54 protein-coding genes and 1 pseudogene (2 of these 55 running past the window's edge) are annotated in these 55,368 nt (G+C 72.8%); 29 read left to right on the top strand and 26 right to left on the bottom strand.

Features of this window, described 5'->3' with window-relative positions; all coding sequences use genetic code 11:
• Window positions 1–1,265: the 3' portion of a malto-oligosyltrehalose trehalohydrolase gene (treZ, locus tag ACFY01_RS11855; RefSeq protein WP_390735546.1), read on the top strand. 484 nt of this gene lie to the left of the window's left edge; the window shows 1,265 of its 1,749 coding nt (coding positions 485–1,749); its start codon lies off the left edge, out of view; its stop codon occupies window positions 1,263–1,265.
• A gap of 36 nt (window positions 1,266–1,301) precedes the next feature.
• On the opposite strand, the gene ACFY01_RS11850 is transcribed toward treZ, so the two are convergent.
• From ACFY01_RS11850 to ACFY01_RS11830, 5 genes are all read right to left on the bottom strand, one after another.
• Window positions 1,302–1,733 (bottom strand): hypothetical protein, encoded by a 432-nt coding sequence (locus ACFY01_RS11850; protein WP_390735545.1) that lies wholly within the window; start codon window positions 1,731–1,733, stop codon window positions 1,302–1,304.
• Between the two features lie 144 nt (window positions 1,734–1,877).
• Entirely contained in the window at window positions 1,878–2,813 is a 936-nt protein-coding gene (locus ACFY01_RS11845) for an aminoglycoside phosphotransferase family protein (RefSeq protein ID WP_390735544.1), read from the bottom strand.
• Between the two features lie 52 nt (window positions 2,814–2,865).
• Window positions 2,866–3,993, bottom strand: a complete 1,128-nt coding sequence (locus ACFY01_RS11840; protein ID WP_390735543.1) for an aminopeptidase P family protein — start codon at window positions 3,991–3,993, stop codon at window positions 2,866–2,868.
• 789 nt (window positions 3,994–4,782) lie between these two features.
• Window positions 4,783–5,334 carry a PDZ domain-containing protein gene (locus tag ACFY01_RS11835; RefSeq protein ID WP_390735542.1) on the bottom strand — a complete coding sequence of 184 codons (552 nt, stop codon included), beginning with the start codon at window positions 5,332–5,334 and terminating at the stop codon, window positions 4,783–4,785.
• A gap of 120 nt (window positions 5,335–5,454) precedes the next feature.
• A complete protein-coding gene (locus ACFY01_RS11830) occupies window positions 5,455–6,321 on the bottom strand; it encodes a LysR family transcriptional regulator (RefSeq protein WP_390735541.1) in 867 nt (288 codons plus the stop codon).
• Between the two features lie 95 nt (window positions 6,322–6,416).
• On the opposite strand from ACFY01_RS11830, the gene ACFY01_RS11825 reads away from it, so the two are divergent.
• Entirely contained in the window at window positions 6,417–7,157 is a 741-nt protein-coding gene (locus ACFY01_RS11825; protein ID WP_390735540.1) for a hypothetical protein, read from the top strand.
• Here ACFY01_RS11825 and cyc2 read toward each other — a convergent pair.
• Entirely contained in the window at window positions 7,150–9,309 is a 2,160-nt protein-coding gene (gene cyc2, locus ACFY01_RS11820; RefSeq protein ID WP_390735539.1) for a germacradienol/geosmin synthase Cyc2, read from the bottom strand. The two genes, ACFY01_RS11825 and cyc2, sit on opposite strands and share 8 nt — an antisense overlap.
• A 124-nt stretch (window positions 9,310–9,433) precedes the next feature.
• On the opposite strand from cyc2, the gene ACFY01_RS11815 reads away from it, so the two are divergent.
• Window positions 9,434–10,708 (top strand): cytochrome P450, encoded by a 1,275-nt coding sequence (locus ACFY01_RS11815; protein ID WP_390735538.1) that lies wholly within the window; start codon window positions 9,434–9,436, stop codon window positions 10,706–10,708.
• Here the strand turns inward: ACFY01_RS11815 and ACFY01_RS11810 are convergent.
• Together ACFY01_RS11810 and ACFY01_RS11805 are read right to left on the bottom strand one after the other, a co-directional pair.
• Window positions 10,685–11,887, bottom strand: coding sequence for a damage-control phosphatase ARMT1 family protein (locus tag ACFY01_RS11810; RefSeq protein WP_390735537.1), 1,203 nt, complete (start codon window positions 11,885–11,887; stop codon window positions 10,685–10,687). The two genes, ACFY01_RS11815 and ACFY01_RS11810, sit on opposite strands and share 24 nt — an antisense overlap.
• A 22-nt stretch (window positions 11,888–11,909) precedes the next feature.
• On the bottom strand, window positions 11,910–12,557 hold the full coding sequence (locus tag ACFY01_RS11805) for a ScbR family autoregulator-binding transcription factor (protein ID WP_390735536.1): 648 nt from the start codon (window positions 12,555–12,557) through the stop codon (window positions 11,910–11,912).
• 445 nt (window positions 12,558–13,002) lie between these two features.
• On the opposite strand from ACFY01_RS11805, the gene ACFY01_RS11800 reads away from it, so the two are divergent.
• Complete coding sequence (locus ACFY01_RS11800) at window positions 13,003–13,950, top strand: lytic polysaccharide monooxygenase (protein ID WP_390735535.1); 948 nt, start codon at window positions 13,003–13,005, stop codon at window positions 13,948–13,950.
• A 19-nt stretch (window positions 13,951–13,969) separates the two neighbouring features.
• Here ACFY01_RS11800 and ACFY01_RS11795 read toward each other — a convergent pair whose 3' ends face one another.
• Window positions 13,970–14,626 carry a Tat pathway signal sequence domain protein gene (locus ACFY01_RS11795; RefSeq protein WP_390735534.1) on the bottom strand — a complete coding sequence of 219 codons (657 nt, stop codon included), beginning with the start codon at window positions 14,624–14,626 and terminating at the stop codon, window positions 13,970–13,972.
• Between the two features lie 615 nt (window positions 14,627–15,241).
• Between ACFY01_RS11795 and ACFY01_RS11790 the strand changes: the two genes are divergently transcribed.
• From ACFY01_RS11790 to ACFY01_RS11775, 4 genes are all read left to right on the top strand, one after another.
• On the top strand, window positions 15,242–15,904 hold the full coding sequence (locus tag ACFY01_RS11790) for a DUF6230 family protein (protein WP_390735750.1): 663 nt from the start codon (window positions 15,242–15,244) through the stop codon (window positions 15,902–15,904).
• Window positions 15,904–16,311 carry a DUF6114 domain-containing protein gene (locus tag ACFY01_RS11785; RefSeq protein ID WP_390735533.1) on the top strand — a complete coding sequence of 136 codons (408 nt, stop codon included), beginning with the start codon at window positions 15,904–15,906 and terminating at the stop codon, window positions 16,309–16,311. Before ACFY01_RS11790 ends, ACFY01_RS11785 begins: the two co-directional genes overlap by 1 nt.
• 121 nt (window positions 16,312–16,432) lie before the next feature.
• The gene (locus tag ACFY01_RS11780) at window positions 16,433–16,888 is read left to right on the top strand and encodes a tellurite resistance TerB family protein (protein ID WP_390735532.1); all 456 of its coding nucleotides are present in this window, start codon (window positions 16,433–16,435) and stop codon (window positions 16,886–16,888) included.
• A gap of 44 nt (window positions 16,889–16,932) precedes the next feature.
• A complete protein-coding gene (locus tag ACFY01_RS11775; RefSeq protein ID WP_390735531.1) occupies window positions 16,933–18,045 on the top strand; it encodes an Lrp/AsnC family transcriptional regulator in 1,113 nt (370 codons plus the stop codon).
• 37 nt (window positions 18,046–18,082) lie between these two features.
• Here ACFY01_RS11775 and ACFY01_RS11770 read toward each other — a convergent pair.
• Both ACFY01_RS11770 and ACFY01_RS11765 read right to left on the bottom strand, forming a co-directional pair.
• Window positions 18,083–19,351, bottom strand: a pseudogene (locus tag ACFY01_RS11770) (MFS transporter); the annotation flags it as partial.
• 163 nt (window positions 19,352–19,514) lie between these two features.
• The gene (locus ACFY01_RS11765) at window positions 19,515–20,474 is read right to left on the bottom strand and encodes an ABC transporter substrate-binding protein (RefSeq protein WP_390735530.1); all 960 of its coding nucleotides are present in this window, start codon (window positions 20,472–20,474) and stop codon (window positions 19,515–19,517) included.
• Window positions 20,475–20,649: 175 nt separating this feature from the next.
• Here ACFY01_RS11765 and ACFY01_RS11760 point away from each other — a divergent pair, with 175 nt between their 5' ends.
• From ACFY01_RS11760 to ACFY01_RS11745, 4 genes are read left to right on the top strand one after another with little or no spacing between them, the layout of a single operon-like run.
• A complete protein-coding gene (locus ACFY01_RS11760; protein WP_390735529.1) occupies window positions 20,650–23,388 on the top strand; it encodes an ATP-binding protein in 2,739 nt (912 codons plus the stop codon).
• Window positions 23,385–23,861 (top strand): roadblock/LC7 domain-containing protein, encoded by a 477-nt coding sequence (locus ACFY01_RS11755; protein WP_390735528.1) that lies wholly within the window; start codon window positions 23,385–23,387, stop codon window positions 23,859–23,861. Before ACFY01_RS11760 ends, ACFY01_RS11755 begins: the two co-directional genes overlap by 4 nt.
• Window positions 23,862–23,890: 29 nt before the next feature.
• Complete coding sequence (locus tag ACFY01_RS11750) at window positions 23,891–24,307, top strand: DUF742 domain-containing protein (protein WP_390735527.1); 417 nt, start codon at window positions 23,891–23,893, stop codon at window positions 24,305–24,307.
• Window positions 24,294–24,896: an ATP/GTP-binding protein gene (locus ACFY01_RS11745; RefSeq protein ID WP_390735526.1), complete on the top strand. Its 603-nt coding sequence runs from the start codon at window positions 24,294–24,296 to the stop codon at window positions 24,894–24,896. Before ACFY01_RS11750 ends, ACFY01_RS11745 begins: the two co-directional genes overlap by 14 nt.
• Window positions 24,897–24,906: 10 nt before the next feature.
• On the opposite strand, the gene ACFY01_RS11740 is transcribed toward ACFY01_RS11745, so the two are convergent.
• From ACFY01_RS11740 to ACFY01_RS11730, 3 genes are read right to left on the bottom strand one after another with little or no spacing between them, the layout of a single operon-like run.
• Window positions 24,907–25,575, bottom strand: a complete 669-nt coding sequence (locus ACFY01_RS11740) for an ABC transporter permease (RefSeq protein ID WP_390735525.1) — start codon at window positions 25,573–25,575, stop codon at window positions 24,907–24,909.
• Window positions 25,572–26,291 (bottom strand): ABC transporter permease, encoded by a 720-nt coding sequence (locus tag ACFY01_RS11735; RefSeq protein WP_390735524.1) that lies wholly within the window; start codon window positions 26,289–26,291, stop codon window positions 25,572–25,574. The genes ACFY01_RS11740 and ACFY01_RS11735 overlap by 4 nt, the downstream gene beginning before the upstream one ends.
• Complete coding sequence (locus ACFY01_RS11730; RefSeq protein ID WP_390735523.1) at window positions 26,288–27,418, bottom strand: ABC transporter ATP-binding protein; 1,131 nt, start codon at window positions 27,416–27,418, stop codon at window positions 26,288–26,290. The genes ACFY01_RS11735 and ACFY01_RS11730 overlap by 4 nt, the downstream gene beginning before the upstream one ends.
• Before the next feature lie 240 nt (window positions 27,419–27,658).
• On the opposite strand from ACFY01_RS11730, the gene ACFY01_RS11725 reads away from it, so the two are divergent.
• The gene (locus ACFY01_RS11725) at window positions 27,659–28,879 is read left to right on the top strand and encodes a cytochrome P450 (RefSeq protein WP_390735522.1); all 1,221 of its coding nucleotides are present in this window, start codon (window positions 27,659–27,661) and stop codon (window positions 28,877–28,879) included.
• A 12-nt stretch (window positions 28,880–28,891) separates the two neighbouring features.
• On the opposite strand, the gene ACFY01_RS11720 is transcribed toward ACFY01_RS11725, so the two are convergent.
• The 3 genes from ACFY01_RS11720 to ACFY01_RS11710 are packed head-to-tail and all read right to left on the bottom strand — an operon-like array spanning window position 28,892 to window position 31,661.
• Complete coding sequence (locus ACFY01_RS11720; RefSeq protein ID WP_390735521.1) at window positions 28,892–29,614, bottom strand: FAD:protein FMN transferase; 723 nt, start codon at window positions 29,612–29,614, stop codon at window positions 28,892–28,894.
• Entirely contained in the window at window positions 29,615–30,313 is a 699-nt protein-coding gene (locus ACFY01_RS11715; protein ID WP_390735520.1) for an FMN-binding protein, read from the bottom strand.
• A 10-nt stretch (window positions 30,314–30,323) separates the two neighbouring features.
• A complete protein-coding gene (locus tag ACFY01_RS11710; protein ID WP_390735519.1) occupies window positions 30,324–31,661 on the bottom strand; it encodes a ferric reductase-like transmembrane domain-containing protein in 1,338 nt (445 codons plus the stop codon).
• 151 nt (window positions 31,662–31,812) lie between these two features.
• Here ACFY01_RS11710 and ACFY01_RS11705 point away from each other — a divergent pair, with 151 nt between their 5' ends.
• Complete coding sequence (locus ACFY01_RS11705) at window positions 31,813–32,505, top strand: response regulator transcription factor (protein ID WP_390735518.1); 693 nt, start codon at window positions 31,813–31,815, stop codon at window positions 32,503–32,505.
• Window positions 32,502–33,947: a sensor histidine kinase gene (locus ACFY01_RS11700; protein ID WP_390735517.1), complete on the top strand. Its 1,446-nt coding sequence runs from the start codon at window positions 32,502–32,504 to the stop codon at window positions 33,945–33,947. The genes ACFY01_RS11705 and ACFY01_RS11700 overlap by 4 nt, the downstream gene beginning before the upstream one ends.
• A gap of 12 nt (window positions 33,948–33,959) precedes the next feature.
• Here ACFY01_RS11700 and ACFY01_RS11695 read toward each other — a convergent pair whose 3' ends face one another.
• The 5 genes from ACFY01_RS11695 to ACFY01_RS11675 all read right to left on the bottom strand — a co-directional run bounded on the left by ACFY01_RS11695 (window position 33,960) and on the right by ACFY01_RS11675 (window position 38,580).
• On the bottom strand, window positions 33,960–35,270 hold the full coding sequence (locus tag ACFY01_RS11695; protein ID WP_390735516.1) for a PP2C family protein-serine/threonine phosphatase: 1,311 nt from the start codon (window positions 35,268–35,270) through the stop codon (window positions 33,960–33,962).
• 52 nt (window positions 35,271–35,322) lie between these two features.
• Window positions 35,323–35,730, bottom strand: a complete 408-nt coding sequence (gene msrB / locus ACFY01_RS11690) for a peptide-methionine (R)-S-oxide reductase MsrB (protein ID WP_390735515.1) — start codon at window positions 35,728–35,730, stop codon at window positions 35,323–35,325.
• A gap of 13 nt (window positions 35,731–35,743) precedes the next feature.
• A complete protein-coding gene (murC, locus tag ACFY01_RS11685; protein WP_390735514.1) occupies window positions 35,744–37,132 on the bottom strand; it encodes a UDP-N-acetylmuramate--L-alanine ligase in 1,389 nt (462 codons plus the stop codon).
• A gap of 66 nt (window positions 37,133–37,198) precedes the next feature.
• Window positions 37,199–37,672, bottom strand: coding sequence for an indole-3-glycerol phosphate synthase (locus ACFY01_RS11680; RefSeq protein ID WP_390735513.1), 474 nt, complete (start codon window positions 37,670–37,672; stop codon window positions 37,199–37,201).
• Between the two features lie 107 nt (window positions 37,673–37,779).
• Window positions 37,780–38,580, bottom strand: coding sequence for a pyrimidine reductase family protein (locus ACFY01_RS11675; RefSeq protein ID WP_390735512.1), 801 nt, complete (start codon window positions 38,578–38,580; stop codon window positions 37,780–37,782).
• Between ACFY01_RS11675 and zapE the strand changes: the two genes are divergently transcribed.
• From zapE to ACFY01_RS11630, 9 genes are all read left to right on the top strand, one after another.
• Window positions 38,579–39,730 (top strand): cell division protein ZapE, encoded by a 1,152-nt coding sequence (gene zapE, locus ACFY01_RS11670; protein WP_390735511.1) that lies wholly within the window; start codon window positions 38,579–38,581, stop codon window positions 39,728–39,730. The two genes, ACFY01_RS11675 and zapE, sit on opposite strands and share 2 nt — an antisense overlap.
• Before the next feature lie 191 nt (window positions 39,731–39,921).
• Window positions 39,922–40,317 (top strand): hypothetical protein, encoded by a 396-nt coding sequence (locus tag ACFY01_RS11665; protein ID WP_390735510.1) that lies wholly within the window; start codon window positions 39,922–39,924, stop codon window positions 40,315–40,317.
• 87 nt (window positions 40,318–40,404) lie between these two features.
• On the top strand, window positions 40,405–40,986 hold the full coding sequence (locus ACFY01_RS11660) for a carbonic anhydrase (RefSeq protein WP_390735509.1): 582 nt from the start codon (window positions 40,405–40,407) through the stop codon (window positions 40,984–40,986).
• Window positions 40,987–40,994: 8 nt separating this feature from the next.
• Window positions 40,995–42,485 carry a SulP family inorganic anion transporter gene (locus ACFY01_RS11655; protein WP_390735508.1) on the top strand — a complete coding sequence of 497 codons (1,491 nt, stop codon included), beginning with the start codon at window positions 40,995–40,997 and terminating at the stop codon, window positions 42,483–42,485.
• A 187-nt stretch (window positions 42,486–42,672) separates the two neighbouring features.
• Complete coding sequence (locus ACFY01_RS11650) at window positions 42,673–43,506, top strand: slipin family protein (RefSeq protein ID WP_390735507.1); 834 nt, start codon at window positions 42,673–42,675, stop codon at window positions 43,504–43,506.
• A gap of 10 nt (window positions 43,507–43,516) precedes the next feature.
• Window positions 43,517–44,074 (top strand): YbhB/YbcL family Raf kinase inhibitor-like protein, encoded by a 558-nt coding sequence (locus ACFY01_RS11645; protein ID WP_390735506.1) that lies wholly within the window; start codon window positions 43,517–43,519, stop codon window positions 44,072–44,074.
• A gap of 54 nt (window positions 44,075–44,128) precedes the next feature.
• Entirely contained in the window at window positions 44,129–45,649 is a 1,521-nt protein-coding gene (locus ACFY01_RS11640) for an FAD-dependent oxidoreductase (protein ID WP_390735505.1), read from the top strand.
• A gap of 85 nt (window positions 45,650–45,734) precedes the next feature.
• Complete coding sequence (locus ACFY01_RS11635; RefSeq protein ID WP_390735504.1) at window positions 45,735–46,577, top strand: polysaccharide deacetylase family protein; 843 nt, start codon at window positions 45,735–45,737, stop codon at window positions 46,575–46,577.
• 27 nt (window positions 46,578–46,604) lie between these two features.
• A complete protein-coding gene (locus ACFY01_RS11630; RefSeq protein ID WP_390735503.1) occupies window positions 46,605–46,868 on the top strand; it encodes a hypothetical protein in 264 nt (87 codons plus the stop codon).
• Here the strand turns inward: ACFY01_RS11630 and ACFY01_RS11625 are convergent.
• Window positions 46,860–47,531, bottom strand: a complete 672-nt coding sequence (locus ACFY01_RS11625; protein WP_390735502.1) for an ABC transporter — start codon at window positions 47,529–47,531, stop codon at window positions 46,860–46,862. The two genes, ACFY01_RS11630 and ACFY01_RS11625, sit on opposite strands and share 9 nt — an antisense overlap.
• Complete coding sequence (locus tag ACFY01_RS11620) at window positions 47,528–48,406, bottom strand: ATP-binding cassette domain-containing protein (RefSeq protein WP_390735501.1); 879 nt, start codon at window positions 48,404–48,406, stop codon at window positions 47,528–47,530. Before ACFY01_RS11620 ends, ACFY01_RS11625 begins: the two co-directional genes overlap by 4 nt.
• A 108-nt stretch (window positions 48,407–48,514) precedes the next feature.
• On the opposite strand from ACFY01_RS11620, the gene ACFY01_RS11615 reads away from it, so the two are divergent.
• From ACFY01_RS11615 to ACFY01_RS11595, 5 genes are all read left to right on the top strand, one after another.
• Window positions 48,515–49,231, top strand: a complete 717-nt coding sequence (locus ACFY01_RS11615) for a peptidyl-tRNA hydrolase (RefSeq protein ID WP_390735500.1) — start codon at window positions 48,515–48,517, stop codon at window positions 49,229–49,231.
• 133 nt (window positions 49,232–49,364) lie between these two features.
• Window positions 49,365–50,681 (top strand): DUF692 domain-containing protein, encoded by a 1,317-nt coding sequence (locus tag ACFY01_RS11610; protein WP_390735499.1) that lies wholly within the window; start codon window positions 49,365–49,367, stop codon window positions 50,679–50,681.
• 461 nt (window positions 50,682–51,142) lie between these two features.
• Window positions 51,143–51,919: a DUF4142 domain-containing protein gene (locus tag ACFY01_RS11605; RefSeq protein ID WP_390735498.1), complete on the top strand. Its 777-nt coding sequence runs from the start codon at window positions 51,143–51,145 to the stop codon at window positions 51,917–51,919.
• Window positions 51,920–52,015: 96 nt separating this feature from the next.
• The gene (locus tag ACFY01_RS11600; RefSeq protein ID WP_390735497.1) at window positions 52,016–52,801 is read left to right on the top strand and encodes a TIGR04222 domain-containing membrane protein; all 786 of its coding nucleotides are present in this window, start codon (window positions 52,016–52,018) and stop codon (window positions 52,799–52,801) included.
• 135 nt (window positions 52,802–52,936) lie between these two features.
• On the top strand, window positions 52,937–54,580 hold the full coding sequence (locus tag ACFY01_RS11595) for an alpha/beta hydrolase (RefSeq protein WP_390735496.1): 1,644 nt from the start codon (window positions 52,937–52,939) through the stop codon (window positions 54,578–54,580).
• Window positions 54,581–54,612: 32 nt separating this feature from the next.
• On the opposite strand, the gene hemQ is transcribed toward ACFY01_RS11595, so the two are convergent.
• Together hemQ and hemG are read right to left on the bottom strand one after the other, a co-directional pair.
• Window positions 54,613–55,344, bottom strand: coding sequence for a hydrogen peroxide-dependent heme synthase (gene hemQ, locus ACFY01_RS11590; RefSeq protein ID WP_390735495.1), 732 nt, complete (start codon window positions 55,342–55,344; stop codon window positions 54,613–54,615).
• A 4-nt stretch (window positions 55,345–55,348) separates the two neighbouring features.
• Window positions 55,349–55,368 carry the end of a protoporphyrinogen oxidase gene (gene hemG / locus ACFY01_RS11585; RefSeq protein ID WP_390735494.1) on the bottom strand. Its footprint extends 1,435 nt past the window's final position, so the window shows 20 of its 1,455 coding nt (coding positions 1,436–1,455); the start codon falls outside the window, past its right edge; it ends in the stop codon at window positions 55,349–55,351.

Genomic DNA, 55,368 nt, shown 5'->3' with positions numbered 1-55,368 from the left:
CACTGAAACGGTTCGTCGACCGGGCGCACGAACTCGGCCTGGGCGTGGTCCTCGACGTCGTGCACAACCACCTGGGCCCGTCCGGCAATCACCTGCCCGCGTTCGGACCGTACTTCACGGACACGCACCACACGCCGTGGGGCGCGGCGGTCAACCTGGACGCGCCCGGCTCGGACGAGGTACGCGCGTACCTCGCCGGCAGCGCGCTGGCCTGGCTGCGCGACTACCGGATCGACGGGCTGCGCCTGGACGCGGTGCACGCGCTGCGCGACACGCGCGCGTGCCACTTCCTGGAGGAGCTGTCGGCGGCCGTGGACTTGCTGGCCGCCGAGCTGGGCCGGCCACTGTTCCTGATCGGTGAGTCCGACCTCAACGACCCGCGGATGATCACCCCGCGCGCGGAGCACGGCCTCGGCCTGCACGCCCAGTGGAACGACGACTTCCATCACGCCCTGCACACCGCGCTGACCGGCGAGTCCCAGGGCTACTACGCCGACTTCGCCCGCGATCCCTTCGCCGCCCTCGCCAAGACGCTCACGGGCGGCTGGTTCCACGACGGTTCGTACTCCAGTTTCCGGGGCCGGCACCACGGCCGCCCGCTGGACCGCGCGCGCACGGCCGGGCACCGGCTGCTCGGCTACAGCCAGACCCACGACCAGGTCGGCAACCGCGCCCAGGGCGACCGCCTCTCGGCCACGCTCTCCCCCGGCCTGCTGGCCTGCGCCGCCACGCTCACCGTCACCGCGCCGTTCACGCCGATGCTGTTCATGGGCGAGGAGTGGGCGGCCGGCACGCCCTGGCAGTTCTTCACCGACCACACCGACCCGGAACTCGCCCAGGCGGTGCGGCAGGGCAGGCGGCGGGAGTTCGCGGCGCACGGCTGGGCCGAGGAGGACGTGCCCGACCCGCAGGACCCGGCGACCCGGGACCGCTCGTGCCTGGACTGGTCGGAGCCCGAGCGGGAGCCCCACGCGCGCGTGCTGGCCTGGTACCGCCGGCTCATCGCCCTGCGCCACGAGCAGCCGGACCTCACCGACCCCGACCTCGCGGACACCAAGGTCGCGTACGACGCCCGGGCCCGCTGGCTGGCCTTCCGGCGCGGGGACGTCCGGGTCGTCGTCAACCTGGGCAAGGCTCAGGCGGCGATCCCGCTCGGCACCCGGCCGGCCGAGGTCCTCGCCGCGTGGGACCCGGTCGAGGCGCCCGGGGCGGACGGGCTGCTCCAGGTGCCCGGGGAGTCGTGCGTGGTGCTGGCGCAGGAGTGACGGGCGCGGGGCCGGGCCGGCGGCCCGGCCCGTGGTTCACCGGCCGCCGCCGGCCTCGAGGAGGGACCTGCTCAGCGCCCACACGATGAGGAGGTCGAGCGTCATCACGATGATGGACCACACCGGGTAGTACGGAATGAACATGAACTGGGTGATCAGGCTGACCGCCCCCATCGTGACGCCCGCCCCGCGCCCCCAGCTCCTGCCGAGCAGCACCCCCATGCCGGCGACGACGAGCCCCAGCCCGATGACGAGGTGGAGCCAGCCCCAGGCGGTCAGGTCGAACCGGTAGACGTACCGGGGCGAGGAGAACAGGGTGTCCTGTGCGATGCCGGTCACGCCCAGCAGGATGCTGAGCGGGCCGCTCAGCATCAGCGTCGCCCCGGCGAACAGGGGGAGCCCGCTGATCATCGCACCGCTGTCGTACCGGTCCCGCCCCTGCCGCACCTTGTCGGGCGTCGCTGCCATGGCCGTCGCCTTTCTGTCCGGCGTGGCCGCCGACGCACAGCCCCATGGGAGGCCGGCCACGCTCCCTGACAGCCTCACCCGAATCCGCCGACGTCGCGACCGCAGCCCGGCACACGCGGGCGGACCACGGACTTCTACGCCCCCTCATTCCTCGCCGTCCTCCCTGAACTCCGTCACCCGCTCCAGCAGGATCGGCTCCCAGGCGCGGCGCAGCTGGGTCCTCAGGAGCGGGAGGGGGGCGGTGCCGCGGGCCTCGATGCAGTCGGTGAGGCGGATGACGGTGTCGCAGCGGGCGAGCCACAGACCGCGCAGGCAGGGGCGGGCGCTGTATCCGGCGAGGGTGGCGGCGCGGACGGCGGCGGGCGAGCCGACGGCGAGGGCGAGGGAGGCGATGTCCTCGGCGGGGTCGCCGACGACGGCGCCGGTCCAGTCGAGGATGCCGCGCACCCGCCCGTCGGCGCTGACCAGGAGGTGCTCGCCCCTGAGGTCGTGGTGGACCAGGACCGCCGTGCCGGACTGCGCGGCGAGCTGGGCCGCGGCGGACGGGGCCAGCTGGGTCATCCGGGCCGGATCGAACTCGTCGGCGGCGCCGAGGCGTTCGGCCGCGTGCGCGGCCATCCTGCGCAGTGCCTCCAGGGAGCGCGGGGCGGCGCGCGGGACGCCGAGTGTCTCGGCCTGCCGTACGGGCACCTCGCGCAGCCCGGTGAGCAGCCCGGCCAGGTCGGCCTCGCCGACGGCGGAGACGTCGTGCTCCTCCCCCGTGCCGCCGGGGACCCTGGTGTCGAGGGTGTAGGTGAGGCCCGGCGCCCACTCGCCGTGGGCGACGCTGGTGGGGACGGCGACGGGCAGGTGCGGGCGCACGAGGTCGCGCAGGCGCAGCTCGCGGCGCTGACGGGCGGCGGCCTCCCGGTCGGGGGCGAGGCGCAGCACGTGGCGGGCGCCGACCCACCAGGTGGTGTGCTCGCCGCCCTCCGCGACGGGCCGCACGTCGGGCCCGGAGGCTGTCTCCGCGCTCTCCTTGAGCAGCGAACGGACCAGTCGGCGGACGGTGTCCGCGGTGGGTGTCGGTGCCTGGGTCATGGTCGCGCCGTTGTCGTCCCGGGGGCTGTCGATGAGTACCCGCTGTGTCCTCTCAGTCCACCATGACCATCTCGCGGGTGGTGTTGTTGAGGCGGCGGCCGCCGTCCTCGGTGACCGTGACGATGTCCTCGATGCGCACCCCGAAACGGCCGGGCAGGTAGATGCCGGGTTCCACGGAGAAGCACATGCCGGGCACGAGGGGCTGTTCCTCGCCCTCGATCATGTACGGCGGCTCGTGCGTGGTCACGCCGATGCCGTGGCCGGTGCGGTGGATGAAGTACTCGCCGTATCCGGCGTCGGTGATCACGGCGCGGGCGGCCCGGTCGACGTCCTGGCAGGGGACGCCGGGCCGCACCGCGCTGAAGCCCGCCTCCTGGGCGGCGCGCACGACGTCGTGGACCCTGCGCTCCTCGTCGGTGGGCTCGCCGACGTGGACGGTGCGGGTGGTGTCGGAGCCGTAGCCGTCCTTCAGCCCGCCGAAGTCGAGGACGACCATGTCGCCGCGCTGGATGACGCGGTCGCCGACCTCGTGGTGCGGGTTGGCGCCGTTCGGACCGGAGCCGACGATGGTGAAGTCGACCTGGGAGTGTCCGTGCCGGCGCAGCAGGCCGGCGAGGTCCTGGCCGACGTCGGACTCCCGGCGGCCGGCGAAGGGAACCTTCCGGATCTCCTCGAACGTGGCGTCGGCGGCCGCCCCGGCCGCCGCCAGCAGTTCCAGCTCCGCCGTGTCCTTGACGGCGCGCAGCATGGGCAGGGCGTCGGTGAGGGCGGCGCAGGAGGTGCCGGGCAGCGTCCTCTGGAGGCCGAGCAGGTGCAGGGCCCAGGCGTTGTCGCTGATGCCGAAGCGGCCGCTGTTCGGCAGGAGGCCGGCGGTGACGGCGTACGGGTCCTTGCCGTCGGTCCAGTCCCTCAGGGTCAGAGCGGCGGCGCCGGGTGCCTTCTGGGCGTCCGGGGCCTCCAGCGTGGGCACGACGAGCACGGGGTCCCGGCCGGGGGCGAGGACGAGCAGGGTGAGCCGTTCGGTGACCGCGGTGGGCGCGTAGCCGGTGAGCCACACCAGGTCCGGGCCGGGCGTCACGAGCAGTCCGGCCAGCCCGGCGTCGGCGGCGGCGCGCGCGGCGCGCTCCATGCGGGCCCTGTAGTCGTCGGCGGTGAAGGGCGCGGGCGTACTACCGGTCATCCGGGCCTCCGTGGACGCGGGGACGTGCTGGGCATGGGACCACGGGAGCATCCTGCCCGGACCCGGGGGGCGACGCGAGCCGGTTACGGGGTCCCGCGGGCGAAGCGGCGTGCTCTCCCGCACCGAATCCGAACGAAGGTTCGCCCCTCGCCCGTCAGTCGTCGTACGCCGCGGGAGCAGCCGCCTCGCCGGCGGCCCGACGGCGCTGTCCGCCCGGCTGCCGCCGGCCGCGGGAGGGCACGCCGCCGGGCACCGGCCCGTGGCGCCCCGTGGGGCGTACCGGTGCGTCGGTCCTCGTGCCCTCCCGGCCGCGCGGGGACCGGGCGCTCACGCGACCACGCCCGGTACGGCGGTCAGCTGCTGGTAGCCGCCGCTGTGGTGGCACACCGTGAGGGTGACCCGGGCACCGGCCCGTGGCGCCCCGTGGGGCGTAGCGGTGCGTCGGTCCTCGTGCCCTCCCGGCCGCGCGGGGACCGGGCGCTCACGTGACCACGCCCGGTACGGCGGTCAGCTGCTGGTAGCCGCCGCTGTGGTGGCACACCGTGAGGGTGACCCGGGCACCGGCCCGTGGCGCCCCGTGGGGCGTACCGGTGCGTCGGTCCTCGTGCCCTCCCGGCCGCGCGGGGACCGGGCGCTCACGCGACCACGCCCGGTACGGCGGTCAGCTGCTGGTAGCCGCCGCTGTGGTGGCACACCGTGAGGGTGACCCGGGCACCGGCCCGTGGCGCCCCGTCGGGCGTACCGGGACGTCGGTCCTCGCGCCCTCCCGGCCGCGCGGGGACCGGGCGCTCACGCGACCACGCCCGGTACGGCGGTCAGCTGCTGGTAGCCGCCGCTGTGGTGGCACACCGTGAGGGTGACCCGGGCGCCGGGCCGGGCCGCGGCGACGGCCCGGGCGAGATCGGCGGCCGTGTCGACACGGGCCTTGCCGACCTGGAGGAGTACGTCGCCGCGGACCAGGCCGGCGGCGTAGCCCGGGCCGGGGACGTGGACGCCGACGACCAGCGCGCCCGCCTTCTGGGCGTCCACGACCTCCAGGCCGAGGGTGGCGGCGGGCGCCCCCTGGGCGGCGGAGGGCGTGGCCGGGGCCGAACGGCCGGGCGGCGGTGCCTGGTGCCGCAGTTCGGCGAGTCTGCTCATGCCGATCACGGTGGCGCCGACCGTGCCGAGTCCGACGCCGCACAGCACCAGGACGACGCCGGCGGACAGGCCCAGCAGCGCGGTGTGCAGCCGCCGGCCGCGTCGGCGGGCGGCGTGCGGGCGCCGCGTGGGCCCGCTGGGGCCGCCGTCCCCCCGTTCCTGACCCGGGATCGGCTTGGGGCGCAGCGCAGTCTGTTCCATGGATCGCCTCCGGCTGGTGTGCTCCCAGGCGCACTACCCGGCGCACCGGGGCGCGACGAGCCACGATCGAGTGAGACTGAGCAGGGGGCGGCGGTGGGAAGTCATAGCCGTCGCGGTTCGTCAGCCCCCTCCGGTCAGCCGCTCCACCAGCACCGCCGCCGCTCCCCGCGGCGCCCCGGCGTACAGGAGTTCGGTGCGGTGCACGATCCGTGGCTCGGTCAGCGGGACGGCGACCGCGCCGGGTACTCCGTCGGCCACCACGCGCGGCAGCAGGGTCAGTCCGTAGCCGGCGGCGGCGAGGGCGGTCAGGATCCGGACGTCCGTGCCCTCGTAGCGCAGGGCCGGCCGGAAGGCGCCGCCGCCGGCCGCGGCGCGCAACCGGTCGAGCGGCAGGCCCGCGTCGGGGGCGTCGAGCCACCGGGCGTCGGCGAGGTCACCGAGGCGCAGGCCGGGGCGGCGCGCGAGCGGATGGGTGGCGGGCAGCAGCACGGCGACGGCGTCCTCCCCCACGCCGTGCGAGGTCAGCGGCGCCACGTCGGGCAGCCGCAGCGGGTCACTGGGCGCGGCCGGCCCGTCGACCAGACCGAGATCGGCGGCCCCGGTGGCGACGGCGGCCGGGACCGAGTCCCGGGCGAGCACCCGCAGGGTCACGCCCGCGCCGGGCAGCGCGGCGAGCACACGGGGGTGCAGCGCGGTCGGTGCGGCGGCGAGGATCAGCCCCTGCTCGGGCGCGGCCGCCATCCGCACGACGTCGGCGCGGGCCGCCTCGAGGCGCAGCAGCAGCGGGCCCGCGTGTTCCAGCACCCGCTCTCCCGCCGCGGTGGGGAGGACGGGGCGGCGGGTGAGCAGCGGCGCGCCCAGGTCCTGTTCGAGCGCCGCGATGTGCTGGGACACGGCGGACTGGGTGTAACCCAGCTCGCGCGCGGCCTCGGAGAAGGAGGCGAGGCGGGCGACGGTGACGTACGTGCGCAGCAGGTGCGGATCCATGGCGGACAGGATCCCACCCGGCATCAGCGTTGCTTATCGAAGGTGCAGAGATCATCGTTGGACGTGAACCAGGGGGCGCGCCCAGGATGAGGGCCATGTCGAACACCGCGGCTCACACCGCCACGCTCGCCCTGGTCGGCGACCGCTCCCCCCACGTCGTCTCGCACACCCGGATCCCGCGTCTGCTCGACGCGCTCGCCGCCCGCGACCGGCTCGTCCTCGACGCCTACTGGATCCCCACCGAGGACGCCCGGACCTCGGACGCCGTGCGCGGCTTCGACGCGGTGTGGGTGCTGCCGGGCAGCCCGTACCGCAGCGAGGCGGGCGTGCTCACGGCGATCCGCACCGCCCGCGAGGAGGGCATCCCGTTCCTGGGTACCTGCGGCGGGTTCCAGCACGCGCTCCTGGAGTACGCCCGGAACGTGTGCGGACTGGCCCGGGTCGCGCACGCCGAGAACGACCCGGACGCCGAGGACCCGCTCATCGAGCCGCTGGCCTGTTCCCTGGTCGGCCACGAGGCCGCGGTCCGGCTCGAGCCCGGCTCGCTCGCCGAGTCCGTCATCGGTTCCGGGCACACGGTCGAGCGGTACTTCTGCGCGTACGGCCCCTCCCGTCACCTCGACACACTGCGCGCCCACGGTCTTCGCTTCTCCGGCCGGGACGAGGACGGCCAGGTCCGGGTGGCCGAACTCCCGGAGCACGACCACCCGTTCTTCCTGGCCACGCTCTTCCAGCCGGAACTGTCCGGCGACGGCTCGCACCCGCACCCGGTGCTCCGGGCGCTGGCACGGGCCGCCACCGGGCACGCGGCGGCCCGGGTGCGGCAGCTCAGCTGACGGGCAGGGCGGGCGCCGGGGGCCGGTCCGGGAGGAAGCCGTGCGTGCGGCGCGCCAGAGCACCGCACTTGTAGCGGTCGACGCCCCGGTGCCAGTTCAGGATCCCGGCCAGCCAGTTGCGCAGGTCGGCGACATAGCCGTCCATGGCCTCACGCGCCTCGGCCGTGAGGTCGAAGTCCCTGTACATGATAGGCAGTTCGTGCGCCACGACGTGTTGGAACTGCTGCATCCGCTGGGTCATCAGGTCGTGCACGACCCCGAGCGCGGTCGGGTAGTCGACGCCGAAGAAGTTCTGCACGACGAGGACGGCGTTGTGGAGCTCGCCCTCGTACTCGATCTCCTTCTGGTACGAGAAGACGTCGTTGACGAGGCAGGCGTAGTCGATGGCGGCGTTCTCCAGGGAGCGGACCGGGCCGCTGCGGTACACCTCCGGCGGGATCGCCGGGCCGTGCCCCATGCGGCACAGGCTCAGGGTGAGGTCGGAACCGAAGGTCGCCCGCCGCATCTCCAGGTAGTCGACCGGATCGGGGACGCGGTTCTGGAGCTGGTTGGACAGCTCCCACAGCCAGCTCTCGGTCATCGTGTCGACGGCCTGCTTCAGGGCGCGCCGCCGGTCGGGGGTCATCTCCGAGGTCGTGCGCGCCCACAGGTCGGTCAGGCCGCGCTCCAGGGCGCCCGCCGGGACGGGGGCCGGCTCGCCCGCGACGGGCATGCAGGCCGACAGCCGGGCCGTGGTGAGCCGGGCGGCCGCCAGGTCCCGGCGGCGGCCGTACACCAGCGGGTAGTAGTCGTCGCCGTACGTCCCCCAGGCGAGCCACTGCGAGCTGAGGTCGAGCGCCTCTTCGGTGGCGTCGGGGTCCAGGCCGGCCGCGCAGAGCGGAAGGTCGGCGGCGGCGAGCTTGTCCTCGTCCCAGACGCCCTCCTCCAGGATGCCCGTACGGTGCGCCCAGGCGGTCAGCCGGGGGCGGGCTCCTTCCAGGTGCGGGCTCAGCTCCAGCGGGAAGGGCATGTGGAAGTCGGGCAGCAGCGACGGGCCGACCTTCTGGAACGGCACGTGTGCGTACGCGCGCAGACGTTCTGACGCCGCCGAGGCGAGCAGGGCGCCGACGTCGGCGGCCGAGGTGCCCGGCCCGGTCAGGCCGTGCCAGGGTGCGGCGGAGGTGGCGCCCGCGTTCATGTACCGGCTGGAACGCAGGTGCCATTCGTGGCCGCCGGACTGCCAGTCCTGCAGTCCCTTGGTGTAGGCCGCCACCGCCGCGACCTCGTCCGGGGTGAGGCCCTTGTCCAGGGCGAGCGCGGGCACTTCGGTGAGCGCGGTGTGCTCGAACTGGTGAAGGCGGGAGGTGAGGATGTCGTTGACGGTGTCGGCGGCCTCCTGGGTGGTGCAGCCGAAGAAGGTCTCCAGGACCAGCACGCCGTTGCTGTTCTCCCCCTCGTCCTCGACCTCCCGCTGGTAGGAGAACAGGTCGTTGCGCAGGTGGACGGCGTCGGCGAAGGTCTCCATGAGCACCCGCAGCGGCCTCGACCCGGCGACGGCCGCGGGCACTTCGGCGGTCGCGTACTCGACGAGGCCCGCCGACCAGGGGGCGCCGCCGACCTTGCGGCGCATCTCGATGTACTCGACCGGGTTGGCGATCCGCCCCTCGTCGATGTTGGACAGCTCCCACAGGGACTCGTTCAGCAGATGCTCGGTGGCCACCGCGAACCGCCTGCGCCAGGCGGCCGACATCGACGGCACCGTGCGCGCCCAGAGGTCGGCGAGGCCCGCCTCGACCGGGTTCTCCGGCTCGGGTACGGCGGCCCCGGGGTCCGGTGGCATGAACAGCGGCAGCCGGTCCAGGTGCGCCTTGCCTGCGGCGCGGTCCGGGGTGCGCTTGTACATGTCCAGGAAGTGGTCGTCGAAGAAGAACACCCACACGTACCAGTCGGTGATCAGCGAGAGCGCCGGGCCGTCGCAGTCGGGGTGGGTGTAGGCGCACAGGAGCCCGTAGTCGTGCGCCTCGAGGTCGGCCTGCTCCCAGATCCCGGACCCCTCCAGCATGCCCATCTCGCGCGCCCACGCCGTCGAGTGGGCACGCGCCTCGTCGACGTGCGGGTTCAGCCGCGCGGGATACGGCATGTAGAAGTGCGGGAGTTCGAACGGCTGCGTCATGGCCGGGGCCTACCCGCGGCCCCCGACAGGCATCCGGGACGCGGCACATGATCACACCATCGCGTGAAGGGTGGGAGAACCGGGAACTCTTGCCGGGCCCGGGCGAAGACGCCACGGTGTTCCCATGACCTCTCCAGCGCCGTCACCGGAGGCGGGGCCGGTGCCCGACGTGTTCGATCCCCGGCGGTACGCCGCCGGGGTGCCGTACGCCGACTACCGGATCCTGCGCGACCGGCACCCCGTGGTCCGGCAGGACGAGCCGGAGGTGCTGGGCTGGCCGGCCGGGCCGGGGTTCTGGGCGGTGACCCGGCACGCCGATGTGGTGCGGGTGCTCAAGGACGCGGGGACGTACTCGTCGTACGTGGGCGCGACCCAGATCCGGGATCCCGATCCGGCGGACCTGCCGTTCATCCGTCGCATGATGCTCAATCAGGATCCGCCGTGGCACCAGCGGTTGCGACGGACGGTCAGCCGGGCCTTCACCCCGGGACGCGTCGACCGGTTCGCCGAGGTCGCGCGGGCGAGGGCGCGCGCACTGTTCGGGCGGGCCCTGGAAGCGGCCCGCGCCGCGGACGGAAGCGTCGACCTGGTCGCCGCCGTCACCGACGAGTACGCCCTGCTCAACCTCGCCGACCTGCTGGGCGTCCCGGCGAGCGACCGCCGGCTGCTGCTGCACTGGACGCGGCGGGTCATCGGCTACCAGGACCCGGACGAGGCCGGTGAGCCGGTGCTCGACCGTGCGGGCAGGCCGGTCGACCCGCGGTCACCGGCGATGCTCGCGGACATGTTCGAGTACGCGCGGCAACTGGCCGCGTACAAGCGGCGCCACCCCGCCGACGACGTGCTGACCATGCTGGCCCACGACGCCGGACTCGCCGACGGTGAACTTCAGATGTTCTTCTTCCTGCTCACGATCGCGGGCAACGACACCGTGCGTGGCGCGGCTCCGGGCGGGCTGCCGGCGCTCGCCGAACATCCGTCGGCGTACGGGCTGTTGCGGGCGGGGAAGGCGGAGCTCCCGCAGGCGGTCGAGGAGTTGCTGCGCTGGCATCCGCCGGTGCTGACCTTCCGCCGTACCGCCGTGCGGGACACCGAACTGGGCGGGCGGCGGATCCGCGCGGGCGCCAAGGTGGTGGTGTTCCACGCCTCGGCCAACCGCGACGAGCGGGTCTTCACCGACCCCGACCGGCTCGACCTCGCCCGCACACCCAACCCGCACGTGTCGTTCGGCGACGGCCCGCACGTCTGCCTGGGCGCCCATTTCGCCCGGCTCCAGCTGCGGCTGCTGTACGAGGAGGCCCTCGGGGCGCTGCCCGCGCTCCGGCTCGCCGGGCCCGCCGAACGGCTGGTGTCCAACTTCATCAACGGCATCAAGTCACTGCCGTTGTACGTCGGCTGACCCCCCGCCGACCTGGATCAGTGCGTGCGTGCCCCCGGTGCGCCAGCGCCGGCCCTCCGCCGCGACCAGGGCCGCCTCGGTGTCCGGGTCCAGGCCGGTGATCACGTCGGACTTCAGCGTGCGCAGGGCGGCGACCGGGCCCGGGAAGTACGCGGTGACGTCACGGAAGGGCGTGGTCGGCGGCCACAGCCGGTCGCCGACCAGGCGCCGGTAGTTGAGGTCGCCCTTGACCACGGTCAGGGTCGCGGCGGCGAACTCGGCACGCAGGTCGTCCGGCATGTCCGCGTACGGCAGCGGGGCGCAGGAGAAGGGGTGGGCGCGCACCGTGAGCCGCCCGTCGGCCATGGCCGCCCACAGCCGCCGCCCGTGTCCGGCCGCCGCGCCCGGCGCCGAGGTGAGCCGGCGCAGGGCGTCCACCACGTCGGCGGTCGTGGCGTCGGAGACGTAGTACGGGTAGGGCTTGACGTGCAGTACGGCCCGTGCGACAGCGCCCTCGGCGAGGAGGTGGGCGATCAGGAGCAGGTCGGGGACGAGTTCCCGGCCGGCGTTGTCCGCGACCAGGCAGAGCGTGCCCGTACCGGAGGAGGGCAGCAGGGACCACAGGGCGTCACTGTCGTCGGCCACCAGGGCGGGGACGGCCTCCTGGGTCTCGGCGCCCTCGGCGGAGAGGCGGAAGCCGAGGTCGGCGCGGTTGCCCCAGAGCGATCCGTGCAGCAGGGCGCGGGCCCGTTCGTCGGCCGGCAGGTCCTCGAGCGCGTCGAGCGCGGCCAGTTCCTCGTCCGTCTCGCCGGCGTCGAGTTCGGCGCGCTTGAAGGGCCGGAAGGGGTCGATGCCCGCCCAGGGTCCGGAGCCGAAGTAGGCGACGGCGTCGAGGAGCCGGCGGTAGAAGTGGCTCTCCGACCACAGCCAGGGCACGTCGAACCAGGAGCGGCCGGTCCAGGTGTCCGCGCCCCAGTCCCGCCACCGGTCGCGGTCGGGCGCGTCGGCGGGCAGCGGCTCGATGACGCCTTCGGTGCAGCTCTTCAGCAGCGCCTCCAGCGCGCGGTGCTGCTCGGGGCCGTACGGGAAGGCCTCGCGTACCTGCCGGATGATCGCGGGATGCCGCTCGGCCAGCACGCTGCGCGGGAAGGAGCCGGGTTCGTCACCGAGGATCACGGGGGCGGCGGGGGTGTCGGGCATGGGCGTCACCGTACCCCGCGGATCAGGCGGTTCTGGTCTCCCGTTCCAGCTGTGTGGTGAGGGTGAGATAGCGGGCACGCCGGGGTACCGGCACCATTCCGCGGATCATCAGGTGCCACATCTCGGCGATCCTGCGGGGCAGCCGTCCGTCGGGATCGAGGGAGCGGCCGGCGACCCGGGTACCGACGAAGAAGTACACGAGGGAGTGGGCGGCGGCGTCCACGTCGATGTCCGGGTGCACATCGGATTCCCTGACCGCGCCGAGGAGTTTGCGGGTGGAGAGGTCCAGCCACTCGGAGAACGGGTGCTTCAGCGGCGGCCGGACGGCCACGTCCGCGGTGGCGAGGCGGAGTCCCGCCCGGGGGATCGGGTCCTCGACCGCGAGCCGCGCGATCCCGAACGTGGCGCGGATCAGGAACTCCAGCGAGGAGCAGCCTCGGCTCTCCACCTCCCTCGCCACCTGCCGCGACGCCTGGGCCTGCAACTCCATGATGGCGCGTGCCAGATCCTCCTTGGCCGCGAAGTGGAAGTAGAGCGCGCCCTTGGTGACCCGGGCGTGCTCGACGATGTCGCTCAGACTGGTCGATTCGTAGCCGTGACGGTCGAACAGGTCGGCCGCGGCGGTGATGATCGTCGTCCGGGTTTGCTCGGCGCGTAACTGCCTCGCCATCTAAGGGACACTCCTTGAAGTCAGAAACGTACGGGACGTGCCGTTTGTTTTTTACCCCATGCACACGATAACTCACCCTGCGACAACGGAGCAGGTTTGTGCAGACTCGGTGGCCGACGCGTGCGAGCCCTGCGACCGGCCGTCCGGCCGTCCGTGACGGTCAATAAGCGGACGATGTCAAATGAGGCCCCCCCCTCGGCTTTTGCCCTCTTCCGGAGGGCATGGCGAACGACCGGAACGCCGTGCCCGTGATCGCCACGATACGAGGAGGTCGGGCGGTTCTCAATGGGACCTCAAACGGACGGGCCGGTCGGTGCATGCGAGCACCGACCGGCCCTGTAGGTCGGCGGATCCGTACACGAGGGGGCGAACTGAACGCCGGCGGCCCGTTTCCCGTACTGCACGGGACACACCGTTGCCGCGCCGGCCGAGGAGGCGTCCTGCCATGAGTCGGATGACCGCACATCTGAGGGTCACGGGGGCCGCCGTGGCGGCCTCGGCCCTGCTGTCGCTGTGCGCGGCGGGACCGGCCCTGGCGCACGGCGCGCCGACGGATCCGGTCAGCCGGGTGTACGCCTGCTCCCCCGACGGCGGCGACGCGGCGCGTTCGGCGGCGTGCCGGGCGGCTGTCGCCGCCAACGGGGCGCCCTTCACGATGTGGGACAACCTGCGGGTGGCCGGCGTGGGCGGCCGGGACCGGCAGGTGATCGCGGACGGGAAGCTGTGCAGCGGAGGCCTGCCCGCGTACAAGGGCCTCGACCTGGCCCGTACGGACTGGCCGTCGACCCGGCTGGCCCCGGGCGCCAGGATGACGATGACGTACGCCTCGACGATCCCGCACGCCGGCACGTTCAAGCTCTATCTGACCAAGCCCGGCTACGACCCGTCGAAGCCGCTGACCTGGTCCGACCTGCCCTCGAAGCCCTTCGCCCAGGTCACGGACCCGGCGCTGACCGGCGGCGCGTACCACATCGGGGCCAAGCTGCCGTCGGACCGGACGGGGCGGCACGTCCTCTTCACGATCTGGCAGAACACCAGTACGCCGGACACCTATTACTCGTGCTCCGACGTGGTGTTCCCGAAGGCGAAGGCGGGCAAGGCCGCCACGCCGTCGCCCTCGGCTCCGACTCCGGCCGGCGCGGCGACCGGGAGGGCGGCCCGGCCGTCGGCCGGCGCCTCCGACCGGCCGACGGCCACCGAGTCGACGGAGGCGGCGTCCCATGAGGCGACGACCGCCCCGCGGGCCGAGGGCACCGTCGCCGACAGCACTCCGGTGGCCTCCACCACCGACGCCGGCTCCGGGCCCTCCGCGCCGCTACTGGCGGGCGGCGCCGCCGCGGTGCTGGTGCTCACCGGGGGCGCCGCCCTGTTTGTGCGTCTGCGTCGGCGGTGAACGCCTCGGCTGCTTGGGCTCAGTTGACGAAGACCGGGGCACCCGCGTCGGTGACGGCGGCGTACTTGGCGGTGAAGTAGCCGCTGGAGAAGCAGAGCGAGGAGCCGGAGGTCTTCGTGAACTGCTGGTTGGTGAAGTTGATGCTGTTGTCGCTGTTGTCGGACGTACCGGTCAGGCTGGCCGCCTGGTAGACGCAGGTGATGGAGCCCAGCAGCGTCTTCAGCTTGACGGTGGTCTGGATGGTCGAGCCGCTTGCCGGGGTCACGGTGAGCGTGCCGTTGGAGGCCACGGTGGTGGTGTAGGGCAGGTTGTCGACCGTGATGCTGCTGACGCCGGTGACACCGAGGACGTTGCTGGTGCAGCTGCCGGCGTCGAAGGTCTGCGCGCCGGCCGACTCGGTGGCCGTGCCGGGCGCGGCCGGGTTGTCCTTGACGGTGGCGGTGAACTGCGACGACGTGCACTTGACGCCGCTGGTGCCGGTCGCGCTGGAGTAGAGCGTGGCGGAGGTGCCGCTCGCCAGCGGCGCGGTGAGGACGTCACCGACCGCGACCGCGGTGCCGCCGGCGCTGCCGGTGGTGAGCACCGGGGTGCCGTCCGCGGAGGCGGGGACGGCGGCCAGCGGGAGCGCGAGGGCGGCGACGGCTCCGGCGAGGGTGACGAGGGTACGGGTGCGCATGCGGGTGCCTCATTTCTGAGTGGGGGGCTGGTGAGGGTGAGGTGGGGGGTTGGGAGGGCGCCCTGGGGCGCCGGCCGCTGCCGGTCCGTGCACGCCTTCTCCGTACGTGACGGACCGGCAACGGCGGCTGGACACCGGCCGTGAGCCTCGGGGGGAGACTTCCGGCCGGGCCGAATGAGGGCGACCGGGCGCGGGCCTTGAGACTCTGGGTCAGGGAAGGTCCCGTGCCGGGAACGCGCTTGTGCGGGGGCGGTCTGTGTGGAGTGCCGTGCCGGGAGCACCCCTTGGAGAGGACCGATGGTGCCGCACGGCGGATCCGGCGCCACGGATCCGGTTGAGCCAGGGGCAGTTGTAGACCTGAGGATCAGTCAACGTCAAGGTCGATCAAGGGAGTTACCGCACTTGAAAGCTGACGACGCATAATCGACACTCTTTTTTCACAACTCTCTTGACCCCTCATGTAACCCCCGGTAACTTCCTCGGCGGCTACTGCTGCGTAACGTGAAAGCCCTTGCAAGCGCCGGGAGTGCGGGGAGGCGTGCGCGGCAGTCGATGTCCGCGCCAGGACAACGCGCCACGAGCCCAACCCGCATGACTATGCCCATGGGAGCAGACATGGCCTCGTCCCCGGACCTCTCGTCCGCCGACAACACACCCGAGAACCCAGAAAACGGTTCCGCACCAAGACGCGGGCGAGTCCGGCTGCGCCGGGCCGCCGTGATGGCGGTGCCCGCCGTCGGCGTCACCGCGGGACTCGCGATCCTCACCGCGCAGGGCGCCCTGGGTGTCCAGTTCGCCATCTCCGGCATGCCGTTCGTGGTCAAGGCCGACCGGCTCGACGGCAAGGGGTTCGCGCAGTACGGCGGGCTGGACAACATGATCGAGAACAGCCCCAACGCCGGTGACACCGGGGGTCAGGAGCTGGTCGTCACCTCGGTGGTGAAGAACGGCACGCTCACCAACATGTGCCAGAGCGTCGACCTCGGCGGCATCCAGCTCGTCCTCACCGCGGGCACCGGGTCCAAGAAGGTGCAGGTGTCGAACCTGTCGATCGACTCCGACGACATCACGGGCAACGCCGCGTTCAAGAACATCGAGATCGGCCGTGACGCCAGCACCCTCGACAAGGTCGACCAGAAGGGCCCCGCGGGCGTCTACAGCCAGCAGGCCGACAAGGTCACCATCACGAACCTGTACCAGCGCAACTACGCGGCCACCGCGGCCGTCTTCAAGCTGCCCAACCTGCACATGAAGTTCTCCAGCGACGGCTGCCCGTGATGAAGAGGGCCCGCTTCAGGCAGTGGAGAGGAGGCCGTCCCTTCGTGGGCGGCCTGCTGCTCGTACTGGGCGGCGCCGAGATCCTGGTGACCATGAAGGCACCGCTTCCGGTCATCCTGCACGTCGGCATGCAGGGACTGGCGGGGTATCTCCTGCCCACTCTGATGCTGATCCTCGGCCTGCTGATCCTCTTCAGCCCCGCCCAGCGCATCTTCTACTCCATCACCGGCGTCCTGCTCTCCCTGGGCAGCTGGATGACCTCCAACCTCGGCGGTTTCATCGTCGGCCTCGTGCTCGGCGTCACCGGCAGCTGCCTGACCTTCGGCTGGCTCCCGGACCAGGAACCCCGCGTGAGGCGCCGCGAGCGGAAGCAGAAGAAGCGGCAGACGCCGGCCGAGGTCGCCTGACCGGAGCGGCGGCACCGGCACAGGGCCCCGGAACCTCTCGGCGGAACTTTTCGGCCGACGCACGAGTTTCTACGGTGTCGTAGAAGCGATCCGTATGTGCCGATCCGTATGAGGAGTTCGCATGGCCCTGTGGGACCGCGTCAAGGAGTCCGCGTCGACGATGCAGACCCAGCTGGTGGCGAAGAAGAACGATCTGAAGAGCGGTGCCTTCCGCGACGCGAGCATGGCCATGTGCGCGCTGGTGGCGGCCGCCGACGGGACGATCGACCCGGCCGAGCGGCAGCGCGTGGCCCAGCTCATCGCCACCAACGAGGTGTTGCAGAACTTCCCCGCCGACGACCTGCGGCGCCGTTTCGAGGACAACCTGAACAAGCTGACCACCGACTTCGCCTTCGGCAAGGTCAGCGTGCTCCAGGAGATCGCCAAGGCGAAGAAGAAGCCCGCGGAGGCACGGGCCGTCATCCAGATCGGCATCGTCATCGGCGGTGCCGACGGGGACTTCGACAAGACCGAGCAGGCCGTGGTCCGCGAGGCGTGCTTCACGCTGGAGCTGCCGCCGCACGAGTTCGACCTCTGAGCCCGGCCGGGCGTCCCACCGGGGGCGTCCGCGAGGATGGGGGCATGCTCGACGACCTCGACCGTGCCCTCATCCACGCCCTGCACGTCGACGGGCGCGCGCCGTTCAGCCGTATCGCCGGCGTGCTCGGCGTCTCCGCGCAGACGGTCGCCCGGCGGTACCGGCGGCTGCGGACCGAGGCCGGGCTGCGGGTCGTCGGGCTCGCCGACCCGCACCGGGCGGGGCGGACCCAGTGGCTGGTCCGGCTCACCGCGGCGGCGCGGTCCGCGCAGGCGATCGCCGAGGCGCTGGTGCGGCGGCCGGACACCTCGTGGGTGAAGCTGACGTCCGGGGGGACCGAGATCACGGCGATCATCCACGCCCCCACGGACGACACCGCCGGCAACTCGCTGCTGCTGCGGGACATTCCGCGCACCGGCGGGATCACCGCGGTGTCCGCCCACTGTCTGCTGCACACCTATCTCGGCGGCCCCGTGAACTGGCGGCGCGGCGCGCGGACGCTGGACGCCGAGCAGCAGCGGGCGTTGCGCGAGGGCGCGGAGGGCGCGGAGAGCCCGCAGGACGGCGAGGGTGTCGGGGCGCGCCCGCCCGGCCCCGGGGACGCGGAGTTGCTGGCCGCCCTGGAGAAGGACGGGCGGGCCGCCTTCGGGGAGCTGGCCCGGTCGACCGGGTGGTCGCCGGCCACGGTGGCGCGGCGGCTGGCCGAGCTGCGTGCCGGGGGCGGGCTGTTCTTCGACGTGGAGATGGACGCCGCGCTCTTCGGCGTACGGACCCGGGCACTGCTGTGGATGTCGGTGCGCCCCGCGGACCTGGAAGGGGTGGCGGAGGAGCTGGCGACCCACGACGAGCTGGCCTTCGTGGCGGCGACCACCGGGCCGACGAATCTGGTGGCGCAGGCGCTGTGCCGGGACCCGGCTGACCTGCACCGGTATCTGACGCGCCGGCTGGGGGCGTTGCGGCAGATCCGTGCGCTGGAGACGAGTCCCGTGCTGCGGACACTGAAGGCGGGCAGCCCCGCGGCTATGTCTCCGCTGTCACCGTCTCGGCTGTCACCGTCTCCCCTGTCACCCTTCGGCTCGCCACCCAGCTCACGCCCACCAGTCCCACCGCCACCCAGCACGCCGCCTCGGCCGCGTGCGGCGCCGAGGGCGCGTTGAGGTAGACGCTGCCCAGCACGGCGACGCCGAGGGTCGCCCCGAGTTGCTGCACCGCGTTGAGCAGGCCTGCGGCCGAACCGATCTCCTGGGGGGCGAGAGGCTTCAGGGCGAGGGTGAAGAACGCGGGGGTGAACAGGCCCGCGCCCACGCCGATGAGCGCCAGGGCGGGAAGCAGGGCCCCGGGGTACGCGCCGGGCTCCGCCGCGCGGTAGGCGGCGACGGCGGCGAGCAGACCGGTCAGGAGGACGCCGAGCCCGTACGGCATCACGCGCCGCCCGTACCGTCGTACCAGCCGCGCGCCCGCCAGCCACGACGCGACCGCCAGGCCGGCCGACCAGGGAGCGAGGCTCACACCGGAGGCCAGCACGCCCGTGTGGGCGCCGAGCTGGAGTTGCAGGACGACCACCGTCGTCAGCCCGTTCGTCACCGCGAAGAAGGACGTCGAGGTGACGAGGGCGGCGGGAAAGCCCCGGCGGGCGAACAGGGTCGGCTCCACCAGGGGGCTGCGGCCGGCCGCCGCCACCCGGCGCTGGTGCAGCGCGAAGACGGCGACCAGCAGCAGGCCCGCGGACAGCATCACCCAGCTCCGCCCCGCGAGGCGCGTGACGTCCGCGCCGATCAGCGGCTGGACGATCAGACCGGTACCGGCCGCCGCCAGCGCCGTGCCGGCCGGGTCGAGGGCGGGACGGCGCGGGGCGCGGTTCTCCGGCAGCCGGGCGGACAGGGGCAGCACCACCAGGGCCACGGGGACGTTGACGAGGAAGGCGGCGCGCCAGGAGGAACCGAACAGGTCGGCGTGGGTCAGTACGCCGCCCAGGACGGGGCCGCAGACGGCGGCGAGGCCCATCACCGGGCCGATGCTGCCCAGGGCCCGGGAGAGCTCCTCCCCCGCGAACATCGCCTTGATCAGCCCGATGGTCTGGGGAATGATCATCGCCGCCGCCGCGCCCTGCACCGCGCGGAAGGCGATCAGCAGGCCCGCGGTGGGCGCCAGGGCGCAGGCGAGCGAGGCGAGCGTGAACGCCGTGACGCCGAGGACGAACAGGCGGCGCCGGCCCGCGATGTCACCGAGCCGGCCGCCGGTGATCAACAGCACCGCGAACGGCAGGGTGTAGGCGGCGGAGAACCACTGGATGTCCGACACCGATCCGCCCAGATCGGCGTGCACGGCGGGGGCGGCGACCTGCACGACGGTCGCGTCCAGCAGGTTCATCGCCTCGGCGAGGAGCAGAGCGGCCAGCGCGGACCGGCGCCAAGGGTGGGGCGGTGGCGGGGCGACGGGGGTCGGTATGCGTTCTGTGGTCATGGAACGAGCGTCGGCGCGGCGGCGGAAGGGCTCCAGCGCGAGACCGCGGCTGGTGGATTTCTTCCATGAGGGCCGCCCCGCGCGGCGAAAACTCACAACTCCGCGAGTACCGGCAGCACTTCGGCCTCGGCCGAAGTGCTGCCGGCGCTCGTCGACGGACAGGTCAGCCGAGGCCGGCCGTCTTCAGCCAGGCCTTGGCCACGTCCAGCGGGTCCTTGTTCTGCGACTGCACCTGGATGTCGAGGTCCAGCAGCGTCTTCGTGTCGAGCTTGGCCGAGACGGCGTCGAGGGCGTCACTGCCCTTCTGGTTCAGCGCGGACTTGTAGACCAGCGGCTGCACGTTCTCGAAGCCGAAGAGGTTCTTCGGGTCCTGGAGGACGACGAACTTCTCCTTGGTGATCGACGCGTCCGTGGTGAAGATGTCCGCGGCCTGCACGGTGTTCTTCTTCAGCGCCGCCTGGGTCAGCGGGCCGCCCGCGTCCAGCGCCTTGAACGTCTTGAACTCCAGGCCGTACACGGACTTCAGGCCGACCAGACCCTGCTGCCGGGTCTGGAACTCCGGCGAGCCGCCGATGACCAGGTCCTTCGCGACGTCCTTGAGGTCGGCGATGGAGGAGTCGGCGGTGAGCTTGTACTTGTCGGCCGTCTCCTTGTTGAGGGTGACGGAGTCCTTGTTCTGCGCCGACGCCGGCTTCAGCAGCGTGAGCTTGGAGTCGAGCTTGGCCTCGATCGCGGCGGTGGTCGCCTCCACGGTCTTCGGGGTGGCCTTCGGGTCGAGGTAGGCCAGCAGCGCGCCGTTGTACTCGGGCAGCACCGAGATGGTGCCGTTCTTGAGCAGACCGTAGGTCGTCTCACGGCTGCCGATGTTCGGCTTGTAACTGACCTTGATTCCCTTGGCCTTCAGGGCCTCGCCGTAGATGTCGGCGATCAGGATGCTCTCGGGGAAGTTGTTGGAGCCGACGACTACGGTGCCGCCGCTCGCCTTCTCGCCCTCGAGCGGGTTGTCGGACTTGTCGGAGGAGGAGGAACAGCCCGCCAGCAGGGCCGTCGCCGCGGCCAGCGCGACGATCGCCGCGCCGGGGTGTCTCCGGAATGACCTGCTGGTGTGGGTGTTGGCAGTCACGGTTCCCGTTCCGGGCTCAGATGGTGCGGTGGACAACGTGCACAGCGGTGGACCGCTCTGTGACTGATCCAATCCAGGCGCTTCTCGGTCAGTCAAGAGTCTCTTGGTCACCGATTGGCTTCACTTGCTGACTAGTTGTGTAGCGCAAGCGGTTGTTTTGTAACGGATTCTTGACATGAAGTCCGCCGATCAGCCCTTCAAGAACGCTGTAGTCTCACCGCAGTTGACGTCGGTCACAGCGGTGTACGGGGCCCGCTTCGGTGTCGTCACGCATCAGTTCGGGTGGAGACACCCCTACCAAGGAGGCCCGGTGTCCACGACTGTGGACGCGCACGCCCGGGGCTTCGCCGACCGCTGGCCCTTCCGGCGCAAGCTGAACGTCCTGGTCGGCGTGCCGCTCGCGGTGATCGCCGTATTGCTGTCCTACCTCATCGCCGACCTCGTCGAACAGTCCGGCACCGCCCGGACGGCGGCGCAGCTGGTCCGCGACAGCTCCCAGGTCGCCCGGCTGGCGAACCTCGTGGAGGCCGAACACCGGCAGGCCATCCTGCTCTCCGTGCGTTACGAGGCGGGCGGCGGCACACCCTCGCCGCACGGCTACCGGGCGGCGCAGAAGGCGGTCGACGCCCAGGTGGAGAAGGTACGGGACACCTTCGGCGACCGGCTGGCGGACACCGAGGCGCAGGCCCTGAGGCAGGTCGAGGGCCTGGGCAGCCTGCGCGGGACCGTCCAGGACGGCTACCTCCCGGCCGACAACATCGACCCGGCGTACACCAACGCCGCCCAGGACCTGATCGACGGGCTGGGCCTGGACCGCAACGCGTCCCTCGCCTCGACCTTCACCGGCAACCTGCTGGACTCGCTGCTGCGCGCCGACGCCGCCCACAGCTCCTTCGAGACCAGCGTGTTCTCGGCGACCACCGGGGACACCAACGCGCTGATCGAGTTCACCAACGCGGTCGGCGCCTACGACCTGTACGACCACCAGGCGGACCGGTTCGCCCGGTTCGCCACCGACGACCAGGCCGAGGCGCTGGCCGGGATCGAGCACACCCCCGCGCAGCGCAACATCGCCGAGTCGTACGCCGAGCTCCAGATCGACCCCGGCAAGCTGGAGGCCGGCAGCAAGGCGGAGATCAGCGCGGCGGTCAAGGACGCGCTGCTCGACTACCCCGACTACCCGCGCCAGGCCGCGGCCCGGCTGGAGATCACCACCTCGCTGATCGACCGGATCGCCGACCGGGCCGACGAGGCGGCCGGCTCGGCCCAGTGGCGGGCCGGCCTGCTGCTGAGCATCGCGCTGATCGGCTTCGCCCTGTGGCTCACCTTCGCCGTCATGGTCCGCCGCTCGGTGATCCGGCCCGTGGAGGCCCTCACCGCGGTGGCACAGGAGGTCGCGGACGTCGCCGGCCGGGAACTCGCCCGGGTGGCCGACGACGACGCCGAGGACGACGGACCGCCCCGGCTGCGGGACATGCCCGTCACCGCCCGCGACGAGATCGGTGACCTCGCCGACGCCTTCAACCGCGTGCAGACCACCGCGGCCGGGCTGCTGGAGCGCCAGGTGCTCAGCCGGCGCAACGTCGCCGAGATGTTCGGCAACGTCGGCCGCCGGGTCAGCAACCTGACCACCCGGCAGCTCGCGCTGATCGACGCGGTGGAGCGGGGCGAGACCGATCCGGCGCTGCTGGAGCGGCTGTACTCCATCGACCACATCGCCGTGCGCCTGCGCCGCAACGCCGACAGCCTGATGCTGCTGGCCGGTATCCGGGAGACCGTCCTGGACGGCGGGCCCACCGCGCTCAGCAACGTCGTACGGGCCTCGCTCGGGCAGATCGAGGGCTATCAGCGGGTACGGCTGAACGTCGCGGCGGACGCGGTGGTCCAGCCCGACATCATCGGCGACCTCACCCTCATGGTGGCCGAACTCCTGGAGAACGCCGTGTCGTTCTCGCCCGCGGGCAGCCCCGTCGAGGTGTCGGTCCGCTCCGGCGCCGAGGGCACCCACGTCGTCATCACCGACCACGGCCTCGGCATGAGCGCCGAACGCCTCGCCGAGGAGAACGCCCGCCTGATCCGCCGCGAGCGCCTGGACGTCGTACCCACCAAGGTGCTGGGCCTGTTCGTGGTCGGCACGCTGGCGCGCCGCTGGGAGATCGGGGTCGAGCTGTCCCGTACCCCCGGCGGGGGTGTGACGGCCGAGGTGACCCTGCCGGCGCGCCTGTTGCTGACGGTGGCCTCCGACGGTCCGGCGGAGTCGTCCGGTGCTCCCGCGCTCGCCGGCGTGCCGGCCGCGGGCGGTGGCCCGGTGCCTTCCCGTACGCCGGTGGGCGGCCCGACGGGCTCCGGCTCCGCCTCCGGCTCGGATGCGAGCACGGCCGCGCGTTCCGCGCGCCCGGAGCCCGGGCCGTCGGCTCCCGTCCGGCAGAGCACCGTCGCGGCCGGCTCCGACGGCGGGCACGGTCACGCCAAGTCCCCCGACACGGCCCCCGGCCAGGACCACCCCTCCCCGCTCCCCCGCAGGGTCCCGCGCCGCGAGTCGGCGGACACGGGCGACACGGGCCCGCGCGTCCCCGGCACCCCCGCGGCCACTCCCCCGCCCGCCGACGACGCTCCGGCCGACGACGGCCCCGCCTCCGCCCGCCCGCTCCGCCGCCGCGTGCGCGGGGCGACGCTCCGGACGACCGCCGGAGCCTCGCAGGTCGTGCCGCAGACGGCGCGGACCGTCGACGCGGAGGCGGTGCGGGACGCGCTGGAGGAGTTCGAGGCGGCGGTGGAACGCGCCCAACGGGACAGCGACACAGGTGACTTCCCGCTCCCCGGCACGACCGGCGAGACCGGCACGACCGGCGAGACCCAGACCACGCAGCACGCGCACGACCAGAACCACCGTACGGAAGGAGCCGAGCAGTGAGCACGTCGACAGGTGACACCCCGACGGGCGGCACCGCGCCGACCGATCTGCAGGCCGCCGCAGCCGACTTCAACTGGCTGCTCAACCGATTCGCGACCGAGACCGCCGGTGTCGTGGACGCCATCGCCGTGTCCTCCGACGGGCTGCTCATCGCCGTGTCGGAGCTGCGCGAACGCGCCCACTCCGAGCGGCTGGCCGCGATCGTCTCCGGCATCACCAGCCTGGCCGCCGGTGCCTCCGGCAACTACGGCCTCGGCGGCCTCAACAAGGTCATCATCGATCTGGAGGGCGGCCACGTCATCGTCTCCGCGATCGGCAACGGCGCCGTCCTCGGCGTGGTCGCCGACAAGGAGGCCAAGCTCGGCAACATCGCGTACGAGATGACGCTGTTCGCCAACCGGGCCGGTGCCGCGCTCAGCCCGCAGCTCGTGCTCGAACTGAAGAACACCGTCGGCGTCCCGTCGACGCGCTGACCGGCCTGCCGAGAGGAAGACACGCAGTCATGGCGGACGGCCTCCCGCCCCCGGGCCCCGACCCGGTCGGCCCCGCCCCCGCCGTACGGCCGTTCCTGGTCACCGCCGGCCGGGTCGCGGACAGCGGCTCCGGCCGGACGGTGCCCGTCGAGACCCAGGTGGTGGCCACCGCCGAGGGGCTCGACGCGCTCGACCGGCTCTCCTTCGAACAGCACGACATCGTCGCCGCCTGCCGGCTCCCGCAGTCGATCGCGGAGCTCGCGGCCCGGCTGCGACTGCATCTCAACGTGGTCCGCGTCCTGGCCGAGGATCTGCGCGCGGCCGGGCACCTGACGGTGTACGTGCCCGACTTCGACGCCACCCACGACGCGTCCGTCCTGCGCAGGGTTATCGATGGCCTCCGCGCCATCCCCGATCCCCGGGGGGTACTGAGTGACACCGACTGAAGCTCCGACCGGCGGCCCCGCCGCACGGACGGCCGTACGGCCGCCGCTGCCGGTGAAGATGGTGATCGCGGGCGGCTTCGGCGTGGGCAAGACCACCGCCGTGGGCGCGATCTCGGAGATCGAGCCGCTGACCACCGAGGCCGCGATCACAGAGGTCGCGGCCGGCGTGGACGACCTCACGCACACCCCGCGCAAGACCACCACCACGGTGGCGATGGACTTCGGCTGCCTCACCATCGACCCGACGCTCAAGCTGTACCTGTTCGGCACGCCCGGGCAGGAGCGGTTCGGGTTCATGTGGGACGACATCGTCGAGGGCGCGGTCGGCGGGCTCGTCATCGTCGACACCCGCCGGCTGGACGACTGCTACGCCGCCGTCGACTACTTCGAGCACAAGGGCATCCCGTTCGCGGTGGCGGTCAACGCCTTCGACGGGAAGGTGGAGCACACCCTGGACGAGGTCCGCTGGGCGCTCGACGTCACCGAGGGCGTCCCGGTGCTGGTCTTCGACGCCCGTGAACGCGGCTCGGTGCGGGACGCGCTGCTCGTCGTACTGGAGCTGGCGCTGGCCCGCACCGAGGCGCGCTAGGCGGGGGCGCTCAGCCCGCGCGGCGCACGCCGGGTGACACCGCGATCCTGTTCAGCACCGAGAAGACCGTGAGGGTGACGATCGCGAGCCCCGCCACCAGGGTGGCGCCGCCCACCACCTTCTCGAAGTTGCGCTGGTAGAGGCCGTCGATGACGTACCGCCCGAGCCCGCCGAGGCTGACGTAGGCGGCGATGGTGGCCGTCGAGACGATCTGGATGGCCGCCGAGCGCAGCCCGCTGAGGATCAGCGGGAGCGCGACGGGCAGTTCGACCTGGAACAGGATCCGCGGCTCCCCCATGCCCATGCCCCGCGCGGCGTCCACCGGGGACGGGTCGACGGAACGCATCGCCTCGTACGTCGTCACCAGGATCGGCGGGACGGCGAGCGCGACCAGCGGGATCATGACGGGCACCAGGCCGAAGCCGATCAGGACGAACATCAGCACCAGCAGGCCGAAGCTGGGCAGCGCCCGGGCGGCGGTGGCGATGAGGGCCAGGACGTTGCCGCCGCGTCCGGTGTGACCGGTGAGCAGACCCACCGGAAGGGCGATGGCGGCGGCGATGGCGAGGGCGAGCAGCGAGTACTGGACGTGCTCGCGCAGCCGGGTGGGGATGCCGTCGTAGCCGTGCCAGTGGGAGCCGTCGCTGAAGAAGGCGTTGACGAAGTGGAGCACGTTCATCGGACGGCGTCCTCCAGGGCTGCCGCGGCCGGTTCGGGCCGGGCCTCGGTGTCGACGGGTCGGGCCCTGCGGGTGCCGCGCGGCATCCAGGGCGTCAGGAGCAGACGGACGACGACCAGCACGGCGTCCGCGAGGACGGCCAGGACGGCCGTGCCGATGACGGAGAGCCAGACCAGACGCGGCTGGTGGTAGGACATGCCGTCGTAGAGCAGGTTGCCGAGCGCGCCCTGGTTGCCGATGAGCGCGCCCACGCTGACAAGTGAGATGCTCGACACGGTGGCGACCCGCAGTCCCGCGAGGATGGCGGGCACCGCGATCGGCAACTGCACCTGCACATAGCGGCGTACGGGTCCGAAACCCATGGCGGTGGCGGCGTCGAGGGTCTCCTGCGGTACCGAGCGGACGGCGTCGACGATCGCCGGGACGAGGACGACCAGGCTGTAGACGGCCAGCGGGATCATCACCGTGGTCTCGGTCTGGCCCGTGTAGTCGATGAGTACGACGAAGAAGGCCAGCGACGGGATCGCGTACAGCACGGTCGTCACCCACAGCACGGGCGCGTACAGCCAGCGCAGCCGCACGCACAGCTGGGCGACCGGCAGGGCCACCAGCAGTCCGCCCAGGACCGGCAGCAGGGCCTCGCGCAGGTGCAGCCCGACCAGTCCCCAGTAGCTGTTCTGGAGGTCGCTCGGCAGGTGGAAGAGGCCGCCGCTCATCCGGCCACCTTCGCGGCGGTGGGTGCCGCCGCGTGGGCGCTGCGGATGGCCTCGCCGATGACCTGCTGCGAGACGACGCCGACGACCCGCCCGGCGCCGTCGACGCCGACCGCCCAGCCGGTCGGGGAGAGCACCGCGCAGTCGAGCGCGGCCCGCAGCGAGTCCGTGGCGGGCACGAACGGCCGCCCGTACGGCAGCAGCCGCTCGGGGGCGATCTCGCCCGGGGTGAGGTCCTGCGGCCTGCTCCAGCCGAGCGGCCGGCCGTCGACGTCGGTCACGAGGAGGTAGGGGACGTCGGCGGTGCCGCGCTCGGCGATCTTCTCGGCGCCCGCGTCGACGGCGACGACGGGCGCGGTCAGCAGCTCGAGCCGGGCGGCGGGGAAGAAGGACAGCCGGCGGATGCCGCGGTCGGTGCCGAGGAAGTCCTCCACGAAGGAGTCGGCGGGCGCGGAGAGGAGTTCGGCGGGCGGGGCGAACTGGGCCAGTTTGCCGCCGGTGCGCATCACGGCGACCATGGTGCCCAGTTTGATGGCCTCGTCGATGTCATGGGTGACGAAGACGATGGTCTTGCCCAACTCGGCTTGCAGTCGCAGGAGTTCGTCCTGAAGGCCCTTGCGCACCACCGGGTCGACGGCCGAGAACGGCTCGTCCATCAGCAGTACCGGCGGGTCCGCGGCCAACGCCCTTGCCACGCCGACGCGTTGCTGCTGACCGCCGGACAGCTGGTAGGGGTAGCGCTTGGCCAGCGCGGAGTCGAGCCCGACCCGTTCCATCAGCTCCGCCGCGCGCCCGCGCGCCTTGTCCTTGCTCCAGCCCAGCAGGCGGGGCACGGTGGCGATGTTGTCGATGATCGTGCGGTGCTGGAAGAGGCCGGCGTTCTGGATGACGTAACCCATGGACCGGCGCAGGGTGTTGACCGGCTGCTTCTGGATGTCGACGCCGTCGAGGAGGATGGTGCCCTCGCTGGGTTCGATCATCCGGTTGATCATGCGCAGGGTCGTGGTCTTGCCACAGCCGGAGGGCCCGACCAGGACGGTGATCGAGCGGTCCGGAATCTCCAGCGACAGCCGGTCGACGGCCACCGTGCCGTCCGGGTACCGCTTGGTGACTGAATCTATCCGTATCAAAACGCCGAATACCCTTCGGGTGTGGCAGAAACTGCCCGTTCTCGGCCACGGTCGTCGATGCGCAGGCCGTTGCGGAGGAGAGTCTAGACCGCGAGTGTTTCAGTACTTTGGCGGGCGACGGCGACGCCGGCCACGATCGCCGCGCTGACGCCGGCGCCGCCGCCGGCTGAACGGTTCCTCTGCTGAATCGATCATTCCGTCCGTAGTCTCCGTCCGGACGGATCAAGAGTTGGAGACGTGATGGCCACCCCCCTGCGGTTCACCCCTGACCGAGTCGAAGACCCGACTGGATACGCCGGGTTGTACGCCGATCCGGCCCTGCCCCAGGTCGTCCTGCCCGGCCTCGACACCCCGGTACGGCTCGTCACCCGCCACGAGGACGTCAAGGCGGCGCTGACCGAGCCCCGCCTGGTCCGGGACCGCTCCTCGATTCCAGGGGATCTCGAACAGGCCGATCCCCAGGCGGAGCTGCTGGAGCAGAGCCTCGCTGCCTTCCCGGCGGAGTACCGGCAGTACCTCTCCGGACACCTGGCACTGTTCGACGGTGACGAGCACGCACGGCGCCGGCACCCGCTCACCCGTGCGTTCACCGCGCGTCGCGTGGCCGCGCAACGGCCCTTCGTCGAGAAGACCGCGCACGAGCTGATCGAGGCCCTGGCCGGGCGTGCAGAGGCCGACCTGCTGGGCGAGTTCGCCTATCCGCTGAGCACGGCGGTGATCTGCGCCCTGGTCGGCGTCGATCCGGCCGACCAGGACCGGGTGTGCGGCTGGATCCGGGACTTCGCCTACGGCGACGGCAGCGGGGTCATGGAGGGCCTCGCGGGCATCGTCACGTACACGAAGGATCTTGTCGCCCGCCGTCGCGCCGAGCCCTCGGACGACCTGGTCTCGGCGCTGCTGGAGGACGGGAAGCTGACCGACGACGAGATCGTCACCGTCTTCTTCCTGCTCATCAACACCGGTATCACCCCGCCCGCCCTCTTCCTCGCCCACGCCGTCCTCGCGCTGCTCGACCATCCCGACCAGCTGGCCCGGCTGCGCGCCGAGCCCGAACTGCTCGACCGGGCGGTCCCCGAGCTGCTGCGGTACGTCACGCTGGTCCGGGTGGGGGCCACGCTGTACGCCACCGAGGACTTCGAGTTCGCCGGTACGGCCTTGCAGAAGGGCGACTCCGTGACGGTGGCCCTGTTCGGCGCCGACCATGACCCGGCCGCCTACGACACCCCGGAACGCCTCGACGTGACGCGCGAGTTCGGCCGGGGCGACGGCCATCTCGCCTTCGGGCACGGCCCGCACTACTGCATCGGCGCGGCCCTGGGCCGGCTGGTGACGGGGACCGTCTTCGAGGAGCTCCTGGTACGACGCCGGGCACCGGTCCTCGCCGTGGACCGCGCCGACGTGGAGTTCGGCCACTGGCCCGGCGACGGGTTCCATCTGCTCCGGCTTCCGGTCAGGCTCTGAGCCGGAGCGGGTTCAGGAGGCCAGCGGCACGCCCTCCGTCCGTACCACCTGCCGCCCGGCGTCGACCGCGAACACCTCGCAGCCGGGCCGGGCGGCGGCCCATGCGACACCTTCCTCGCCCAGCGCGAAGGCGGCCGTCGCGGTCGCGTCCGCCACGGTCAGCGTGGGCGCGACGACGGTGAGGCTGAGCAGGCCGGCCGCCGGACGTCCGGTGCGCCCGTCGAGGATGTGGTCGCCGCGCTCGTAGCGCCCGGAGGTCGCCACCGCCGCGTCGGTGATCCCGAGCACCGCGCACAGCCGGTCGGCGTGCTCCGGGTGCCGGATCCCCACCCGCCAGGGGCCCCCGGCGGCGACCACGTCACCGCCGGCGTTGAGGCAGAACCGCCGCACCCCGGCCGCGGCGAGCAGTTCCGCCGCCCGCTGCACCGACCAGCCCTTGACCACCGCGCAGGGATCCAGGCCACGGCCGGGCAGCCGGGCGTCGAAGGCGCCGCCGGTCGCGGTCCGGTACTCCTCGCACAGGCCGAGGACCTCGCTCAGGTCGTCGCTGAGCTCACCTGGCGCCAGTTCGCCCCGGTCCAGCCGGGACACCTCGCTGTCCGCCTTGAAGGGACTGAAGCGGGTGTCGACCTCGCGCAGCCAGTCGAACACCGCGTCCGCGACGCCCTCAGGGACCCGCTCGTCGTCGATCCGCAACGACACCGGGAAACCCATCACGTGCTCCACGCGCCGCATCTAGGCCTCGTCCAGCGCGGCCTGAAGCGACTTCTCGTAGGCCTCGCTGGTGATGGTCGCGCCCGACACCGTGTCGATGTCCGCGCTCTGCGCCTTCAGCGTCTGCGCGACCAGCTTCGGCACCGCGGCCGTCGTCTGCGGATGGTTCGGCTGCTGGAGCATCCGCACCGCGGTGATCCTGTCACCGTCGAAGGTCACCTCGACCTGGACGGGACCCTTCTCGGTGTCGACCGTCGGACCGGCGACCACCTTCGAACCGGCGGAGGCGGCGGGCGACGGCGACGAGGAGGCCGACTTCCCGTTCGCGTCGATGGCGGCCTGGAGGGACTTCTCGTACGCCTCGCTGGTGATCGTCGCGCCTGACACCGTGTCGATGTCCGCGCTCTGCGCCTTCAGCGTCTCCGCGACCAGCTTCGGCACCGCGGCCGTCGTCTGGGGGTGGTTCGGCTGCTGGAGCATCCGCACCGCGGTGATCCTGTCACCGTCGAAGGTCACCTCGACCTGGACGGGTCCCTTCTCGGTGTCGATGGTCGTGCCCTTGACGACCGTGCCGGAGGCCGTGGCGCCCGAGGATGCGGACGCGGACGGCGTGGCGGGCTCGGCGGTGGACGACGTCGAACCGCCGATCGACGGCTCGTAGCGCCAGACCGGGACCAGGCCCGCGATGCTCAGGGCGACGACGGGTATGGCTCGCTTCACGGTGTCCCTCTCATCCCGCCAGGCTGAAACGCTCGAAGTGGATCTGCTGCTTGGGCACGCCCAGGTCGCCGAGGCTGCGCAGTACCGCGGTCATCATCGGGGGCGGCCCGCACAGGAAGACGTCCCGGTCGCCGATGTCCGGCACCAGCCGGGCCAGTTCGCGCGGCGCCAGTCGGTCGGGGACGGGCGGTCCGGTGACCAGGTGCACCTCGGCGCCCTTGGCGAGCGCGAGTTCGCGCAGTTCGTCGTAGAGGACGGCGTCGCGTTCACCGGCGACCCGGTAGATGACGACCGCGTGGCCCTCCAGGTCCTCCAGCAGCGCCCGGATCGGGGTGACTCCGACGCCGCCGGCGATGAGCAGGGACTCGGACTTCGTGCGGTGCAGGGTGGTGAAGGCGCCGTAGGGGCCCTCGGCGAAGACGCGGGTGCCGGGCTTCAGGTGGCGCAGTGCGGCGCTGCCGTCGCCGGCCGCCTTGACGGTCAGGCGCAGGCTGCGGCCGTCGGGGGCGGCGGAGAGGGAGAACGGGTTGGCCTGCCACCAGCGGTCGCGGGTCAGGAACCGCCACAGGAAGAACTGGCCTGCCCGCGCGGGCAGCTTGTCCAGGTCGCGGCCGGTGACGTGGACCGAGACGACGTTGTCGGACTCGGGGACGACCGCCAAGACGCGGAACTGGTGGCGGGTGTTGCGCCACAGCGGGAGGATCAGGCGGCCCACGGCCACCGAGCCGAGCGCCACGCCCCACACTGCGTACCAGTAGGTCTTCGCGGCGGACGACGACGTGAAGGTCGTACCGACCGCGACCTGGTGGCTGAACGCGAGCACCACGGCCACGTACGTGTACAGGTGGATGAAGTGCCAGGTCTCGTAGGCGAGGCGGCGGCGGGCGTAGCGGGCCGAGACGGCGCCGACCACGATGACGACGCCGAGCGCGACGATCGCGCGCAGCACGCCCTGAGTGGTCTCGGCGAGGTCGACCAGTTCGCTGACCGGGCCGACCCCGGCACCGTCCGCGTACCCGAGGCTGATGAACACGGCGTGCGCGAGCAGCGTCCACAGGATGCCGAAGCCGGTCCAGCGGTGCCAGGAGGTCAGCCGGTCCATGCCGATCCGGCGGTCCAGCCAGGGCAGCCGGGCCACCAGCACCAGCTGGAAGGCCATGAGCAGGGCCCCGTACAGGCCGGCGAAGCGGCCGATGACGATCAGGGCGTTCGAGGCGAATCCCGCTTGGGTGAAGAAGTAGGCGACCACGGCCGCGTTCGCGGCCAGCACGGCGTACAGACCTGTGCGGGCCACCACCCTGGGGCGTATCGCCGTGGGGGGCGCAGGGGGTGATTGGACGGTCGTCACGGGACGGCAGCTCCTTGATCGGGTCCGGGGAGTCGAGCTTCGCCCGGGGCTGCTGTCGTTTTCCTGTCGGACGACTTTCAACTGGATATCGATGTGGCCGGTGGGATCGGGCGGGGCTGGCGCCGGGAGGCAGGGCAGGGAGGATGAGCGGGTGGAAAAAGTACGACTCCTCGTCGTGGACGACGACCCGCCGATCGCCGACCTGGTGGCCACGGTCGCCCGGTACGAGGGCTGGGAGGCGGTGACCGCCTACTCCGGTGAGGAGGCGCTGACGAAGGCCACCGGGTTCCGCCCGGACATCGTCGTCCTGGACCTGATGCTGCCCGACGTGGACGGCTTCGGCGTGCTCGACCGGCTGCGCCGCTCGGGGACGATGGTGCCGGTGGTGTTCCTCACCGCGCGCGACGGCATCGCCGACCGGGTCGCGGGGCTGACCCGGGGCGGGGACGACTACCTGGTCAAGCCGTTCGCGGTGGAGGAGCTGATGGCCCGGCTGCGCACGGTGCTGCGGCGCAGCGCCGGACCGGGTTTCCAGCGCTCGGTCGTCCGGGTCGCCGATCTGACGATCGACGAGGACACCCGGGAGGTGCGGCGCGGCGACCGGCTCCTGTCCCTCACCCCCACCGAGTTCGAGGTCCTGCGCTATCTGATGCGCAAGTCCCCGACGGTGCTCACCAAGGCGCAGATCCTCGACCATGTGTGGGAGTACGGCTTCGGGGGCCGCTCCAACGTCGTGGAGCTGGTCATCAGCCGGCTGCGCCGCAAGCTCGACGGGACCGGCGGGGAGCCGCTGATCCAGACCGTGCGGGGCTTCGGGTACGTCGTCCGGCAGGCGGCCGAGTGAGCCGAGAGGTACACGGTCTGCGCCACGCACACCGCAGACTGCGCCTGGGCACCCGGCTGGCGCTGGGCCTGGGCGCGCTGTCGCTGGTGGTGTTCGCGGTGGTCGGCACGGCGCTGACCATGTACATGCGCGACTACCTCCAGCAGCAGCTGGCCCAGCAGCTGAAGCTCGTCCAGACCGTGCAGACCAAGGACGCGTTCACCCACGGCACGGTCCGCCGCAAGCCGTACTACGGCTGGTACACGGCGGTGTACGACGTCTCCGGCGGTTCGGCGGTGCTGCGCAGGCCGGCCGACGTGCCGGACGACACCCGCGCGCTCACCGCGCTCGCCGAGGCGCGGGCCCACTCGGGCACGGAGGTCTCGCGCACCGCGGACATCTCCGGCGAGGGCACCTACCGGCTGCGGGCCTGCGAGGTGGAGCCCGGGGTGGTGCTGGTCAGCGCGGCACCGCTGGCGGACGTCGAGGGGACGGTGCGCCGGCTGGTCGTGGTGCAGGTGGTGGCGTTCGCGCTGGCGCTGCTGGCCCTGGTGGTCTTCGGCCGCAAGATGCTGCGGCGCGGCCTGCAACCGCTGAGCGACATGGCGACGACCGCCCACGGCATCGCCTCGCACGACCTGACGGAGTCGGCGGCCCGGCTGCCGCTGCGCGCGGACGCCCCCGGCGGCGGCCCGGAGGTGGAGGAGCTGCGCACCGCCTTCAACACCATGCTGGAGCACATCGACGCCTCCCTCGCGGTGCGCGCGGAGGCGGAGCAGCGGCTGCGCCGCTTCGTCGCGGACGCCTCGCACGAGTTGCGCACCCCGCTGATGTCGGTACGGGGCTACGCGGACCTCTTCCAGTACGCGGCCGCCAACGAGCCCGCCGAACGTGACCGCCACCTGGCCCGGCTGCGCGCCGAGGCCGCCCGGATGGGTGTGCTCCTCGATGATCTGCTGCTCCTCGCCCGGCTGGACGCGGCCGAGGTGGAGGCGCCGCTGCGCCCGGCGGACGCCGACCTCACGGAGCTGGTGCGGGAGGCGGCGGACGCCTTCCGCGCGGGCCACCCGGACCGTCCGCTGACCGTCGGCACCGGGCCCGAAGCGGTGAAGCTGCGCCTGGATCCCCTGCGGATCCGGCAGGTCCTGGACAACCTGCTGACCAACGCGGCGGTGCACACGCCGGCCGGGACCGAGGTGTCCGTGATGGTTTTCCGCGAGGCCGGCACGGTGGCCGTGCGGGTCAGCGACTCCGGCCCCGGCATACCCGCCGCCGACCGCGCCCGCGTCTTCGACCGCTTCTACCGCGTCGACAAGGCCCGCAGCCGGGACCGGGGCGGCAGCGGGCTGGGTCTGTCGGTGGCCCGGGCGCTGGTGGAGGCGCACGGGGGGACGCTCGCGCTGGGCGGCGGCGAGGGCGCGACCGTGTTCACGGTCCGGTTGCCCGTCGCGGCTCCGTTCTGAGCGCCGTACTCGTCACCGGCCCGCCGCCCCCGTGCCCGCCGCTGTCCCCGTCGCGGTGACGGCCTCCCGGGGCAGCAGGTGGGGGCGGGCCGCGAGTACGGCGACGTCGTCCTCGGCGTTGCGGGCGTCGAGGCGGGTGAGGATCGTCTCGAGGAGGTCGTCGACGGCTGCCCCGGCGGTGAAGCGGAGGCCGGACAGGCGGTGCAGGGAGTGGTCGATGTCCTCTCCCCGGTGTTCGACGAGGCCGTCGGTGAACAGGAGCAGGGTCTGGTCGGGGGCCAACTCGTAGGTGGCCGACTCGTAGCCGCCGAAGCCGGTGCCGAGGGGCGGGCCGACCGGGACGGGCAGCAGGGAGACCGTGCCGGACCGGGTGATCAGGGCCGGTGGGAGGTGTCCGGCGCCGGCCAGGGTGATCTGGCGGCGGCCGGGGTCGACGCGGACGAGGAGGCAGGTGGCCGGTCTGCGGTCGGCCTCGCGGGAGGCGATGTCGTCCATCTGGCGCAGGACGCGGTGCGGCGGCAGGTCGGCGGAGGCGATGGCGCGCAGGGAGGAGCGGTAGGCGTTCATGTCGACGGCCGCCTCCAGGCCGTGTCCCATGACGTCGCCGACGACCAGCAGCGTGCGCCCGTAGTGCAGCCGTACGGTCTCGCACCAGTCGCCGCCGACCAGCGCGCGGCCGCCCACGGGCAGGTAGCGGATGGCGACGTCCAGGTTGGGGTGCGGGCGGCCGGGCTCGGCGAGCAGGGCGCGCTGGAGGTCGACGGCGGTGCGGTTGACCCGTTCGTACTCGCGGGCGTGCCGGATGTGGGACGCCGCGCGTTCGGCGAGGAGGGCGAGCTGCTCGGCCTCGGGGCGGGCGAAGGGCGCCACTTCGCGGGCGCAGACCAGCACGCCGAAACGGTTCTCCCCGGTGGTGAGCGGCAGGCACAGCGCCGGCCGGGCGCGCCCCGGGGCCGGCTGCCGGGTCCACGGCTCGGCCCGGCCGTCGGCCGCCGGGGTGACGGCCTCGCGGCCCACCGCCGTGGCCCACCGGACGTCCGGCAGCAGGCCGGGATGCCCGGTGACCGACTCGTACCCGGAGAGGGTGTCGCCGGTCCCGCGCAGCACCGCGGCCGCGCCACCGGCCAGCCGGACCGCCGCCCGGGTCAGTTCCGCGCAGGTCGTCCGCTCGTCCAGCGTGGTCCCGATCCCGGCCACCGCGTCGCGCAGCTCCTTCGCCCCGGCCGGAGCGCCGTTCTCGCGCGCGGAACCGTGCCCGCGGCTCGCCCGGGCGGCCACCACGGTTCTGCGGCGGGACTGGATCCAGCGCGCGACGGCCCTCACCCCCACAGTCTCTCGAACCGGCTCGGACACGGCACGGGTGACTCCCGGGGACTCAGCCCTCGTCCGGAGTCAGCCGCAGGGAGATGCTGTTGATGCAGTACCGCTGGTCCGTCGGGGTCGGATAGCCCTCGCCCTCGAAGACGTGGCCGAGGTGGGAACCGCAGCGGGCGCAGCGGACCTCCGTGCGGACCATGCCGTGGGAGCGGTCCTCGATGAGTTCCACGGCGTCGGTGTCCTTCGGGTCGTAGAAGGACGGCCAGCCGCAGTGGGACTCGAACTTGGTGGTGGAGGTGAACAGTTCGGCACCGCAGGCGCGACAGGAGTACACGCCCTCGGTCTTGGTGTCGGTGTACTCACCGGTGAAGGCGGGCTCGGTGGCGGCCTGCCGCAGCACCGCGTACTCGGCCGGGTTCAGCTCCGCGCGCCACTGCTCGTCCGGCTTCTCAACGTCGTACGACATGAGCCTCAGCCCCTCACTTCGACAGCTGGTCCAGGATCCGCGGGCCGAGGTCGGTGACATCGCCCGCGCCCATGGTGAGAACGAGATCACCGGCCTTCGCCATTCCCGCGATCACCGCCGGCGCCCGCTCCTTGTCGTGGCCGGCCGTGACGTCCGCGCCCGCCGCCCGCGCCGCCTCGATGATCAGGTCGCTGGTGACGCCGGGGATCGGGTCCTCGCGGGCCGGGTAGATGTCGAGGACGACCGAGGCGTCCGCGAGGGCCAGGGACCGGCCCATCTCGGTGCCCAGTTCCTGGGTGCGGGAGAACAGGTGCGGCTGGAAGAGGACCAGGATCCGGGCGTCGCCCGCGGCGGCGCGCATCGCCTCGAGGTCGGCGGTCATCTCCGTGGGGTGGTGGGCGTAGGAGTCGATCACCTGGACGCCGGCCGCCTCGCCCTTGAGCTGGAGGCGCCGCTTGACACCGGTGTACGCGGCCAGCGCGGGGGCCAGCTCGGCGGCCGGGACGCCCAGCGCCGCGCCCGCCGCGAGCGCGGCCACCGCGTTGAGCGCGTAGTGGCGGCCGGGCACGGAGACCGTGAAGGTGAGCTCCTGCCCGTCCAGGACGGCGGTGACCTCGCTCTTCAGGCCCTGCGGGACGACCGACAGCACGCGTACGTCGGCGTCCGCCGCCTCGCCGTACGTCACCGTCCTGACCGATCCGGCCAGCCGCCGGGTCAGCTCCCGGGCGCCCTCGTGGTCGGCGGAGATCACCAGGGTGCCGCCGGGCACGATCCGGGCCGCGAAGGTCTCGAAGGACTCGTAGATCTCGTCCATCGAGGCGTAGTTGGCGTGGTGGTCCAGCTCCACGTTGAGGACGATCGCGACCTCGGGGGCGTACTTGTGGAAGCTGCGGTCCGATTCGTCCGCCTCGGCGACGAAGATGTCGCCCTCGCCGTGCAGGGCGTTGGAGCCGGGCGCGTCCAGGTCGCCGCCGATGGCGTACGACGGGCCCAGGCCCAGTTCGGTCAGCGACACCGCCAGCATCGACGTCGTGGTGGTCTTGCCATGGGTGCCCGCCACGGCGATCGGGCGCAGGCCGTCCATCAGGGCGGCGAGGGCGTCGGAGCGGTGCACGACCGGGATGCCCAGTTCGGCGGCGCGGGCGAGCTCCGGGTTGTCCTTCCGGATCGCGGACGACACGACCACGCAGCTCGCGTCGTCGGCGAGGTGCTCCGCCGCGTGCCCGATGTGCACGGTCGCGCCCAGCGCCCGCAGCGCCTCGGCGGTCGCCGACTCCTTCGCGTCGCTGCCGGCCACCTTGGCCCCGCGCTGCGCGAGGATCTTCGCGATACCCGACATCCCGGCGCCGCCGATGCCGATGAAGTGCGGTCGGTCCATGGCGGGGGGAAGGCCGGGTGCCATGCGCGTATCTCCCAAGATCCGGTACGTCGGTGAGCGCCCCCACCCTATAGCGGGGGCCACCCCGCCCTAGGCCTTGCTGTGCGAGAAGAGCTTGAGCACCGGTACCCCCACCTTGTGCCGGGCCCGTGAGGCCCAGTCGCGGTGGAAGAACTCCTCCACGTAGTGGGGGTCGGTCAGCACGATCACCTCGTCCGCGTCCACCTCGTCGACGAGGGTCTTGAGCGCGTCCAGCGGATGGTCCTCGACCAGCCGCCCCTCCGCCTCGCTGCCCGCCGTGCGCAGCGCCGTGAGGGACACGTCCAGGGCCTGCTCCCCGAGCGCCTTCGCGTCGTCGCCCTCGGGGGTGGCGCCCTCGCGGGCGGCCTCGTCGAGCTCGCCGAGCGCGATGTCGTCGATGGCCCTGAGCAGGCGGTCGGCCTGGTCGCCGCGCGGCTGGAGCAGTACGTGGAAGGCGACCTGCTCGTCCCCGTGCAGGGTGGTGACGAACTCCACGTCCGCGGACGTCAGGGCCTTCTCGATCATCAATACGCTTGTGAACACCAGCGCCCCTTCTCCTTCGCGCACCCGCGGGCCTCTTCTACGGCTTCTTCGGCGAGGGCCCCGACGGGCCCTGCGGAAACCATCCTGCCCCGTGATCGCACGGATTCTCAGGACCGACGGTAGCGACTGAACAGGAACCCGGTCTCCTCCAGCAGGGACACGAGCTCGAACCGCCGGGGCACGTCGACCGACGGCCCCCCGGCGATGCGCTGCGCGTCCCCCGCGGTGAGCATCGGGGAGACGGTCAGACAGAGCTCGTCGAGCACCTCGGCGGCCACGAGCTGGCCGAGCAGCCGGGGGCCGCCCTCGGTGAGCAGCCGGGTGTGGCCGAGGCCGGCGAGGGCCTGGACGGCGCGGGCCGGGTCCACGCCGACGCCGTCGCCCGCGATCACCACGCGGGCGCCCGCCTTCTCGGCGGCGGCGACCCGGTCGGGGGCCGCCGCGGCGCCGGTCAGGATCAGGGTGGGCACGAGGGGCGAGGTGAACAGGGGGAGGGAGAAGTCGAGGTCCAGGCCGGCGGTGACGACCGCGATCGCCGGGGCGGGGCTCTGTCCGGCCGCGGCCCGCAGCCCCGCGAACTCCGCGCGCTCCCGGGCCGGGCGGTACCCCTCCTGACGTACCGTTTCCGCGCCCACGACCACGACATCGGCCAGCGCCCGCAGCGTGCCGAAGATCCGCATGTCGGTCGCGTTGGAGATGGGGTGCGAGCGGCCATCGTGCTGGGCGGCACCGTCGAGGGTGGACACCATGTTGGCCCGGAGCCAGGGCACCGGGCCTCCCGGTGAGGCCGGCTCGGGGTAGGCGTAGGCGGCGGCGAGCTCGGCGAGGCTCCACTCACGGTCGACGAGAACATCGGGAGCAGGCACCGCCGAGGGTGTTTCGTCGGTCACAGGGAACAGGCGTCGCATGCCGTGCAGTGTTCCACGCCGCTTAGCATGGGGAACCGTGTCGTCCTCCACAGCCGCCTCCGCGTCCGGTTTCAGCCCCCTGACCGACGGGGCCCCGATGTCCCTGTGCGCGCGCGAGCCGCACGTCCCCGCGGACCGGCTGGTCGCCGAGATGGTGCCACCGCCGCGCTTCGACTCGGTGCGCTTCGCCACGTACATCCCGGACCCGAACCAGCCGAGCCAGACCGAGGCGGTACGGGTGCTGGAGGGCTTCGCGGCCGGGATCGGGGGCACGCCCGCGGGCGGCACCGCCAAGCGCGGGCTGTTCGGCTTCGGCAGGGCGAAGGCCGCCAAGGCCCCGGCCGGTCCCCGCGGTGTCTACCTGGACGGCGGCTACGGCGTCGGCAAGACCCACCTCCTCGCTTCCCTCTGGCACGCCGCCCCGGCCGACCCCTCCCGCAAGGCGTTCGGCACGTTCGTCGAACTGACGAACCTGGTCGGCGCGCTCGGCTTCCAGAAGACGGTGCAGACGCTCTCCGGGCACAGCCTGCTGTGCATCGACGAGTTCGAGCTCGACGACCCGGGCGACACCGTCCTGGTGTCCACGCTGCTCGGCAAGCTGGTCGAGGCGGGCGTGGCGCTCGCGGCCACCTCCAACACACTGCCCGGCAAGCTCGGCGAGGGCCGGTTCGCGGCGGCCGACTTCCTGCGCGAGATCCAGGGCCTGTCCGCCCACTTCCGCGCCCTGCGCATCGACGGCGAGGACTACCGCCACCGCGGCCTGCCCGAGGCGCCGGCGCCGTTCTCCGACGAGCAGGTGGCCCGGGCGGCGCACGCCACCGAGGGGGCGTCGCTGGACGACTTCCCGCACCTGCTGGACCACCTGGCCAAGGTGCACCCCAGCCGGTACGGCGCACTGACCGACGGCCTGCGGGCCGTCTGCCTCACCGGGGTGCGGCCGGTTCCCGACCAGTCGACCGCCCTCAGGCTCGTCGTCCTCGCGGACCGGCTCTACGACCGCGAGGTGCCGGTCCTGGCCTCGGGGCTGCCGTTCGACCAGCTGTTCAGCGAGGAGATGCTGAACGGCGGCTACCGCAAGAAGTACTTCCGCGCGATATCCCGCCTCACCGCGCTCGCGAGGGACGCCAAGGACCTGGTAACGGCCGAGTAGGTCCGATACCGCAATCAGACACGCCGGTCAAGGATCAGTTCAGGCCACTCCACCGGCGCTTTTCACGCTCTCTTCGGCGCGTAACACCGAGTTAACCCTGCAAACAACTTTGCAGGGTTAACGTGCTTCTTGACCATCCATTGACCAACCCTTGGCATGGACCAGAGGCGTGAACGCGGGAAGGGGGGCGCATGTTCCGAGGTACGACGGCCCGGACCGTGATCTCGCTCCTCACCGCCGCCCTGCTCGCGCTACAGCTCTTCACGCCCGCCGGAAGCTTCGCATCCGCGCACACTTTCAGTCAGGTGGCGGCCAAGGCTCAGCCCGGAATCAAGTCCTCCTCGAAGCCGGTACGCGACGGTTCCGACACGTTCCGCGATCTGAGTTCCACCGGGGATCCGGCCGGTCCCCGGCACACCCGAAACCGCCACCGGACCACCGCCTCCGGGTGGGCGCTCGAACGCCCGCTGCCGACCCGGGACCCGGCGGCCGCGCACCCGGCGGCCGCACCCCGTGGGACGCACCACCGCACAGCCAGACCCGTGAGAGCACCCTCTCCCGCCGCGTTGCAGGTCTTCCGCTGCTGAGAGCGGGTGCTGTCCCCGCCGCATCCCCCCACATCCGTCGTGCAAGCCCGACGCGCCGTCGTGGCGCGCCAGGAGGAGTCCACACACATGCAGCAGCCCCTCATCGACAACGCCCGTACGTTCGGACAGCGCCCTGAGGAGTTCGCCAAGCTCGCCGCAGGCCAGTCCCCGCAGGTGCTGTTCATCACCTGCTCCGATTCCCGGGTCGTCCCGGCCCTGATCACGGGCGCCCGCCCCGGCGAGCTCTTCGAGCTGCGCACCGCGGGCAACATCGTCCCGCCGTACGCCTCGGAGCACCCCACCAGCGAGGCGGCCACCATCGAGTACGCGATCGAGGTGCTCGGCGTCCGCGACGTGGTCGTCTGCGGCCACTCCCACTGCGGAGCCGTCGGCGCGCTGGTGCGCGGTGACGACCTCGACGCCGTGCCCGCCGTGCGCGACTGGCTCTCGCACGCCACACCCCGGCCCAAGGGGGCCGTGGAGGACCCGACGGTCGCCGAGGGCGTGCAGAGCCACGTCCTGACCCAGCTGCTGCGACTGCGCTCGTACCCGTGCGTCGCCGAGAAGCTGGCGCAGGGCCGGCTGGCCCTGCATGCCTGGTACTACGAGGTGCACACCGGCGCCGTGCGGACGCACCGCCCGCAGACCGACACCTTCGAGTCCCTGTGAGCGGGCGGATGACCGACGTGACCTCCATATCCCCGACGCCCCCGAAGTCCCGGTTCCCGCACCTGAAGCAGGACTTCGCCGCCTCGCTCGTCGTGTTCCTGGTCGCGCTCCCGCTGTGCGTGGGCGTGGCCGTCGCCTCCGGAGTCCCGGCCGAGCTCGGACTGGTCACCGGCATCGTGGGCGGCATCGTCACCGGGCTGATGCGTGGCAGCAGCCTCCAGGTGTCGGGGCCGGCCGCCGGACTGACCGTGCTGGTGTTCGAGGCGGTGGAGGAGTTCGGGCTGCCCGCGCTCGGTGCCATCGTGCTCGCCACCGGTCTGCTCCAGGTCCTGATGGGCGTGCTCAAGCTGGGCCGCTACTTCCGGGCCATCTCCGTGTCCGTCGTCGAGGGCATGCTGGCCGGTATCGGCCTGGTGCTGATCGCCGGCCAGCTCTACCCGGCACTGGCCGCCAAGGCCCCCGACTCGGGGCTGGGCAAGATAGCCGGGCTCCCCGGGGCGTTCGCGGACGCCCTCGGGAACACAGGGGCCATGGCGTCCTTCGCGCTCGGCGCGGGCACGATCGCGGTGCTGCTGCTGTGGAAGTACATGCCGGCGAAGGTGCGTACGGTCCCCGGCCCGCTCGCCGCGGTCGGGCTCGCCACGCTGGCCGCCCTGGTCCTGTCCCTGCCCGTGGCCACCGTCGAGGTCAAGGGACTGCTCGACTCGATCCAGCCGCCGCCGATGAGCTCCTTCGGGGACCTGGCGGGTGTCGGGGTGCTCGGCACGATCGTCGCGTTCACGCTGATCGCGTCCGCCGAGTCGCTGTTCAGCGCGGCGGCGGTGGACCGGCTGCACGACGGCCCGCGCACCGAGTACGACAAGGAACTCGTCGCCCAGGGCGCGGGCAACACCCTCTGCGGGCTGCTCGGCGCGCTGCCGATGACCGCGGTGATCGTGCGCAGCGCGGCGAACGTCCAGGCGGGCGCGCGCACCAAGGCGTCCCGGGTGATGCACGGTGTCTGGCTGCTGCTGTTCGCGGCGCTGCTGCCGGACGTCCTCGGCTACATCCCGATCCCGGCGCTCGCGGGCATCCTGATCTACTCGGGCGCCAAGCTCGTGCCCGTTCGGGCGCTCGCCGCCCTGTGGCGGGAGCACCGCGGCGAGGCGGTGGTCCTCACCGTGACGGCGGTGTCGATCGTCGCGGTCAGCATGTTCGAGGGTGTGCTCATCGGGCTCGCGCTGGCCGTCGTCAAGACCGCCTGGGAGGCCTCGCACGTGAAGCTGGAGGTCGTCGACAAGGGCGCCGGTCCGGTCGAGGCGTACCTGACCGGCAACGCGACCTTCCTGCGGCTGCCGAAGATCCTCGACAGTCTGGAGGCCCTCCCCCAGGACCGCCCGGTCCAGCTCGACCTGTCCGGCCTGCACCACCTCGACCACGCCTGCCGTACGGCCCTGGAGAACTGGGCCGAACGTCACAGCGCGGCGGGCACGGAGCCGGTACGCCTGATGGCGGCCTGACCGCCCGGCACACCCGCCCGGGCCGGGACCGCCGCACCACGGTGGCCCCGGCCCGGCGGGCACCAGGCACCGGGCCGTCGCGGCACGCGTCCGGCCTCCGACGTCGGCTCCGCCGTCAGGGCATGGCCTCGGGACAGGTGCGGGCATATCGTTACAAGACGATGCCTCTGATGTGGAGGAGGTCGTCATGATCCAGGAACTGGTGGGCGTGATCGTGGCGGCCGGTGCCGCGGGTCTGGTGTATCTGGCCGCCGCGGCGCGGGTCGTCAAGCAGTACGAGCGTGGGGTTGTCTTCCGGCTGGGCCGGGTCAGCGACGCGCATCGGCCGCCGGGCTTCACCATGATCATCCCCATGGTCGACCGGCTGCGCAAGGTCAACATGCAGATCGTCACGATGCCGGTGCCCGCGCAGGAGGGCATCACCCGCGACAACGTGACCGTGCGGGTGGACGCCGTCGTCTACTTCAAGGTCGTCGACCCGGTCAACGCGATCATCAGGGTCGAGGACTACCGGTTCGCGGTCTCCCAGATGGCGCAGACCTCCCTTCGGTCCATCATCGGCAAGAGCGACCTGGACGACCTGCTGTCCAATCGCGAAAAGCTCAACCAAGGGCTCGAGTTGATGATCGACAGCCCGGCCGTGGAATGGGGCGTCACCATCGACCGGGTGGAGATCAAGGACGTGTCCCTGCCGGACACGATGAAGCGCTCCATGGCCCGCCAGGCGGAGGCCGACCGTGAGCGCCGGGCCAGGATCATCAACGCCGACGCCGAACTCCAGGCCTCCAAGAAGCTCGCCGAGGCCGCGCAACAGATGGCTGACACGCCCTCAGCCCTTCAGCTGCGGCTGCTTCAGACGGTGATGGCCGTGGCGGCGGAGAAGAACTCCACCCTGGTACTGCCCATCCCGGTGGAACTGCTGCGGTTCCTGGAGAAGGGACAACAACCGGGACAACAGCCAGGACAGCAGCCGGAACAACAGCCGTCCGGGATCAACGACGTGCTCCCCCACCACGGCTAGCATGCCCGGCATGCGACCCGGTTCCGTGATCCTCACGGTGGTCACCGCGATGGGCGTGGTCTCCGGCTGCGCGGACACCGGCGGCGGCTCGTCCGCGCCCTCCCCCACCTCGACGCGCCGCGTCACGGTGACGAGCCCCGCCTTCGCCGAAGGCGGCACCATCCCCCGCCGGCACACCTGTGACGGCGAGGACGTGTCGCCCCCGCTCGCCTTCACCGGCGTTCCGGCGGACGCCGCCGCGCTGGTCGTCCTGGTCGAGGACCCCGACGCCCCGCACGGCACGTTCACGCACTGGCTGGTGTGGGACATCGATCCGCACGAGACGCGGCTGGCCGCCGGACGGGTTCCGGCGGGCGCGACCCAGGGTCGCAACGGCTTCGGGAAGACCGGCTACGGCGGCCCGTGCCCGCCCAGGGGCGACCGGCCGCACCGGTACGTCTTCTCGGTGTACGCCACCGACCGGCCCCTGAACGGCCTGTCCGCCGGTGCCACCGCCGACGCCGTGCGCGGTGCGCTGACCGGCCACACCCTGGCCCGGGGAACGCTGACCGGACACTACGGTCGCTGACGCGTACGCGGCCAGGGCACGGTCGACCCGGCCGGGACGGGGTACCCGGCGGCCATGACTGAGCACCGGCACCTGAGCGGTTCGTACTGGCTGGAGACGGCACCTGGCCCGTCCCGCCCCGCCCTGACCGAGGGCCTGGACGTCGACGTGGCCGTGATCGGCGCGGGCGTGGCCGGGCTGAGCACGGCGTACGAGCTGGCGCGGGCCGGGCTCGGCGTGGCGGTGCTGGAGGCGCGGCGGGTGGCGGCCGGGGTCACCGGGCACACCACCGCCAAGCTGACCGCGCAGCACACGCTGATCTACGACAAGCTGCGCCGCACCCGGGGCGCCGAGGGCGCTCGGCTGTACGCCCGCTCCCAGTCGGAGGCGATCGAGCACGCCGCCGCGCTGGTGGAGGAACTGGACATCGCGTGCGACTGGGAACGCAGGAGCGCCTACACGTTCGTCCGTGACCGGGACCGGGTGGACGAGGTGCGGGCCGAGGCGGAGGCCGCCCGGGAGGCCGGGCTGCCGGCCTCGTTCGTGACGGAGACGGGTCTGCCGTTCGCGGTGGCGGGCGCGGTGGAGGTGACCGGGCAGGTGCAGTTCCACCCGCGCAAGTACCTGCTGGCCCTCACCGAGGACCTGCTCGCGCGCGGCGGCCAGGTGTACGAGGACACCACGGTCACCGGCCTGGAGGAGGGCGAGCCGTGCAAGCTGACCACCGCCTCGGGCGCCACGGTGACCGCCCGGCACGTCGTGGTCGCCACCCACTATCCGGTCTTCGACCGGGCCCTGCTGTTCACCCGTCTCTCCCCGCGCCGCGAACTGGTCGTCGCCGGGCGGCTCGACGCGAGCCGGGATCCCGGCGGCATGTACATCACGCCGGAGGAGGACACCCGCTCGGTGCGCACCGCGCCGATGGGTGCGGACGGGCAGCGGCTGCTCGTGGTCACCGGGGAGCACTTCACGCCCGGCACCGGCGACACCCCGGCCCGCTTCGAGCGTCTGGAGGCCTGGGCCGGCGAGCACTTCCCCGGCGTGGAGCTCACCCACGCCTGGGCCACCCAGGACAACGATCCGACCGACACCGTGCCCCTGGTGGGCCCGCTGCACCCGGGCGCCCGGCACACGTACGTCGCCACCGGCTTCGGCGGCTGGGGGCTGAGCGGCGGCATGATGGCCGGGCTGCTGCTCACCTCGCTGATCACCGGCCGGGACAGCCCGTGGGCGGAGCTGTACGACCCGCGGCGGGTGAAGTCGGCCGTGCGGGAGGCCCCGTCGTTCCTCAAGCACCAGGCGCAGGTCGCCCGGCACTTCGTCGGGGACCGGCTGCGGTCCTCGCCGTCCCTGGACGAGATCCGCCCCGGCGAGGGCGCGGTGGTGCACGCCGGGCACGAACGGCTGGCCGTCCACCGCGACGAGGGCGGCACCCTGCACGCCCTCGCGGCCCGCTGCACCCACCTGGGCTGCCTGGTCGCCTTCAACTCGGCGGAACGCGCCTGGGAGTGCCCGTGCCACGGCTCCCGCTTCGACGTCGACGGCAAGGTGGTCCAGGGCCCGGCGGTCAAACCGCTGGAGCAGCGGGACGTGTGAGGGGTTGCCGCCGTGCGGGTGACCGCACAGTCGAACCATAGATCAGATCGTCACATTTAGAGAAAGCTCGCCCTATTTTCGTACGGTGATCAGATCCGTACGACGCATGACCGCCGTCTGCGCCCTGAGCGCGGCCCTCGCCGCCTGCGGCACCGCCGGGGCGCCCGGCGCCGGCCACCCGGCGCCCGCCAGACCCGCCCCCTCCGCCGCGCACCCGCCCACCCTCGCCCCCGGCCCGGGCGGCCTGACCCCGGTCTTCGAGCACGGGCCGCGGACCCGGGGCAAGACGGTCGCGCTGACCTTCGACGCCGACATGACGGCCGACCAGGGGCCGCGCGCGGCGGCGGGCGAGCACTTCGACAACCCCGCGCTGATCGCCACGCTGCGTGCGCTGAAGGTGCCGGCCACCGTCTTCATGACCGGCCGGTGGGCGGACCAGTACCCGGCCGAGGCCCGCTCCCTCGGCCACGACCCGCGGTTCGAGGTCGCCAACCACTCCTACAGCCACTACGCCTTCACCGGCGACTGCTACGGCCTGCCGACCGTGGCCGCGGACCGGATGCGCTCGGACGTGGAGCGGGCGTACACCGCCATCCGCAAGGCGGGCGTGCCGCACCCGATGCCGTACTTCCGCTTCCCCGGCGGCTGCTACGACCAGAAGGCACTGCGCGCGCTGAGCGGTCTCGGGGTCACCGCGGTGCAGTGGGACGTGGTGAGCGGCGACGCGTTCGCCACGGACGCGGACGCGGTGGTCCGGCAGGTGCTGGACGGGGTGAAGCCGGGGTCGGTCGTGGTCATGCACTGCACGCGCAGCGCGGCCCCGACGACCGAACGGGTCGTGCGCACGGTCGTACCGGAACTGCGCAAGCGGGGCTACCGGTTCGTGAAGGTCTCGGAGCTGATCGGGGCCACGGGCGCCCGGCACTGACCGCGCCGACCGCCCTGCGCTGGAGGCATGAGCGACACCAGCGACAGCGACTACTGCACCATCGCCGACGCCACGAGGCCGCCCAGGGCGGACGGGCCGCCGTACGCCATGGGGGTCCCCCCGCTCGAGCGAAGCCGAGAGTGGGGGAGTGTGCTGTGCCGGGAGCCGACGGAGTACCCGGAGTCGTACAGGGGCATCACGCTCTGCCCGGTGTGCATGGGGGTCCCCCCGCTCGAGCGAAGCCGAGAGTGGGGGAGGCAGGAGGCGCAGCGCACCGCCTGCTCAGGGTGACCGGCGGGTGGTGAGCGCGCAGGCCAGGGCCAGGGAGGCGGCGGCGACCAGGGCCGCACCGGCCAGGGGCAGCAGCGGCACCGGGACGTGCCCCGACTGCGAGCCGGTGACCAGTCCCTGCACCGCCGCCTGCGCCGGGGAGCCGGCCACGACCAGCACCAGCAGCGCGGCCAGCAGCATCGTGGGTACGGCCCGTCCGGGCGAGCGCAGCAGCGGCCAGTTGGTGAGGGCGCCGACGGCCGTGCCCAGCAGGGCGCAGGCCAGCGCGGCCAGGATTCCGGCGGCACCGGCGTCGAGCCGCGGTACGCGGACCCTGCCCCCGACGCTCGCCGGATCGCTGATCCAGGTCACGGCCAGGACGGCCGCCGTGCCGAGCGCCGACGACGCGGTCAGGGCCACCAGCAGGCAGGCGAGGTGCGCCCTGCCGGGTCCGGCCGCCGCGGCGACGCAGGTACGGGCCGCGGGCGGCTCGTTGGTGACGCAGATCCGCACCAGCCAGGCGGCGACCGGCAGCAGGGCGGCGGCGGTGTAGCCGAGCGAGTCGAGCACCGGCTGCCCGCCCTGCACGCTGATGGCCAGGAAGGCCGCGTACAGGATGAACGGCGGCAGCCAGCGCTGGGAGCGCAGCAGCAGGGCGGCCTGGTAGCGCAGGAGGGCGGTCATGGGCGGCTTTCGGGGTCGGGGGCGGGATCACGGTGTCCGGGGCGCACGCTCACCACGTGCCAGGGCGGGCGGGCCGTCAGCAGGGCGCGCAGGACGACGTCCGAACGGGACGCGGGAACGCGCAGCCGGTGGGTGCCGGGCGGCGCCTCCTCGGCCGTACCGGCCAGCCGGGCCGCCTCGTCGGGCAGGCGGCCGCCGGGCGGGCCCTGCACGGTGAGGAGCGTGTGCGGTCCGGCCGGTGAAGTCGCCTGTTCCGTACGGTGTTCGAGGGTGCCGCCGACGACCGCGTACGTCGTGTCGGCCGCGTCCGCCAGGCGGCGCGGGTCGTGGTCGACGAACACCACGGCGCCCCCGGCGGCGACGCGTTCGGCCACCGCTCGCTCCAACTCCGCCCGGGCCGCCGTGTCCAGTCCGGTCCAGGCCTCGTCGAGCACGAGCAGTTCCGGCTCGGCGAGCAGCGCCTGCGCGACCGCCACCTTCTGGCTGCTGCCCTTGGACAGCCGGTCCATCGGTGTCGCGGCGTAGGCTCCGGCGCCGAAGCGGTCCAGCCATTCGGCCGCCGCGCGCGGTGCGGCCCGGCGGGACAGGCCGTGGATGGTGCCCAGGTGGGTCAGGTAGCCGGCGGCGGTGAAGGGCAGGGCCGACGGGAATCTCTCCGGGACGTAGGCGGTGCGGAGGCGGCCGGTGACACGGCCCTCGGTGGGGGCGTCGATCCCGGCGAGCAGGCGCAGCAGCGTGGACTTGCCGGTGCCGTTGGCTCCTTCGACGCGGGTGAGTGATCCGGGGGCGACGGTCAGCCGGACGTCGCGCAGCACCCAGGGACCGCCGAGGCCGTAGCGGCGGCCCACGCGTTCCAGCCGTAGCTCATGTGTCATGAGTGGTCATCCTCGTTCCTGAACCCTCCGCGTCTCTTCCGTTCCCGGGCAGTCGTCCGTCCGTACACGCGGGCGAGCACGGATCTTCCGCCTGGCAGACTGGATGACGTGACCAGTGATCCCACCGTTCCCGGCGACAGTCCCTTCCGTGCCGAGCGCTCCGCGCGCGACGAGGCTCCGCAGTTCGTGCTGCCCCTCGTCGCGCGGATCGAGAAGGCCGCGCCGCCGGCGCGTACCGACGCGCTGGAGACCGCCGCCCGTGCCGTGCTCACGATCCTCGGCGACGAGCGGTCGGTGGCGGACGGCGAGTGGGCGCGGGCCATGCGGGACTGGGAGGACGCCCGGATCCGGAAGGTGGTCAGGCGGGCGCGGGGGGCCGAGTGGCGGCGGGCGGAGGCGTTGCCCGGCATCACCGTCACGGGCAAGTCCGCCCAGGTGCGGGTCTTCCCGCCGGTCCCGCTGGACGGCTGGCCCAAGGACCTGGCCAAGCTCCAGGTGTCCGGCACCGAACTGGACGACCCGGAGCCGCCCGTCGACGCCGATCTCACGGCGCCCGTGCTGTGGCTGAACCCGGACGTGACGATGTCGGCGGGCAAGGCGATGGCCCAGGCCGGTCACGGGGCCCAGCTCGCCTGGTGGGAGCTGGGCGACGAGGAGCGCACCGCCTGGCGCGAGGCGGGCTTCCCGCTGGCCGTGCGCACGGCCGCCCCCACCCGCTGGGCCGAACTGACGCGCTCCGGCCTGCCGTTGGTGCGGGACGCCGGTTTCACCGAGATCGCGCCGGGCTCCTGCACGGTGGTCGCCGACCATCCCGCGCTGCGGTGACACGGCCCGCGTGGTGCTGACGCCGCGGGCGCCAACCTCAAATGTTGCTCTGAAGGTGCGGGCCGCCGGATTCGCGGCCCGCCGCCGGGGCCATACCCCCGTCACGCCGGAACACGGGTGAGAGGGGGCGGCGGTGCAACGACTGGGGACGGGGATCGGCTGGCGGCCGGAGATCGCGGACGCCGTGGAGCGCATGCCGGGCATCGACTGGGTCGAGGTGGTCGCGGAGAACGTCTGCCCAGGACACCTCCCCGAGTCGCTGCGGCGGCTGCGCGAGCGCGGGGTGACCGTCGTCCCGCACGGGGTTTCGCTCGGCCTCGGCGGTGCCGACCGGCCCGACGAGGGACGGCTGACCGCTCTCGCGGAGCGGGCGGCGGCGCTGGGCTCGCCGCTGGTCACCGAGCACATCGCGTTCGTCCGCGCGGGCGGCCCGCTGACCGCCTCCCCGCGCCTGGAGGCGGGCCATCTGCTGCCCGTGCCACGCACCCGGGACGCCCTCGACGTGCTGTGCGAGAACGTGCGCATCGCCCAGGACGCGCTGCCGGTGCCGCTCGCCGTGGAGAACATCGCCGCGCTGATCGCCTGGCCCGGCGAGGAGATGACCGAGGGTCAGTTCCTGTACGAACTGGCCGACCGGACCGGGGTGCGGCTGCTGATCGACGTGGCGAACCTGCACACCAACCACGTCAACCGGGCCGAGGACCCGGCCAAGGCGCTGGCCGAGCTGCCCTTGGAGGCCATCGCGTACGTGCATGTCGCGGGCGGCTTCGAACGGGACGGCGTCTGGCACGACAGCCACGCCCACGCCGTGCCGCAGCCGGTCCTCGACATCCTGACCGGCCTCGCCGCCCGCGTCGACCCGCCGGGGGTGCTGCTGGAACGGGACGAGAACTTCCCCGAACCGGCCGAGCTGGAGCGGGAGTTGCGGACAATCCGAGGGGCCGTGGCCAAGGGACGGGGACGGGTGACGAGGGCGACCGCTCCGTCACCGGCGCCCGAGGCGGCCACGGCACCGCGGCCGGCACCCACCGACGCCGTCCGTCAGCGCCTCGGGCTCGCGCAGGCCGCGATGCTGTCCGCGCTGGTCGCCGGGACACCGGTGCCGGAGGGCTTCGACCGGACGCGGATGCGGGTGCAGGCCCGGGCGCTCGCGGCGAAGCGGGCCGACGTGGTGGCGAAGGTCGCGCCCGAACTGCCGGACATCCTCGGCACGGGGTACCGGCCCGCTTTCCTCGACTACGCCCAGGCACAGCCGATGACCGGTGGCTACCGACAGGACGCCCTGGACTTCGCCGGGCACCTGCTGTTCACCGGGCGGCACACGGACCCCGCTGCGCGGCGGGAGTTGCGCGAGTGGTGGCTGGAGCGGTCGGGACCGGAGCCGCGATCGAACCGGCCGGTGGCACGGGCCGCCCGCGCGGCGCGGAGGGTGCTGCTGCGGCGGGGGTGACACCGCCTCACGCGGGACGGTACGCGGACGCCGGAGCCCGGCAGGGGTTATGCGAGTGGTGGGCGGCTGGAGCGATCAGGGCCGGTGCCGCGGTCGAGTCGGCCGGTCGCGCGGCGCGGAAGGCGCTGCTGCGGCGGAGGGACAACCGCGGTGTCACCCGGTTCACGCCCCCGCGGGCGTCATAACACCGCATCACGCGGGACGGTACGCGGACGCCGGAGCCCGGCGGGGGCTGCGCGGGTGGTGGCTGGAGGGGTCGAGTCCGTCGGTGGTACGGGCCGTCCGCGCGGCGCGGAGGGTGCTGCTGCGGTGGGGGTGGCGGTCGCGGTGTTACGCGGTTCACGTCCGGTTTGGCGTTATTTAGCACCTTATGCGGGACGGCAGTTGGAGGAGGGCCGCAGTAATATGCCAATTCCGCACCCCAGGACTCACGGGCGTGCGGTGCGGCAACAGGAGGCGCCATGCGATCGCGACGCTCCGTCAAGGGCCGGGGCATATTCAGCGGCACCGGGATCATCATCTCGGGCCTGGCCGCGACGTTCGTGGCGCTGGCCTTCCCGATCTGGTCGTACACCGACCGGCCGGACACGGCCGGCGCGGACGTGCTGAGCGCGGACACGACGCTGACGCTGTACGGCCCGCTGTCCGCGCAGGACCGGGACTTCATCACGAAGGTGCGGCTGGCCGGCCTGTGGGAGCTGTCCGCGGGTCAGCTGGCGGAGGAGAAGGGCACCACCCCGGCCGTGCGCACGGCGGGACAGCACCTGGTCGAGGGCCACACCTTCCTGGACCAGCGCGTCCGGGACGTCGCGGCCAAGATGAACCTCGGGCTGCCCGACGAGCCCACCGACCAGCAGAAGCAGTGGCTCGCCACGCTGAAGTCGGCGCAGGGCGAGGACTTCGACCGCCAGTTCGCCAACATCGTGCGGCTCGCGCACGGCAGGGTGTTCTCGCTGGTCGCCCAGGTGCGCGCGGGCACGCAGAACTCGCTCGTGCGCGGTCTCGCCGACGACGCCAACACGACCGTCCTGGACCACATCAAGGTCCTGGAGGCCACCGGGTACGTGGACTTCGCCGCGCTGGCCCGCGACCTCGCCGCGACCGGCACGCCCACTCCCCCGGGCTCAGCCCTGCCGAGCGCGGGCACCGGCTCCCCGATCCCGGTCACACCGTCACCGGCCCCGAGCTACTCGCTCCCGCCCGCCGCCTCGAGCCCGTTGCCGTCGAACGGCTCCTGACCTGCGAGGCAAGCGGAACGTCACATACCGGGAACACTCCGTCCGGATTGTGAACAGGGCATGGAGTTTCCCAGACCACTGGCATAGAAACTTGTCATGTTCTGGGTCCTTCTACTGCTGCTGGCCTGGGCCGTCGCCGGCACGGCCTGCACCCGGCTGTGCCTGGCCGCCGTACGCGCGGCGACCGCCGAGAGGCAGGACGCGATCGCGGGCCGGGAGCACGATCTGACGCTGTACGAGGCGGCGTTCCTGTCCGGCGGGCCCGCGCGGGTCGCCGATCTGACCATGGTCTCCATGGCCCGGCAGCGGCGACTGCTGCTCGCGCACACCGGCTGGGCGACCGTCGTCGACCCGCGCGGCCGGGACGACATGGAGCGGTCCGTGATAGGCGCCATCGGTCCGGAGGGGCAGTCCCGCATAGAGCCGGTGCGCTCCGCGGCGGCGGGCGCGGACGCGGTGCGCAGCCTCGCCGACGACCTGGTGCGCGCGGGGCTCGCCGTGCCCGCCGGGGCACGTACGACCGTCGCGTCCGGTGTCCGCCAGGTGCGGGCCGCCGCCCTGGCCGTCCTCACGCTGGGCGCGGCCGCGCTGCTGACGCCCACGCCGACCGAGATGCCGCGCGACCTGGTCGCCCTGTGGTTCGCGCTCCCCCTCACCCTCACCCTGAGCTGCCTGGCCATGGCCCGGGTCGAGGTGCACCCGTACTCACCCTGGGCCTCCCCGGCCGGGCAGCGGCTGCTCGGCGCGCTGACCCGGCGGACGAACGGCACGGGCGACGACCGGGGCTACCTCACCTCCGTCGCGGTACGCGGCATCCGCGCGATCGGCGAACCGGAACTGCGCGCCGCCTTCGCGCACCGCGACCAGCCCTGGCGGGAGTGAGGACGCCGCCGCCAGGGGCGCATAGGGGGCATTGGGGCCGACACCGGCCGGGCGGTGCTTGCCTTCGCCGTCGACCGAACGAAATATCCCTTTTGTCTTGGCGGTGCGCCGCCGCCCCCACCGAAGGGATACGCGATGAGAGCCGCCGCCCTCTGCTCGGCCGCCGGGTCCTTGCTCCTGACCACCCTCACCGCCGCCCCCGCCGGCGGCGCGCCCCACGCCCCGGACGCGTCGGCGGAGCAGCGCGGCACCGCGGTGGCCGCCGCCCGCGCCCGTGCGGCCGGCATCGACTTCGGCAAGTGCCCCGCCGACCAGAGCGCGCCGGACGGCGTGGAGTGCGGCACGGTGACCGTCCCGCTGGACTACGCCCACCCCGACGGCAAGCAGATCAAGCTGACCGTCAGCCGGGCGCAGGCGACCCACAAGGACCCGCACAACAGCAAGCGCAAGGTGCCCCGCCAGGGCGCCCTCGTCTTCAACCCGGGCGGCCCGGGCGCCTCCGGCATGTACTTCCCGGTGATCGGCCTGCTGCCCGAGTGGAAGCGCGTCGCCGCCGCCTACGACCTCGTCGGCTACGCCCCGCGCGGGGTCGGCCGCTCGGCGCCGCTGTCCTGCCAGGACCCGCGGCAGCTCGCCACCGGGCCCGCGCAGGCGCCGACGCGCCCCTCGGCGGCGTACAAGAAGCAGCGCATCGCCGGGGCGAAGGCGTACGCCCGGGGCTGCGCCCTGCGGGCCGGCAGCGCGCTGCGGTACTACAACTCCCTGAACAACGCCCGCGACCTGGACGTCCTGCGCTCCGCGCTGGGCGAGGAGAAGCTGACCTTCATGGGCGCGTCGTACGGCACCTACTTCGGGGCGCTGTACGCGACGCTGTTCCCCTCGCACGTGCGGCGGATGGTGCTGGACGCCCCCGTGAACCCGGACCCCGCGCAGATCTGGTACCGCAACAACCTCGGTCAGTCGGCCGCCTTCGAGGACCGCTGGGCGGACTTCAGGGAGTGGATCGCCCGGCACGACGACGCGTACGGCCTCGGCGACACCGCCGAGAAGGTGCGCCACAGCTACGAGACGGCACGGACGCGGCTGGCCGCCGAACCGGCGGGCGGGAAGGTCGGCCCCGGGCAGTTGCAGGGCGCGTTCCTGGCCGCCGGGTACTACGACGACTTCTGGCCGAGCCGTGCCGAGGCGCTGTCGGCGTATCTGAAGGGTGATCCGGGGCCACTGGTCCGGCTGGCCACACCGAGCGCCGGGACGGCCGCGGAGGCGGAGAACCTGAACGCCGTCTACACCGCCGTCGAGTGCAACGACGCGCCCTGGCCGACGGACTGGGCGGTGTGGGACCGCGACAACACCCGGCTCGCGCGCGTGGCGCCCTTCGAGACCTGGGAGAACGCGTGGATGAACCTGCCGTGCGCCTACTGGCCGGCGCCCCGGCAACGGCCCGTCGACGTGCGGACCGGCCCGGGTGAGCTGCCGCCGACGCTGATCCTGGCCGCCGAGCGGGACGCCGCCGCGCCCTACGACGGGGCACTGGAGATGCGCCGACGGCTGGCCGACTCGGTGCTGGTGACCGAGCGGGACGCCGGTACGCACGGCATCGCGGGCGGCCCGAACGCGTGCGTCAACGCCCACGTCGAGGCCTATCTGCTCGCCGGCCGCCTCCCGGTGCGGCACGCGTCCTGCGCACCGCACCTGGAGCCGAAGCCGGAGTCGAAGCCGGGAACGCCCAGCAGGCAGGCCCTGAGGGACCGGCTGAAGGGCAAGTCCGACCGACTCTGATCAGGCCAGGCCCGCCACCGGCTCGCGCCCGATCAGGCCAGGCCCGCGACCAGGTCGCCGATGTCCTTGCGGCGGCCTGTGAAGAACGGGACCTCCTCGCGGACGTGCATGCGGGCCTCGGAGCCGCGCAGGTGGCGCATGAGGTCGACGATGCGGTACAGCTCGTCGGCCTCGAAGGCCAGGACCCACTCGTAGTCGCCGAGCGAGAACGACGCGACCGTGTTGGCGCGCACGTCCGGGTAGCCGCGGGCCATCTTGCCGTGGTCGGCGAGCATGCGGCGGCGGTCCTCGTCGGGCAGCAGGTACCAGTCGTAGCTGCGCACGAAGGGGTAGACGCTGACGTAGTTGCGCGGCGTCTCGTCGGCGAGGAACGCCGGGATGTGAGAGCGGTTGAACTCGGCCGGGCGGTGCAGCGCCATGTTCGACCAGACCGGCTCCAGGGCGCGGCCGAGCTTCGTGCGGCGGAAGAGGTTGTACGCCTCCTGGAGCTGGTCGCTGGTCTCGGCGTGCCACCAGATCATGAGGTCGGCGTCGGCGCGCAGCCCGGAGAGGTCGTACGTGCCGCGGATGGTCACGTCCTTCGCGGCGAGCTGGTCGAACAGCTCCTGGACCTCGTCGGCGTAACCCGCGCGGTCCTCGGGCAGTACGTCCTTCAGCTTGAAGACGGACCACAGGGTGTAGCGGATGACCTCGTTGAGGTCCTTGGCCAGCTTGCCCTTGTTCGGGATCCGCTCGGAGGCGGTGGTGGGAGCGTCGTCACTCATACCGCTATTCTCCCGCTCCGCCGT

Source organism: Streptomyces sp. NPDC001480, assembly GCF_042894725.1.
Lineage (GTDB): Bacteria > Actinomycetota > Actinomycetes > Streptomycetales > Streptomycetaceae > Streptomyces.
This window is presented reverse-complemented; position numbering and strand designations above follow the sequence as displayed.

Bases quoted from the DNA above. Each gene is read 5' to 3' on its own strand.
- ACFY01_RS11815 (WP_390735538.1), top strand. From the start codon at position 9,434: ATGACCTCTCCAGCGCCGTCACCGGAGGCGGGGCCGGTGCCCGACGTG.
- ACFY01_RS11850 (WP_390735545.1), bottom strand. From the start codon at position 1,733: ATGGCAGCGACGCCCGACAAGGTGCGGCAGGGGCGGGACCGGTACGAC.
- ACFY01_RS11725 (WP_390735522.1), top strand. From the start codon at position 27,659: ATGGCCACCCCCCTGCGGTTCACCCCTGACCGAGTCGAAGACCCGACT.
- ACFY01_RS11605 (WP_390735498.1), top strand. From the start codon at position 51,143: ATGCGATCGCGACGCTCCGTCAAGGGCCGGGGCATATTCAGCGGCACC.
- ACFY01_RS11645 (WP_390735506.1), top strand. From the start codon at position 43,517: ATGCGACCCGGTTCCGTGATCCTCACGGTGGTCACCGCGATGGGCGTG.
- ACFY01_RS11840 (WP_390735543.1), bottom strand. From the start codon at position 3,993: ATGACCGGTAGTACGCCCGCGCCCTTCACCGCCGACGACTACAGGGCC.
- ACFY01_RS11780 (WP_390735532.1), top strand. From the start codon at position 16,433: ATGGCCCTGTGGGACCGCGTCAAGGAGTCCGCGTCGACGATGCAGACC.
- ACFY01_RS11750 (WP_390735527.1), top strand. From the start codon at position 23,891: ATGGCGGACGGCCTCCCGCCCCCGGGCCCCGACCCGGTCGGCCCCGCC.
- ACFY01_RS11845 (WP_390735544.1), bottom strand. From the start codon at position 2,813: ATGACCCAGGCACCGACACCCACCGCGGACACCGTCCGCCGACTGGTC.
- ACFY01_RS11810 (WP_390735537.1), bottom strand. From the start codon at position 11,887: ATGCCCGACACCCCCGCCGCCCCCGTGATCCTCGGTGACGAACCCGGC.
- ACFY01_RS11655 (WP_390735508.1), top strand. From the start codon at position 40,995: ATGACCGACGTGACCTCCATATCCCCGACGCCCCCGAAGTCCCGGTTC.
- ACFY01_RS11595 (WP_390735496.1), top strand. From the start codon at position 52,937: ATGAGAGCCGCCGCCCTCTGCTCGGCCGCCGGGTCCTTGCTCCTGACC.
- ACFY01_RS11830 (WP_390735541.1), bottom strand. From the start codon at position 6,321: ATGGATCCGCACCTGCTGCGCACGTACGTCACCGTCGCCCGCCTCGCC.
- ACFY01_RS11625 (WP_390735502.1), bottom strand. From the start codon at position 47,531: ATGACCGCCCTCCTGCGCTACCAGGCCGCCCTGCTGCTGCGCTCCCAG.
- zapE (WP_390735511.1), top strand. From the start codon at position 38,579: ATGCCGTGCAGTGTTCCACGCCGCTTAGCATGGGGAACCGTGTCGTCC.
- ACFY01_RS11760 (WP_390735529.1), top strand. From the start codon at position 20,650: ATGAAGTCCGCCGATCAGCCCTTCAAGAACGCTGTAGTCTCACCGCAG.
- ACFY01_RS11600 (WP_390735497.1), top strand. From the start codon at position 52,016: ATGTTCTGGGTCCTTCTACTGCTGCTGGCCTGGGCCGTCGCCGGCACG.
- murC (WP_390735514.1), bottom strand. From the start codon at position 37,132: ATGGCACCCGGCCTTCCCCCCGCCATGGACCGACCGCACTTCATCGGC.
- ACFY01_RS11665 (WP_390735510.1), top strand. From the start codon at position 39,922: ATGTTCCGAGGTACGACGGCCCGGACCGTGATCTCGCTCCTCACCGCC.
- ACFY01_RS11805 (WP_390735536.1), bottom strand. From the start codon at position 12,557: ATGGCGAGGCAGTTACGCGCCGAGCAAACCCGGACGACGATCATCACC.
- ACFY01_RS11835 (WP_390735542.1), bottom strand. From the start codon at position 5,334: ATGGAACAGACTGCGCTGCGCCCCAAGCCGATCCCGGGTCAGGAACGG.
- ACFY01_RS11740 (WP_390735525.1), bottom strand. From the start codon at position 25,575: ATGAACGTGCTCCACTTCGTCAACGCCTTCTTCAGCGACGGCTCCCAC.
- ACFY01_RS11735 (WP_390735524.1), bottom strand. From the start codon at position 26,291: ATGAGCGGCGGCCTCTTCCACCTGCCGAGCGACCTCCAGAACAGCTAC.
- ACFY01_RS11825 (WP_390735540.1), top strand. From the start codon at position 6,417: ATGTCGAACACCGCGGCTCACACCGCCACGCTCGCCCTGGTCGGCGAC.
- ACFY01_RS11795 (WP_390735534.1), bottom strand. From the start codon at position 14,626: ATGCGCACCCGTACCCTCGTCACCCTCGCCGGAGCCGTCGCCGCCCTC.
- ACFY01_RS11785 (WP_390735533.1), top strand. From the start codon at position 15,904: ATGAAGAGGGCCCGCTTCAGGCAGTGGAGAGGAGGCCGTCCCTTCGTG.
- msrB (WP_390735515.1), bottom strand. From the start codon at position 35,730: ATGTCGTACGACGTTGAGAAGCCGGACGAGCAGTGGCGCGCGGAGCTG.
- ACFY01_RS11800 (WP_390735535.1), top strand. From the start codon at position 13,003: ATGAGTCGGATGACCGCACATCTGAGGGTCACGGGGGCCGCCGTGGCG.
- ACFY01_RS11790 (WP_390735750.1), top strand. From the start codon at position 15,242: ATGGCCTCGTCCCCGGACCTCTCGTCCGCCGACAACACACCCGAGAAC.
- ACFY01_RS11775 (WP_390735531.1), top strand. From the start codon at position 16,933: ATGCTCGACGACCTCGACCGTGCCCTCATCCACGCCCTGCACGTCGAC.
- ACFY01_RS11660 (WP_390735509.1), top strand. From the start codon at position 40,405: ATGCAGCAGCCCCTCATCGACAACGCCCGTACGTTCGGACAGCGCCCT.
- cyc2 (WP_390735539.1), bottom strand. From the start codon at position 9,309: ATGACGCAGCCGTTCGAACTCCCGCACTTCTACATGCCGTATCCCGCG.
- ACFY01_RS11630 (WP_390735503.1), top strand. From the start codon at position 46,605: ATGAGCGACACCAGCGACAGCGACTACTGCACCATCGCCGACGCCACG.
- ACFY01_RS11620 (WP_390735501.1), bottom strand. From the start codon at position 48,406: ATGACACATGAGCTACGGCTGGAACGCGTGGGCCGCCGCTACGGCCTC.
- ACFY01_RS11720 (WP_390735521.1), bottom strand. From the start codon at position 29,614: ATGCGGCGCGTGGAGCACGTGATGGGTTTCCCGGTGTCGTTGCGGATC.
- ACFY01_RS11640 (WP_390735505.1), top strand. From the start codon at position 44,129: ATGACTGAGCACCGGCACCTGAGCGGTTCGTACTGGCTGGAGACGGCA.
- ACFY01_RS11650 (WP_390735507.1), top strand. From the start codon at position 42,673: ATGATCCAGGAACTGGTGGGCGTGATCGTGGCGGCCGGTGCCGCGGGT.
- ACFY01_RS11675 (WP_390735512.1), bottom strand. From the start codon at position 38,580: ATGCGACGCCTGTTCCCTGTGACCGACGAAACACCCTCGGCGGTGCCT.
- hemQ (WP_390735495.1), bottom strand. From the start codon at position 55,344: ATGAGTGACGACGCTCCCACCACCGCCTCCGAGCGGATCCCGAACAAG.